Raw genomic sequence first — 57,671 nt, forward strand, 5'->3', positions numbered from 1 at the left:
ACGGCGTCGACGGCGTCGGTGACCGTCAATTCCGGCGGCACGCTGATGGGCCGCGGCATCATCGATCCGCCCTTCGTCACCATCAACAGCGGCGCCACCTTCGCGCCGGGGGGCGGTACGCCCGGCAGCTCGACCGGCATCGTCGGCGATCTCGCCCTCCAGTCCGGCGCGACCTATCTCGTCCAGGTCAATCCGGCGACGGCGTCCTTGGCCAACGTCACCGGCGCGGCGACGCTCGGCGGCGCCACCGTCAACGCCGTGTTCGCGAACGGCGGCTACATCAGCAAGACCTACACCATCCTGACCACCACCCGCGGCGTCTCCGGCACGTTCGCCGCGAACGTCGCCAACACCAACCTGCCGGCGAACTTCCACACCGGCCTGCGCTACGATGCCAACAACGCCTATCTCGATCTGGCGCTGAACTACACGCCGCCGCCGMCGCCGACCGCGCCCGGCTTTGGTAGCGGCCTGCCGCGCAAYCAGCAGGCGGTGGCCAATGCGCTGATCAATTCCTTCAACGCCAATGGCGGCATYCCGCTGGTCTATGGTGCGTTGACGCAAGGTGGCCTGACCCAGGCATCCGGCGAGCTCGGCGCCTCGTCGCAGCAGACGACCTTCAGCGCCATGGGCCAGTTCATGGGCATGCTCAGCGGGCCCGCGGGCGGCTGTGGCTTCCAGGTGCAGAGCGGCGACGACTGCTTCAACGGCGCGTCCGGCTCCGGCGTGCTCGGCTATGCCGACGAGCGCTCCGCGCGCAAGCGCGCGGGCGATGCCTTCGCGATGTTCACCAAGGCGCCGGCAGCCGGCATCGCCGATCCGCGCTGGAGCACCTGGGTGATGGGCTTCGGCGGTTCGCAGACCGCCGACGGCAATGCCATGACCGGCTCCAACACCGCGACCAGCAGCATCTACGGGACAGCGCTCGGCGCCGACTATCGCCTCGCCCCCGGCACCATCGTCGGCTTCGCCCTGGCCGGCGGCGGCACCAACTTCAGCATCGCCAATGGCGGCAGCGGGCGGTCGGATCTGTTCCAGGCCGGCGCCTATCTCCGCCACACCATCGGCGCCGCCTATCTCTCCGCGGCCGTCGGCTATGGCTGGCAGAACATCACCACCGACCGYACGGTGACGGCGGCGGGCCTCGACCGGCTGCGCGCCAGCTTCGATGCCAATGCCTGGAGCGGCCGCATCGAGAGCGGCTACCGCCTGGTCGCGCCGTCGATCGGCGGCATCGGTGGCTTCGGCGTCACGCCCTATGCGGCGGTGCAGGTCACGGCGTTCGACCTGCCGGCCTATGCCGAGCAGGCCGTCGCCGGAACCTCGACCTTCGCGCTCWACTACGCGTCGCGGAGCATCACCGACACGCGCAGCGAGCTCGGCCTGCGCACCGACAAGTCGTTCGCCGTGCAGGACGGCATCCTGACGCTGCGCAGCCGCTTCGCCTGGGCGCATGACTACAATCCCAACCGTTCGGTTGCGGCGACCTTCCAGGCGCTGCCGGGCRCGAGCTTCGTCGTCAACGGCGCGGCGCAGGCCGCCGATGCCGCACTGACGACCGCGTCGGCTGAAATGAAGTGGCGCAACGGCTGGTCGGCTGCCGCGACCTTCGAGGGCGAGTTCTCCAATGTCTCGCGCTCATATGGTGGCCGGGGCGTCGTTCGCTACAGCTGGTAACGAGTGTCGCCCGGCCATCCATGTCTTCCGTGTTGAAACGTCTTCCGTGCTGAAACGCTGTCAAGACATGGCTGCCCGGCACAAGGCCACGGCTGTCCGGTCCATTTTCGCAGTTCGCCGCACCAACGGGTGATTGCCGGACTTGATCCGGCAATCCAGCTTCCTCGCAGCATCACGTGAGTCCTTGAAGCTGGATCACCGGGTCCCGGCGCGAACCCGCAATCTCCATTGCTCATCCTGCTGCGTCGTCGAGAGGCCGGATCAGCGCTTCGCGGCGCCTGGCATGACGACGAGACGCATCCCCGCCCCCTGCCGGATCTTGTGCCGCACATCGGATCTCTCCGATCGGCGGAGGCGCCGCAATCATGACGAATTGAATCAAAAGCATCGTATTTTCTCAACTTTTTTTTAATGAAACTTTCGCGCGACAAGATGAACGCGAGACTAAGCAGGTGCGGACGCCTCGCGTGGCTGACAATGTAGGTCCGCACACTCCAATCACGTGCGCGTCAGCATGCGGCAGGGACAGTCGGCGCCGCGAACATGAGTCTTCAGGGGCAATTTCATGACGGCGAAGAAGAAGCGCGGGCAACGGGCAGCGGCGAATGAGGCTGCTGCGGACAAGCACGATCCGGCCAACACCTTCTCATTGCCCGCGCAGGCCGCCGCCGTCGATCAGTGGGCCAACATCTTCCATATCCAGACCAACCCGCTGGGCGTGCGCTTGTGGTTCGGCACCACGCGGGGCGATGCGAGCGACGCGGCCGACATCCGCGCCGCCGTGTTCCTGCCCGGCGACATCGGCCGCCTGTTCCTCGCCCACGCCCGCGCGCTGGCGGAAACGCATAAGCCCAGGCCGGACGCGATGCCGGGCAAGCGCAACCTCAACTGAGGCTGGCCAGCCGGCCGTCAGCGAAGCCGCGATCGGCCGCAACCAGGGCTCTCCTATTTGCATCCGGCACCGGATCCTTCGGCGTCGGCGTCGCCATCCGATCCGGAACCACAAGTGATGCCAATGTGAGAACCGGGACACTACGACGCTGCCCCGGCCAGCCTGCCGGCGCGGGAGAGCAGCAGTTTCAGCACCGGAGAAGCGTTCGCCTTGTGATGGGCGATGACCAGGTCAACGGTGGGCACGTCCCCGTGCACCGGACGGGTGGTGATCGATTCCGGCAGATACCGCGCGGTGTAGGCCGGCAGCATCATGACGGCGCGTGTCGATGTGATCATGGAAATGGCATGGACGACGTTGTGCACTTCATGGTCCGGCTTGAGATCGATGCCGGCGCGGCTGAAATAGTCCAGTACGACGCGGCGCACCGCGGGGGCGGACCTCGACGGAAGATAGAAGGTTTCGTTCACGACTTCGTTCGCGGCGACGGTGGCCTGTGAAGCCAGGCGATGGTCGCTCGGAAACACGAAAACCAACGGGTCCGTCCGCACGCGCCGATAGGCGAGGTCTGCCGCGTTGTCTTCCTGCCGCATGAACGCCGCATCGAGCCTGCGTCTCATCAGCGCCCTGGCCAGCACGGGGGAATAATCGCTCGACAGGCGCAGCTCGATGCCGGGAAACGCGTCGCGCAGGACGCGGTCGACTTCAGGTAGCAGGCCGATTTCCGCGCCGGAGATGAAGCCGAGGGCAAACGTCGGTCGTGCCGGCCTCGCGGCGCGCAGGGCTGCTTCCTTGGCGGCCTCGGCCTGCAGCAATGCCATGCGTGCATGGTCGAGAAACGCCTTGCCGGCCGATGTCAGCTCGACGCCATGGGCACCGCGAGTCATCAGCTGAACGCCGACTTCCTGTTCGAGGTCCCGGATCTGCCGGCTCAGCGATGGCTGCGAGGTGTGGAGCTTCTGCTCGGCGGCAACGGTGAGGCTGCCGGCATCGGCGACGGCGATGAAATAGCGCAGATGCCGTAGCTCCATCATAATCACCCATATCCCGGAAGCATGGGGCCAGCTTACAAAGTCTTTTTCAGGCGAGCCAGCGCTCTCTAGAAATGCTGCCGACGGGGTCTGCCTTGCAGGCAGGGCCTATCGCGGCGTGGCCCGTCTGGTCCGTACCCCCGGGCTGGCGCGGCGGCAGCCGCTGGAGCGTGCGCGGGGGGAGCGGCATGAGAACAGCATTCGTGGTTCTCCTGGTTATCGCGGGGCTTGGCGGGGCCGCGGCGCAGTCCCCCGGCAATCAAGCGAGGTCAGGTGGCATGGCAGCAGATGCAACGGCAATCAAGCAGGCGATGCAGGGAGACTGGGTGAGCATTGCCCCGGAGATCCGGCCAAGCGCGAGCAAGAACCCGGACGGCTCGCTCAAGCCGTTCTATCTCACGCGCGCGTTCAGGTATCATCCGTCGGATCGCTTCGAGCTCGAGATCGTCAACTCGGCCGATCCCTACGGGGCCGTGCCGCTCGCGCGCATCAGGATCGGCGGGCACATGTTCTGGCAGGGCCCCCATCCGGTCGCTCCAGGCGCCCAGAAGGTCGATTTCGTCGCCGATGAAGCCTATGAGGTCACGCCTCTCGCGCAGGGGTTCGCCGATGTCCTCAACAAGGTCGCGTCGGCTGGCTACGCGCCATGGGCCGTCAATGCGCCCCAGAGCATTTTCGGCAAGACGTTTGTCCCCTTCGGTCTCAAGGAGGGAACGAACTTCATGGAATACGACCTCGTCTATCTCAGGGGCGAGCTGTTGTTCTGGGGCGCGCGCAATGTCGACGGCCGCGGCTTCGACACCGAGCAAAACCGCCCGACCAACCTGCAGATCCCGCTGGTCCGGAAGTAGCCGTCGTCTTCGCGGCTGCGCTTGATGTGCACCCTCTCTGCTTGTTGTCGTCGCCGGCACGGAGGCCTGTCGCGCAGCCCGGTTGTTGCGGACCGGTTGCGCAGCACGGCGTGAATGGCCGGGACAAGCCGCGGCTGATCGGTCGGCGGTCTGTCGTCAGCGCTTGTTGGTCTTGGTCTTGGTCTTGGCGTTGGCCTTGCCGGAGCGCGGCAAACCGTCTGTCGCCGTTGCGCCGGGCGTTCTGGCGCGCGCGAGAACCGGTGTTCCCGACAGCAACGACTTTCGTTTCTCGCGCAGCAGGTCGACGAAGGCACGAAGTCCCGCGGTCATGTGGCGGTGAGGGGGATAATAAAGCCGCAGCCCCGGGAATGGCGGCGTCCAGTCTTCCAGCACGGCCTTCAGCGCTCCGGAAGCCAGATGCCCGGCCACCCAGAAGTCGCTGAGGAAGGCGAGGCCGACACCCTCGAGCGCGGCGTCGACCATCAGCAGGTCGTTGTCCAGCGTCAGCCGGCCCGGCACATCCAGCGACATCTCCTCGCCACGTTTTTCGAACTCCCAGCGATAGAGCTTGCCGCCGGGCAGCCGCCGGCGGATGCAGGCATGGGCGAGCAGGTCCGCGGGGGATCGCAGCGCGGGCGCGTGGTCGAGATAGGCGGGTGCGCCGACCACGATGAAACGCGAATCCGGGCCGCAGGGCACCGCGACCATGTCCTGCGGAACGGCCTCCGCCAGGCGAACGCCGGCATCGAAGCCCTCCGCGACGATATCGATGGGGCGGCCCTCGATCACCAGTTCGACATTCATGTCGGGATAGCGCCTGAGATAGGCCGCGACCACCGGGCGCAGGATCTGGTGCGCGGCGCGCTCTTTCAGATTGATCCGGAGCGTTCCCGTCGGGGTATCCCGAAACGCGTTGACGTCCTCCATGGCGCCGGCGATTTCCTGCAGCGCCGGCCTGACCCGCGCCAGGAAGCGCTCGCCGGCTTCCGACAAGGCGACACTGCGGGTGGTGCGATTGATGAGACGGACGCCGAGCCGCGCCTCCAGTCCCGCGATCGCGTGGCTGAGCGCCGACGGCGAAATGCCGAGCTCGGCCGCGGCGGCGCGAAAGCTGCGATGCGCCGAAATCGCCCCCACGGCGTTCAGCTCGAACAGGCCGGTCTCCAGCATTGTGCAATTTCCTTCATCAGATCATTTAATTTTATCCTGATTGTTGCATCAATCAACCGCCCTATCTTGAGCCGGCAATCGATCAGGAAAGGAGCCTGCCATGACAACAACATCGGCCAAGACATTTCTCATCACCGGCGTGTCGTCCGGATTCGGCCGCGCGCTGGCGGAGGCGGCGCTGCGTGACGGCCATGTCGTCGCCGGAACCGTGCGCAAGGCGAGCGACGGGGAGGCGTTCGAAGCGTTGGGGTCGAACGCGCATGCGGTGATCCTCGATGTCACCGACACGGCGCGGATCGCGCCCGCGGTGGCCGCGATCGAGGCCCGCGTCGGCGCGATCGACGTGCTCGTCAACAACGCCGGCTACGGCCATGAAGGCATTCTCGAGGAATCGTCGATCGACGACCTGCGGCGCCAGTTCGAGGTCAATGTGTTCGGCGCCGTGGCGATGATCCAGGCGGTGCTGCCCGCGATGCGCAGGCGGCGCAGCGGGCATATCCTCAACATCACCTCGATGGGCGGCATCGCCACGTTTCCGGGCCTCAGCTACTACCATGGCAGCAAGTTCGCGCTGGAGGGGATTTCGGAGACGCTCGGCAAGGAGGTCAGGGATCTCGGCATCAAGGTGACCGCGATCGAGCCGGGTGGTTTCCGCACGGACTGGGCAGGACGTTCGATGGTGCGGGCGGAACGATCGATCGCGGATTACGACGCGATCTTCGAGCCGATCCGCAAGCGCCGCATCGAATTCAGCGGCCGGCAGGTCGGCGATCCGGCCAAGGCCGCGCAGGCGATGCTCAAAGTCGCGATGTCGGACCATCCGCCGGCGCATCTGCTGCTCGGCAGCGACGCCGTGCGGTATGTCGAGGACAAGATCAAGTCGCTGCAGGCCGACTTCGACGCCTGGAGGGACGTCTCGCTCACCACCGACGCGACGTGACTCTGACGCGCTGCGCGTTTCTGCGTTGACGGCGCTCCTCCGGTCTGCTCAAACCGCATCGTCGAAAATGGCTGGCTTGGTCTGGGTAGGCCCAAGCCCTTCCTCCTTCCGGGGAGAAGCTCTGTTCGCGTGCGCGGCACGCGAACCCCCGACAGTCCCGCGCCGCGTGCGCATTCCTGGGTCTGTCCGGTGGCCACACCGACCTCGCTGCTCCGGCGGACCCCGACCGAAGGAGCCGTTCGAATGTCCCCCGATCTGTCGAGGCCTGTTCTCGTCACCCTTGCCAACGGCGTCCAGGGCGGCGCCGTCGTGCGCGCGGCGCTGGCCCGCGGCCTCAAGGTTCGCGCGCTGGTGCGCGACCGCGCCAAGGCGCAGCCGCTGGCCACGCTCGGTGCCGAGATTGTCGTCGGCGACCTCGGCGATGCCGCATCGCTGGCGGCGGCAAGCCGCGGCGCCGGGGCGCTGGTGTTGCAGGTGCCGATCGGGCCGCTCGACGCGATGCGCGCGCAGGCCGTGCATGCGCTCGCTGCCGCCAGGGCCGGCGGTGTGTCCGCGCTCATTCTCAAGCTCGCCAGCGCCAGCCGGCCGGCGCCGTGCGAGGAGCCGAGTTTCGTCGCCAGCGCGGCGGTCGAGCGGGAGGTGCGCCATGCGGGCCTGCCATTCGCGGTGGTGCGGCCGACGATGTATCTGGACAACCTTCTGAAGCCCTCCGCGCTGGCTGAGATCGCGACCGCGGGCGTGTTCGCGCCGCCGATCGCCGTCCGCCAGCGCATCGCCTGGACCAGTGCGGCGGACTGTGCCGCGGCGGCGGTGACGCTGCTCATGCGCGGCGCGTTCGGCGGCGATCATCGCATCGCCGGGCCGGAGAGCGTCACAGGGGACGAACTGGCCGCGCGCATCTCCGAAGGGCTCGGCAGGCGGATGGTGTATCGGGCGCAGCCGCTCGACGACTTCGAACGTGACGTCGATGCGGCTATGGGCCTAGGCACGGGGCGCCGCGTCGTGTCCAAATTCCGCTTCTTCGCGTCCCATCCGGCGGAGGCCGATGCCATCCTCGCCGGCGCCTTCGCGCCGCAGCCGGGGCTCGGCGATTTTCAGCCACAGGGGATCGCCGACTGGGCGCGGAGACATCTGCGGCCGGCGGTGGAGGCGATGGCGTCGGTGCCGAGCTGAAGGCGGGCGAGCGCCGCGCCGCCCTCACAGCTCCATGCCGACCACGACATGCAGCAGGCAGCCCGCCGTGCTGACCCCGGTCTGGTGCACGGTGCCGGCGTGCGCGAGATGGAAGTCGCCGGCCCGCAGCACGAGGTCGCCGAACTGCAGGTCGCCCTCGATCACCAGGCATTCCTCATCGATGTCGTGGGGGTGCGAGCGGTAGATCGCGCCCGGCTGCATCCGGATCAGCAGGGTCTGGCGCTGCAGCTGGTCGTCGACATTGAGCACGCGGTAGGTGATGCCGTCGGCATAGGCCAGCCATTCGGCTGCGGCGGCGCGCTTGGTCAGCGTGCCGGGCAGGGTCATGCCATCGTCGTCGATGCGGGCGAGAATCTGCTCGAATGTGCCGGGCGGCACAGCCTCGTCCGCGGCGTCGTCCAGCGGGGCAAGGCGCGCCTGCCAGCTGTCGACCTCGGCGCGCAGCGCCGGGTCGGCGGCGAGCTGCCGTTCGAACGCCTGGCGCTGGTCGCCGCGCAGCAGGCCCAGCGCATACTCCGCCGCCTGGGTGGCTTCAGGCTTCACTGGCTCAGGCATATCCGCAGTTGTCCGATCGCACGATGGATCCAGGTCTTCACTGTTCCCAGAGGTACGGCCGCCACGGCCGAAAGTTCTTCATAGCTCAGGCCGTAATGATAGGCCATTACGACGCAGCGGCGATGTTCCTCCTTCAGGCCGCCGAGGCAGCGCTGCAGGTCGCGCCCGAGCGCCGGATCGCCGGGCGCGGACAGCCGCCCGACCATGGCGGCGACATCCTCGTCGCTCAGCGACAGCGCCGCCGCCGGCCGCTCCGCCAGGCGGTTCAGCACCACGCTGCGCGCCACCGCCCGCATCCAGCCGAGCGCGTCGCCGCGCCCGCGGTCGAACTGCGGCGACTTCTCCCAGATCCGCACCATGACGTCCTGCAGGGCGTCCCGCGCGGCTTCGGTATCGCGCATCAAGCGCTTGCAAATGCTGAACAATCGCGGAGCGGCGACATGATAGAGGTCGCGGAACGCGACGCGGTCGCCGGTGGCGACCTGTTCCAGGATGGCTGTGAGTTCGTCGTCGATCACCGTCAGCCCCGTCCCGACAGGTTCCGTCACTCTTCGGTATAGGGGGGCTAAAAATACGGATCAACTCGAAAAGGTTTCGCGCGCCCGGGCATTGTCCCGCCGCGGCAAAAAATCGGCGGGCGCTGAAACAATCCGGTCCGCTCCCCTGTATTCGCTGACAGAGGGGCTTCCGGCCGTCGCCGGGAGGAACATGACCGGGGGAATGCCATGCCTGCCAGCGGTGCCGATCCTGCGAGCCACGGCCTCGCCGATATCGTCATTGCCGTTGCCGCCGGCGACCGCGCGGCTTTCGCTCGCCTCTATGGCCTCACCAACCGCAAGCTCTGGGCGGTCGCGACACGTATCCTGCGCGATCGCACGGCAGCTGAGGATGTCGTGCAGGAAGCCTATGTGCGCATCTGGCGCAGCGCCGCGGCGTTCGATCCGGCGCGGGCCTCGCCGATCACCTGGATGTCGACCATCGTGCGCCACTGCGCCATCGACGTGCTGCGCAAGCAGCAGCTCGAGCCGGTGACGGGCGATGACGACGGCGCCAGCCTGCAGGTCGCGGCCGAGGACGTCGATCCGGCCGGCGAGCTCGACCGCGCGCGCCGGCGCGCCATCGCCTATGCCGCGATCCGGCGGATGGATCCGGCGCAGCGCCGTTTGATGCTGCAGGCCTATCTGCGTGCGGAAAGCCGCGAGAGCCTCGCCCGCGGCCACGGCCTGCCGACCGGCACGGTCAAGACCCATCTGCGGCGCTCGCTGCTCGCCTTGCGCCACACCATCCAGTGCGAGGAGGCGCGCGGCCGGAGCCGCGGCGGCGCGCGCAACGATCTCAGGGAGAACCGCAGCCCAGCCATCGCCACCCGCCACCGTCATGCGCGCGCCTGACCACGGCTGTCCGGAGCGGCTGTCAGGTGCTGGCTCGTGCGCTTCAGCCGAAGCGGCACCATGCCGGCAGCGTTTCGGGCGGCAGCATGCTGACGATGCCGAGCGTGAGGACCGCAAGCCCCATCGCCGTCTGCAGGCGCGGCGTGCGCGCCCGCGCCCGCAGCCATGGCAGGCCGAGGCCGGCGCCCATCACCGGTACCAAGGTGCCAAGCCCGAAGCCGAGCATCACCAGCGCGCCATGCAGCGCGCTGCCCGCCAGCATGGCGTAGAACAGCGCCGCATAGACCATGGCGCAGGGAAAGAAGCCCCACACGCAGCCGGCGGCGAACAGGCCGGCGCGGTGGGCCGGCAGGCGCGTCGAGAGGCGGCCGATCGTGCGGCTGATCACGGCGCCGAGCCGCAGCAATGGATCGGGCAGCGGCAGCGCGCCGAGCAGCGACAGTCCGATCAGCCCCAGCGAGACCGCCGCAGCCCAGCGCAGCGCGACATGGGCGAGGGTGCGGTCGAGCGCGCCGAACATCTGTGTGCCGAGCGCGCCGACCAGGGCTCCCGCCAGCACATAGCCACTGATCCGCCCGGCATTGATCAGCAGCGTCGGCCCGACAAGCCGGCGCAGCGACGGCCCGCCGGGCGCCGCAAGGCTGAGGCTCGCGGCGATGCCGCCGCACATGCCGAGGCAATGCAGGCTCGACGCGAGGCCGAGCAGCAGGCCGGCGACGAGAACAGGCTGGTCGACGTCGAACACCACAGCAATTGTCTCCGGGCGCGTGTTGTTCCCCTTCGCAGGTTCGCGCCGAACCCGCCGGAAACACCACGAACGTGCAATGTGCGACACTGGCCCAGGCGCGCCACGCCCGCCTTGCGCTGCATCAAGGCGGCCTTCGCGCGAAGCGGGCCTGGCGCTTATCCACGAACTCCCCGCTTGACGTGATTGCGTCGTGACGGCTTGTCGATCAGTCTTGCGAGAATTGGCCTGCTGTGAGGGATCTGGCGAATGCATGTGCTGACGTCGGAACGCGGTATCGGACGGCCGGTGAGGAGCGTCGTGCGCCAGAGCCCCGTCTACAGCCGTCCGCTGGCGCTGCACGTCTGCCGTCTGCTGCGCGCCGGACAGTCGCTGCGCACGATCTGCGCGGCGCCGGGCATGCCGGGGGCGCGTACGGTACGCGATTGGGTGGCGCAGGACCGCGACGGCTTTGCGGCGCGTTACCGCCGTGTCAGCAAACGCAAGGGGCCGGTGAGCCGTTACAGCGAGCGGATCGCGGCGCAAATCTGCGCCGAACTCGCCGCCGGCCGGCCGCTGCGCGACATCTGCCGGGCCAAGGGCATGCCGCGCCACACCACCGTGCTGCGCTGGGCGTGGGCCGATCATCATTGCTTCGCTGCGCGCTATGACGCCGCCCGCGCGCTCGGCTACCAGCGCCTGTTCGACGACATCCTGGAGATCGCCGACGACAGCCGCGACGACTGGCGGCCGGGGCCCGCCGGCAGCGTGGTGCATGATCCCGGCGCGATCACGCGCGCCGAGCTGAAGATCGCCCGCCGCCGCCATCGCCTCGCCGCGGCGCTGCCGAAGCGCGAGGTCGGGGATCCGTCGTGCTCACCCGCGATGCCGCCGCGCGACCCGTTGGACGCGGTGATGGACGAGATCGGGCGGCGCTCTGCCGGCCTCGGCGATGACTGACGGCCGATGGCACTGGCGTGTCGGCGCTGCCCGAAACCTCTGTCGGGCGCGATGGTCCTATCGCGCCACGCCACCCGGCAGTTGCTTCACCATTTCGCATTGAGCGTCGCGCCCGGTCTGCTTTTCCCGGCTGTCGAACAGCTCCATGCCCTGGCGCATCAACTCCTTCACGCGATCCTCGCCCAGGAGCGGCATGCATTTGCGGACGTCCTCGACCCAGTTGCTGGTGTCATGGCGGAAGTTGCACTGAAGCTGCGCCCGGCCGATCACGCCATAAACCGTGACGATCCGCTCGCAGCTTTCGGCTCGGCTGTCGGCAAGGGCGACGCCCATGAAGGTCTCGGTCTGCTCGCGAGCCCTGAGCGTGGCCGAGAGCTTGCGTCCGTCGCGCAGGATCGCGCGGCAGCTCAACTCGACATTGCCCCCTGCCTTGCGCGCGAACGCGCACTGGCCGTCTGCCTCCACACGCTGCTGGTTGATATAGGCGCCGTCGAGCCACAGCACGCTTGCGTCCTGTCCCGTGGTCTCGAGCTTCTGCCCGGCGAAGCCGACGGTGGCGATGTCTTTGGCCACGAAGTTGACGAGGTGGCGGCCATTGCCGAGGCGGCTGTAGACGGCTCCTTTCGGGCAGCCGATGTCGGCCTCGTTGAGAACGACCTTGCATGGTCCAGCCTGCATGGCGATGACAGCGTCGCCAACTTGCGTTTGCGCGACGGCTGGCGCTGCGAGGCCGCAGGCAAGGACGAGCGCGATCCAAATGCGTGACGACGAAATCATAAGCATTCCCCTGAAAATATCGGACCAATGCTCAGCTCTGTAGGGTAACTCGTCCGATAAATCGATAACGGCTTGTTGAAAGTGATCGGACGAGCGAGGCCGAGTGGTGTCTGAAGGTATTGGAGGCGGGGCCATCGAACCGATACACGGGGATGGACCCCAAAGATCGGGGCGCCGTGATTTTGCGGCACGGACAGGGGGCAGAGAATGCAGGCGGTGACCCGGCGATGGCGATTTTGGCCGCGGCTTATTGCTGTCATCGGTGCCGGCTTCGTGATCTCCTCCGCCATCACCGCGACGTTCGCGCCCTGGGCGTTCTTTCTCGGCGGCCGCTTTCACTGGCTGCCGACGTGGCAGGGCATCGGCGTCGTGGAGGCGCCCGGGCATGGCCGCTTCGGCTTACGCGTGCGGCTCTATCCCAGTCCGCGTGGCACCGGCTTCGGCGGCACCTATGTGCGGGGCGTTGCCGAGCTGTGCACGCCGGCGGGTGAGAGCTTTGCGCTCAACCTGCAGGGTGGCACAGGCGAAACCGTCGGCGCCGACATGAACGGCCATGCGCTGTCGTTCTCTCTCGCCAATCGGCCTGTCGGGTGGTGGATCCAGGGGAGCTACGAGACCTGGCGGCCGCGGCTGTTGTTGCGCGGACGCTGGACCAATCCCGACCTGCTGCTCGACGACGACGGCACGCTGGCGCGCGAGTTCGCGGCCGACGGTCGGCTGAATGCGCATCCCGGCGCGGTGGGCCCAGTCGCGCATGGCGCGTTGCGCGAAGGCACGAGCGACGATTTTGCCGCGCTCTGCCGGCAGTTGTGAACGCGCCGTGCCAGCGTAAAGATTCATCGTCAATACAGGTGCCACGCACCTACCACCCTTAACCATGGCGCGCGCGCTAAGCCTGCGCCATGTGGAGATGGCGGGCCATGTGGCTTCTGGTTGCGATCGCCCTCGTGGTGGGCGCGCTGTTCGTGCTGAGCGTGCGGGCGTGGATCTCGATCCTGAGCCAGGAGACCGATCGCCGCGCCTGCCCCGCCTGCAAGGCGCGCATGATGGTGACAACGCTGCCGGACGCACATGGGCTGAGCTATCAGTGCACGCGCTGCGGGCGGGTGCTGCCGTTCGTGCAGGGGCGCCGCGATGCTCTGCCGCCGTCGGGATGACGCGCGCCGCCGCGGCAACGTTTCAGGGCGGGCCGGGTGCCTGCGCGGCGATCGACCCACGTTGCGGGTCGGTTGCGGTGCGGCGGAGAATCTGCTTCTGCATCAGGCGCATATGAGGCGTGCATTGCGGCGGGACGCGGTTTGACAGCCGCCAGTCGAGCGCCGAAAATCGCAGTCTCGTGTCTTCGGCTTCGCCGCGCGCGCGGAACCTGCGGACGACGGCCGTTCGCGTTCTGCCACTGCGTCTGCCGCGGCGAGCCCAACACCAACGGCATCAGGACGATCCCATGAACAGGCCCCTCACGCTGCCGCCCGCCAAGGGCGTCTTCATCAACAACAAATGGCAGCCGTCGCAGGCCGGCAAGACCGTGCCGCTGCTGGCGCCGGCCACCGGCCAGGTGATCACCACGCTCGCCGCCGGTGATGCCGCCGATATCGACCGCGCGGTGGCTGCGGCGCGCCATGCGCTGGAGGAGGGGGCCTGGGGCCGTCTCACCGCCATCGAGCGCGGCCGGCTGCTGCTGCGTCTCGCCCGCCTGATCGAGGATCATGCCGACGAGCTGACGCTGCTGGAGGCCACCGACACCGGCAAGCCGATGAAGCAGGCCCGCGCCGATGCGGTGGCGCTGGCGCGCTACTTCGAATATTACGGCGCCGCCGCCGACAAGGTGCATGGCGACACCATTCCCTTCCTCGACGGCTACCTGGTTTCAACGCTGTACGAGCCGCTCGGTGTCGTCGGCCACATCATTCCCTGGAACTATCCGGGACAGATCTTCGGCCGCACCGTCGGCGCATCGCTCGCCATGGGCAACGCCTCGGTGGTGAAGCCGGCGGAAGAGGCCTGTCTCGTGGTGCTGCGCGTCGCCGAGCTCGCCGTCGAAGCCGGCTTCCCCGAGGGCGCGCTCAATGTCGTGCCGGGCCTCGGCGAGGTGGCGGGCGCGGCGCTGTCGGCGCATCGCGGCATCGACTTTATCTCGTTCACAGGCAGCCCCGAGGTCGGGACCCTGGTGCAGACCGCGGCGGCGAGGAACCACATCGGCTGCACGCTCGAGCTCGGCGGCAAGTCGCCGCAGATCGTGTTCGCGGATGCCGACCTCGACGCGGCGCTGGCGTCCGTCACCGTCGCGATCATCCAGAACGCCGGCCAGACCTGCTCAGCGGGCTCGCGCGTGCTGGTCGAGCGCTCGATCTGGGATCGCGTGCTCGCCGACCTGAAAGTTCGGTTCGAGAAGCTGAGGGCCGGCACGCCGGAGATGGACCTCGACCTCGGCCCGGTGGTCAGCGCCGGCCAGAAGACGCGCATCGCGGCGATGCTGGCGCGCGCCGAAGCCGCTGGCGCGACCGTGGTGGCGCGCGGCGCCATCGCCGATGGCGCGCCGGCCGAGGGCTTCTATGTGCCGCCGGCACTCTATTCCCATGTCGATCCGAAGTCGGAGCTCGGCCAGCTCGAAGTGTTCGGCCCGGTGCTCGCGGCGATGCCGTTCGACGACGAGGCCGATGCCATTCGTCTTGCCAACGGCACCGACTATGGCCTCGTCGCCGGCGTCTGGTCGAAGGACGGCTCGCGCGCGCTGCGCGTGGCGCGAAAAGTTCGTGTCGGCCAGATGTTCGTCAACGGCTATGGCGCCGGCGGCGGCATCGAGCTGCCGTTCGGCGGCATGAAGAAGTCCGGCCACGGCCGCGAGAAGGGCTTTGAGGCGCTCTACGAGTTCGCCGCGATGAAGACCCTGGTGGTCAAGCACGGCTGACGTTTTCAAATCCCGTCACGCCTGCGGCAAGCCCGGCGGGGACGACACACAGGCTCATCAGTTCAACAAGGACCAGCAACATGCGACTGCAAGGTAAATCCGCCATCGTCACCGGAGGCGCGTCGGGCTTCGGCGAGGAGATCGTCCATGCCTTCGTGCGCGAGGGCGCGGGCGTGGTGATCCTCGATCTCAATGGCGAGGGCGCGGCCAAGGTGGCGGCGGCGGCCGGCAAGGGCGCGGTCGCGGTTGGCGGCGACGTCACCAGGAAGGCGGATATCGAGCGCGCGGTGCAGCAGGCGGTGTCGTCGTTCGGCAAGCTCGACATCGTCGTCAACAACGCCGGCTGGACTTTCCGCAACAAACCGTTGCTCGAGGTCACCGAAGATGAGTTCGACAAGGTGTTCGCCATCAACGTCAAGTCGATCTACCTGATGACCAACGCCGCCGTGCCGGTGATGAGGCAGCAAAAGTCCGGCCGCATCATCAACATCGGCTCGACCGCCGGCGTGCGGCCGCGGCCGGGGCTGACCTGGTACAACGCCACCAAGGGCGCGGTGAACCTGCTGTCGAAGTCGATGGCCCTCGACCTCGCGCCGGACAATATCCGCGTCAACTGCATCGCGCCGGTGATCGGCGCCACCGCGCTGCTGGAATCGTTCATGGGCGTGCCGGACACGCCGGAGAACCGCGCCAAGTTCGTCTCGACCATTCCGCTGGGACGGATGTCCAAGCCGTCCGACATCGCCAGCGCCTGTGTGTACCTGGCGAGCGACGAGGCCGAATTCCTCACCGGCGTGGTGCTGCCGGTCGACGGTGGCCGCACGATCTGACCGTGTCAGGATGACGGGGCGGTCCGCGGACCGCTCCGTCTCACACGGCGCCTCCGGTTAGATGGCTGTCACAATTCCGATATAAAAGCAGGGCTCGCGCCCTGCCGATCCGATCCCGCGGTTCGAGAAACGGTCGGCAGGCTTCTTCATCACGCAAGCGGGCTGATCGGTCGTGGCTCTTCGCGGGCGGGTCGGCTGAACCAGAGCAATGACGGCACTCGTAACCTCCGCCGGTGCGGCCGCGCCGGGCGCATACTTTATTATAAAGAATCTGCGACGCCGTCCGGCCATCGTCATGGCGCTGGCCGCGCTGGCGGCCGTTGGTCTGTGTGCCGCCGCCGCGGCGGAGCGTCAGACGGTCGATGCCGACGCGCCGATCGAATTCCATATCCCGGCGCAGCCGCTGGCGAGCGCGCTGCAGGCCTATGGCGAGCGCACCGGCGTGCAGGTGCTCTATGAGAGCACCTCTGCCTCCGGCCGCCGCTCGATCGCCGTCGAGGGCGCCTACACCCCGGCCGACGCGCTCAACCTGATGATTACCGGCAGCGACCTCAGGGTCCGCTACATCCGCCCGGACGCCATCACGCTGGCGCCGCCGCCGGCTGCCGCCAACGAGCCGCCGGCGAGCCCGTTCGGCGTGGCTACAACGGCCGAGCTCTCCCTCGGCACGCTTCGGATACGGGCGGGTGAATCCAGCGACGATTCGACACGCTTCCATGACTACAGCGAGAGCATCCAGAGCGACATCCAGAAGGCGCTGCAGAAGAACAGCCGCACCCGCGCCGGCAGCTATCGCGCCGTGCTCGACCTGTGGATCGATCCGTCGCACGTGATCCAGCGCACCGAGTTGTTCCGCTCGACCGGCGATCCCGACCGCGACGCGGCGGTCGCGTCTGCGCTGCGCGGCCTGGTCATCAGCCGCCCGGCGCCCTCGAACACGCCGCAGCCGATTCGGGTCGTCATCGTGGTGAGATCGCTGCAATGAACGACGTGCGCGATCCTTCGGCGGCGCAAGGTCCGTTGACCACCGCGTTCAAGCCGGACGATCCCAGTGCGTGGTCGTCGGGCGAGGTGGCGCGGCTGGTGCTGGCGCCGACTGTGGCGGTGGTCTTGTTCGTGGGCGGGCTCTACTGGGTGCGGTTGCAGGTGCCGGCCGGCACCGCGGGCCGCGACCAGGCGGCGGTGGTGCAGGTGCAGGTCCTGCCGCGCCCCGATCCGATGCCGATTCCGGTGCCGCCCGCGTCACAGCCGATGCCGGCATCGCTGTCCACGCCATCCGACATGCCGTCCGACCGCACCGATCCCGTGGTGACTGACGATCCCGCCGTCGCGCCGCCGCCGCGCGCAACGGCGCCGATGGACGCCAACACGCCAAGTCCGCGTGCGGCCCCGGCCCCGGCCGACGCGTCGCCAAATCGTGCTGCTCTGAAATTCCAGCAGGCGCTGCTGCGCCATGTTGCGCGCTTCAAGCGCTCTCGCCCGGGCTTGCCGCCAGGGGTGGTCGAGACGGTGTTCGCGATGCAGCGCGACGGCACGTTGCTCGGCGTCTGGGTGCAAACCAGCTCCGGGCGGATGGTACTCGACAAGGAGGCGGTTGAAACAATTCGCCGCGCTCAGCCGTTGCCGCCGATCCCGCCGGAGCTTCCCGAGCGCCTGAAGGTCCGGATCACACTCGACTTCGATCAGTCGTGATGCCGCGTCGGAGCGGCCGACGCCTCAACATGCCGCTGCCCGACGGCGCCGTCCGCGACGGCTGCCTGCGCGTCGGCGCGTGGCGGACATTCACTCGCATGGGTGGTGCGACCGTCCTGCATCCCGTCGTCATAAATATGTAGTCCGTCACGGCTACCACCGTCGCGCTCCCGATTGTATGAGTGCGGGAGTTGCGTGTGGGGGCCCGCGAGACGTGGCTGATATCAACCGAGTAAGGCTGCGCGGCCAGTTGATCGAGAATTATGATGGCCTGGTCCGGAAGCTGACGCGCCGGCTGGGATCGTCGGACTTTGCCTATGAGGCCCTGCACGAGACGTTTGTTCGACTCGACCGCGTGACCGATTCAGTCACCGTGCGCAGCCCGGCGGATTACATCTTCCGCACTGCCATCAACATTGCAAAGGATCGGCAGAAGGCGCAGAACCACCGCGTCAGCGTCGCCGAGATCGATGCGCTGCTGGATATCTCCGACGAGGGGCCGGATCCGGCCCGGGTGGCCGAGGCGCGCTCCGAGATCGAGGGCTTCAAGCGCGCGCTTGCCGCGTTGCCGGCGCGGCCGCGGGAGGTGTTGCACAGCGTGGCGGTGGAGGGCGTGCCGGCCCAGGCGGTTGCCGAGCGGCTGCAGGTCAGCCTGCGGACCGTCGAAAATGATTTGAAAATGGCCTTGCAGCATTGTGCGGATTGCCTGGATCATCCATTGAAGCGGCGCCTCGGTGGGCCGCGCCTCCGGTCCTGATCGGATCGGGCGTTTAGAAACGGGTGGGGGCGAGGCGCCCTCCTGTCGTGAGCCGAATAATTTGAGATGCCGGCCCGTCCCCGAATTCGGCGACTGGCGGCGAATCGATGTCCAATTTTTAACTTCCCCCCGATTTTTCTTCGGGATAGGGGGGGCTCAGTCGTCTACAGATAGAGAGACCGCACGCGGAACAAGCTGTCGGCAGCGTTTTGACGGGGTGTCGGAGGGAATGACAAAGCTGGGCGTGGCGACATTTGCTCGGAGTAAGTGGCGGTGCACGAGGGTGCATCCGGCCGCGCCGACGTGTCGCGGGCGTGCTCTGCTTTGTGTGCGCGCGGGCGGTCGATCGTGACAGAGCCCACCCGCACGCCCGATCGCGACCCGCTGCTCGATGAAGCGCTCGGCTGGATCGTTCGCCTGAAGACGGGTGCGCCGACGCGTGCCGACGTCATGGCGCTGCAGCGCTGGCGCGACCAGGATCCGGCCCATGAGGCGGCGTTCAAGGCCGCCGCACGCCTTTATCGTCACGCCGGCATCGCCGCGCGTGAGCTCGCGGCTGAACCGGCTGCTCCCGCCACGGTGGTGCCGATGGCGCCGCGTCCACGGCCGATCATGACGCGCCGTGCCATGCTGGGCGGCGCCGTCGCGGCGGCCGCGGCAAGCTACATGGTGGTGCATCCGCCGCTCGGCCTGTGGCCGTCGCTCGAGGAGCTGTCCGCCGATTATCGCACCGGCAAGGGCGAGCAGCGCCGTGTCGCGATTGCGCCGGATGTGTCGCTGGAGCTGAACACCCAGACCAGCGTTGCGCTGCGCGCGGCGCAGGATGAGACCCGGATCGAGCTGATTTCCGGGGAGGCCTCCGTTGCAGCCAAGCACGGGCCGTCGAAATCGCTGGTGATGCTGGCCGGCGATGGTCGCATCACGGCATCGCAGGGCGATTTCAATGCCCGCTGTCTCGATGGGGTGGTGACGGTGGCCTGCCTCGGCGGCGCCGTCACCGTGACGCATGGCGGCAAGTCGATCGCGTTGCAGCCCTCGGAGCAGGTGTCCTACTCCAGTGCAGGCATGGATACGGCGGCACCGGTCGATACCGATCAGGTCCTGGCCTGGCGTTCCGGGCTGATCATCGTGCGCGACCGGCCGCTGGCCAGCGTGGTCGATGAGGTCAATCGCTATCGCAGCGGCAAGATCATCGTCACCAATACCGAACTGCGGCGCCGCGTCGTCAACGGCACCTTCCAGCTCGACCGGCTGGACCACTTCGTCGCCCAGGTGGAACAGCTGTTCGGCGCCCGCGTGACGTCGCTGCCCGGCGGCGTCGTGCTGCTCAGCTGAGCCCAGCTGCCGGCGCGCGACGCCGGGCGAAGCACCGATTTCCCAACAAGCTCCTAAAAATCGTTCCGTCGGCAACAAAAAGTTTTGCGGGTTAGGTCCCGCCCGGTCGTCTGTTCAATGAGGGGTGTGCGGCCGCGGTGGTTTTGACCGCGCTGGCGCGCGCCCGCAACAAGCGAGCGGACGTCGGTGCGAAGTCAGGTGAACCAGCAAAGTAACGAGCCTCGGATGCGGGGCGGTGCGAAGCTGCGGCAGGGTGCCGCGGCCGTGACCATTGTCGGTGCTCTGGCTGGCGTGCTGCCGGCCGAGGCTGCCAAGCAGCCGGCGGCCGACCAGGCGGCGGCCACCGATGCGGCCGCGGGGACGCCCGCGCAGCAGGCGAAGCCGGCGGCGCCGCTGCAGCGCTTCAACATCGACGACTTCGCCGTGCAGGGCGCCGACACGCTGCCGCAGATCGAGATCGAAGAGGCGATCTATCCGTTCCTCGGTCCGAACAGGACGGCGGAAGATGTCGAGAAAGCCCGCGCCGCGCTCGAAAAGGCCTATCACGACAAGGGTTTCCAGACGGTCAGCGTCGCCGTGCCGCAGCAGAATGTGCAGGGCGGCGTGGTCACGCTGAAGGTGTCGGAGCTGAAGGTCGGCCGGCTCCGGATCAAGAATTCGCGCTACTTCGACCTCGGCCGCATCAAGGCTGGCGCGCCGTCGCTGAAGGAAGGCGGCGTTCCCAACTTCACCGACGTGACCAAGGACATCGTGTCGCTCAACCAGTGGCCGGACCGCCGCATCACGCCGGCGCTGCGCGCGGGTGTCGCGCCCGGCACGGTGGACGTCGACCTCAACGTCGAGGACAAGGCGCCGCTGCACGCCTCGCTCGAATACAACAATCGCCAGTCGCCCAGCACGACGCCGACCCGCCTCAGCGCGACGGTGCACTATGACAACCTCTGGCAGCTCGGTCATTCGCTGAGCTTCACCTACCAGGTGGCGCCGGAGCGGCCGAACGACGCGCAGGTGTTCTCCGGATCGTATCTGGCGCGCATTCCCGACCTCGACTGGCTGAGCGTGCTGTTCTACGCGGTGAAGTCGAGCAGCAATGTCGCGACCGTCGGCGGCACCAACATCGTCGGCCCCGGCCAGATCTTCGGCGGGCGCGCGGTCATCACCCTGCCGCCGCGCGACAGTCTGTTCCATACGCTGTCGGTCGGCATCGATTACAAGCACTTCGACCAGACGGTGAAGCTCGGTACCGACGGCTTCTCTTCGCCGGTGACCTATTTCCCGCTGGTGGCGAGCTATGGCGCCACGTTCCAGACCGAGAAGTTCACCACCCAGTTCAACGCCTCGGTGACCTACAACATGCGCACGCCGAGCAGTCCCTGGGACGAGTTCGACAACAAGCGCTATTACGCGTCGCCGAACTTCACCCATCTCAATGCGGATCTGTCGCATACCCAGGAGCTGCCCGAAGGCTTCCAGCTGTACGGCAAGGCGCAGGGGCAGATCTCCGACGGCGCGCTGGTCTCGAGCGAGCAGTTCAGCCTTGGCGGTCTCGACACCGTGCGCGGCTATCTTGAGTCCGAGGTGCTCGGCGACGACGGCATTGCCGGCAACATCGAGCTGCGCAGCCCGAACATCGGCGACATGCTGCAGTCCCGCATGAAGAGCGCGGGCGGCGACAAGCCGCTGCCGTTCAATACCTTCAACGAATGGCGGCTCTTTGCGTTCGCCGACGGTGGCCATGCGTCGATCCACCGGCCGCTCATCAGCCAGGACAGGACTTTCGACATCTGGAGCTACGGCGTCGGCACGCGCTTCAAGGTGTTCGACACATTCAATGGCGTTGTCGCCTATTCGGTGCCGATGGTCAGTCAAACCTACACGCATGCGGGAGACCCCCGCGTGAATTTCCGGATCTGGGGTGAATTCTGATGACAATGGGGTGGAGTGAGATGCGGCGCCTGCGTCGGAGCGGTGGACGGGTCCTGTCCGGGTTGCTGCTGGGTGCGATCGCGACGATGACGCTGTCGGTGTCGCCGGCCAAGGCCTGGTGGAACGACGAGTGGCAGCTGCGCAAGAAGGTCACCGTCGATACCAGCGCGTCCGGTGCCAACATCACCGATCCGGTCGGCACCACGCCGGTGCTGATGCGGTTGCACGTCGGCAACTTCCGCTTCACCTCGGCCAAGGATGACGGCAGCGACCTGCGCTTCGTCGCCGGCGACGACAAGACGCCGCTCAAGCATCACGTCGAGAAGTATGATTCGCTGCTCGGCGAGGCGCTGGTGTGGGTGGCGGTGCCGAACGTGCAGCCCGGTGCCAAGGCCGACATCTGGCTGTACTACGGCAACAAGAAAGCGATCGCCACCAGCGACGCCAAGGGCACCTACGATCCCGACACGCTGCTGGTCTATCACTTCAACGAGCGCGGCACGCCGTCGCTCGACTCGTCGGTGTGGGCCAACAACGCCCAGAGCGTCGGCCAGCCCGCGGAAGGCGCGCTGATCGGCAATGGCCTGCGTCTCGATGGCCGCACCGGCCTGACGCTGCCGGCGTCCTCGTCGCTGGCGCAGGCCGCGGGCGGCACCTTCAGCTGGTCGGCCTGGATCAAGCCGGCCGCACTGCAGCCGAATGCGGCGCTCTACAGCCGCCGCGATGGTGCCAATGCCCTGGTCATCGGCCTCGACAACGGCGCGCCGTTCGCCGAGGTGACCAATGCCGGTACGGCCCAGCGCAGCGGCGCCGCGGCGCCGGTGGCGCCGAACAGCTGGCATCACCTCGCGGTGGTGGCGGCCAACGGCCAGGTTACGGTTTATCTCGACGGCGCGGTCTATGCTTCGCTCAATGCCGCGCTGCCCGCTCTCAACACCGTTGCGCTGATCGGAGCTGATACTCCGTCCGCCGGTGTTTCTCCGGTCGCGGCCGCGACGACGCCGTCCGCAACCACGCAGCCCGAGGCCCCCGCTGCGTCGGCTGCGGACGGTGGCGCTGCCGCCGCCCCTGCTCCGGCAGAAGCCGCACCGGCCGCGGCCGTGGCCGCGATGGCTGGCTTTGCCGGCGATATCGACGAGCTGCAGATCGGCAAGGCCGCCCGCTCGGCCGGCTTCATCAAGTTCGCGTCCATCGGCCAGGGTCCGGACCAGGCCAAGCTGATCTCGTTCAGCGTCGACGAGGAGACGGCGAGCTGGCTGTCCGGCTACTTCGCCGTGATCCTGAAGTCGGTCACGCTCGACGGCTGGGTCGTGATCGGCATCCTGCTGATCATGGCGGTCATCAGCTGGGTCGTGATGTTCGATCGCGCCTCGTATCTGAACAAGCAGGCCAAGGCGAACGCCCAGTTCATGAAGGGCTTTCGTGAGATCGCCCACGACCTCACGATGATGGACCGCGGCGATGCCGACGAGGTTTCGACCCTGGGCGGACGTCTCGGTGAAGCCGACGCCAAGATGATGAAGTCGTCGTCGCTCTATCGCATCTATCACATCGGCGCGGCCGAGATTCGCCATCGCTTCGCCCAGTATGGCACCTCGACGCCGGTGCTGTCGGCAACCTCGATCGCCGCCATTCGTGCCGCTCTGGACAGCGGCGTGGTCAAGGAAATGCAGCGGCTCAACCGCATGATGGTGGTGCTGACCATCGCGATCTCCGGCGGTCCGTTCCTCGGCCTGCTGGGCACCGTGGTCGGCGTCATGATCACCTTCGCGGCGATCGCGGCCAGCGGCGACGTCAACGTCAATGCCATCGCGCCGGGTATCGCCGCGGCGCTGGTCGCCACCGTCGCCGGCCTCGGCGTCGCGATCCCCGCGCTGTTCGGCTACAACTACCTGATCTCGCGCATCAAGGATCTGACCAGCGACATCCAGGTCTTCGTCGACGAGTTCGTGACCAAGATGGCGGAATTCTACTCCGCCGACCGGCCCGATCCGCAGCAGCACCGCATCGCGGCGGAGTAAGGGCGATGCAGATCCAGGCCGACTCCAAGCCGTATGACGACATCAACATCACTCCGATGTTGGACCTCGCCTATGTTCTGCTGGTGATCTTCATCATCATGACCACGGCGACGGTGCAGGGCCAGAAGGTCAACCTGCCGAAGGCGTCGGCGGCGCCGAGCCTCGCGACCCAGACCACCAAGGCGATCACCGTCGCCAATGACGGCAAGATCTTCCTGGATACCATCCCGGTGACGCTGCCCGAGCTTGAGCAGCGTCTGGTGCAGCAGAAGGCGCTGACGCCGGAATTCCCGGTGGTGCTGCGCGGTGACGCGCAGGCCCAGTACCAGAGCGTCATGGACGTGCTCGACCTGCTTGGCCGCATCGGCCTCAACCAGGTCGGGCTCGCCACCAAGCCGCTGGTGAAGTGAACGAGCTGACGGTCATAGCCATGATCATGCAACTGCCGCACGCACAGCCGCCCCGCAGGACCCTCTGGTCCTGGCTGCGCGACACGGTGCTGACCGCGGACCGCGATGCGGGTGCGCCGCTGCCGCACACGACGCGGCCGACAGTTGAGATGGGGGTGCCGCAGCGTGCCCTTGCCGGCGACGGTGCGACTATCCTGCCGTTTCCGATCCATGGCGAGGCGCTGCTGGTCAAGCTCGCCGCAGCGCTGCGCGATCGTTTCGGCGGTCGAGAGGCATCGCTGATGCTGGCGCTCGACCGTGGGGTTCATTCGCGGCTGACCATCGATCAGGCCGCCTATGTCGAGTTCCACGGTGTCCGCGGGACTTACCATGCCGTGATCGAGGCCGCCGCCGACACCACGGTGATGCTCGATACCACCGACTTCGACACGCTGGTCCGCTTCGTCATGCAGTACGTGACCGAACGGCCGGCGGATACGGCAACGCTCGAGGCTGCATCATGAGCCTGTTGGCGAAAGACCAGGACGCCCTGTTGGCGCGCCGCTCCGCGGCTGCGCCGAGCAGCCAGCCTACGCCGGCGGGCAGCGGCCCGTCAGCGACATCGTCCGCACCGACTGGCGGCCCGCGTCGGCCGCGCAATTCGGAGCGTAGTGCGATGGTGCGCTATGTCGGCGTACTGGCCGTGATCATCGTGCTGTTCGGCGGCGCGATCTACATGTTCCTCGGCCACGACGACATGCCGCCGCCGCGCCAGGTGCGCGAGCTGACGATCGTCAATGTCGTGCCGCCGCCACCTCCGCCACCTCCGCCGCCGCAGCAGCCCGAGCAGAAGATGATCGAGCAGCCGAAGATGGCGGAGCCGGAGTTCAAGGAAGACAAGCCGCTCGACAAGCCCAAGGACGAGCCGATCAAGGATGCCAAGAACGCCGAGCCGCCGGGACCGCTGTCGCTGGATGCGAAGGCAACCGGGCCGGGCGACCTGTTCAATCTCGGTGGCAAGCCGGGTGGCAATCCCTATGGCGGCGGCGGGGGCGGCGGCAGCCGCTGGGGTTGGTACACGAGCATCGTGACGACCCAGATCCAGAGCGCGCTGGAATCCAATCCGAAGACCCGCCGGGCGGCGATGCAGGTGCAGATCAGGCTGTGGGCCGACAGCACCGGCCGCATCAGCCGGATCCAACTGGTGTCGTCCACCGGCGACGCCGAAGTCGATGCTGCCATTCGCAACGATGTCTTCAACGGCATGATGTTGCGTGAACCGCCACCCAAGGACATGCCGATGCCCGTGGTCACCCGCGTTACCGCGCGGCGGCCGAGCTGAGCTGTCCTGATTTCAACTTCAGACGTGACGAGTGAGAACTGGGGGACTGATGTTTAAGAACAATGCAGACGCAGGTTGGCAGGCGATCCCGCTCGCGGTGTCGCTGTGCGCGCTCGTTTGTGCGACGCCGGCCTTGAGCCAGACCGCAGACCCCGCCGCGGCTGCGCCTGCCAAGAAGGAGAAGCGTCCGGCCGTCTCGCAGGCCAAGCCGACCTCTCCCAACGCCACCATCAATCTGGTCAACATGCTGGTCAGCCAGGGTGTCATCAAGGAAGATCAGGCCAAGCTGCTGATCAAGCAGGCCGAGGACGAAGCTTACGTTTCGCGCCAGGCGGCCAAGGATGCCAGCGCCAAGGCCGACGATGCCACCAAGGCGGCGACCGCCGCGGCCGCCGCTGCCCAGCCTCCGGGCACCCGCCACGTCACCTATGTGCCTGAAATCGTCAAACGGCAGTTACGTGACGAGATTAAGAAAGAGGTGATGGCGAAGGCAGAGAAGGAAAACTGGGCATCCCCCGGTGCTTACCCCGAATGGGCGCAGCGCATCCGCTTCTATGGCGATGCGCGCGTCCGTTATCAGGGCAACTTCTTTCCGACGGGCAACGACCAGCAGGATGCCTGGAACTTCAACGCCATCAATAACAGCGCGTCGGCTTACGACGCCAGCAAGGGTACCCAGTACCCGCCGACGAACAACGCCTCCCAGGACCGCAACCAGTTCCGCCTGCGGGCGCGCCTCGGCATGGAAGCCGATCTCTTCAACGGCTTCACCGCCGGGCTGCGCATCGCCACCGGCGAGACCAATTCGCCGGTCTCCACCAATCAGTCCATGGGCAACAGCGGCGGTAACTTCTCGAAGTACGCGCTGTGGCTCGATCGCGCCTACCTGAAGTACCAGACCTTTGGCGACGACCTGACGCTGTCGGCCGGCCGCTTCGACAACCCGTTCTGGTCGCCCACCGACCTCGTGTGGTATCGCGAACTTGGTTTTGACGGCTTTGCCGTCCAGGCCAAGCGCGAGATCTGGGAGGGCTTCACGCCGTTCGCGGTCGCGGGCGCATTCCCGATCTACAACACGGACTTCAATGCAGGCACGGCGCCGAGCAACGGCGCCCTGCCGACGAAGTATGCGAGCAACGACAAGTGGCTGTTCGGCGGCCAAGTCGGCTTCGCCGCGCGGTTCAGCCCGGAGTACTCGCTGCGTCTCGGCGTCGCCTATTATGACTTCTCCAATGTGCAGGGGCGGCAGTCGACCGACTGCATCGTCTATAACCCATCCGACAGCTGCGAGACCGACCTGACCCGCCCGTCGTTCGCGCAAAAGGGCAACAGTTACATGATGCTCCGCGGGCCTAACTCGGTGCTGTCCACCACTTACCCGGCGCCGAATTATCAGTATTTCGGTCTCGCGAGCCAATTCCGGCCGCTGGTGGCGAGCGCCCAGCTCGATCTCGGCCACTTCCATCCGTATCACATCGTGATCGACGGCGAGTACGTCGTGAACACGGCGTTCAATCGCGGTTTGATGGAGATGAACAGCATCAACAATCGTGGCCCGAACTATCCCGGCAAGGACTATGGACCGTTCAACGGCGGCAACACGGGCTGGATGGGGCGTGTCACGGTCGGCAACAAGGAGATCAAGCATCTCTGGGATTGGAACGTGCACGCGGGCTACAAGTACCTGGAGTCGGATGCGACCATCGACGCCTTCGCGGATTCGGATTTCGGTCTCGGCGGCACCAACCTGCGCGGCTACTTCCTCGGCGGCAATCTCGGCCTCAGCGAGAACGTCTGGGCTTCGCTGCGCTGGATGAGTGCCAACAACATCTCCGGCTTCCCCTACAGCGTCGATGTCCTGCAAGTCGACCTCAACGCCAGGTTCTGATCATGCGCAGCTCCCTTCCATTCGCCGTGCTGGCGGCCGCCACGCTGATGACCAGCGCGGCGTCCGCCCAGTCCGAGACCGATCGCCTGCGTGAAGCCCTGCGCAGCGCCACGGCGCAGACCCGTGCGCTGGAGGACCAGCGCACGGCACTGCAGGCCAAGATTGCCGACGCCGACCGTGAAAAGGTGGCGATGAAGGCCGAGATCGACGCCGCCAAGGCCCAGGTCAAGAAGACGGAGAAGGAGCATCGCGAGGCGGTCGACGAGTTCAACCACCGCCTCGAGGAGCGTGACCAGACCCTCGAGAAATGGAAGTCGGCCTATGAGGAGGCCGCTACCGTCGCACGCAGCAAGGACGCCGAGCGCGCCAAGTTCGAGAGCGAGGCGGCGACCTACAAGGCCAGCACCAAGAGCTGCGTCGCCAAGAACACGCTGCTGGTGAAGGCCGGCAAGGAGCTGGTGCAGCGCTACAAGGAAGTCACCATCGGCGACACCGTCGTCGCGCGCGAGCCGGTGCTCGAGCTGCGTCGCGTCGAGCTGCAGAACCAGCTGCAAGATACCTACGACAAGTTCCTCGACCAAAAGGTAACCCAATGAGTTCCCGGGCCTCCATGTTCAAGATCGCGCAGACCGCCACCGTGGCGACCGTTGTCGCTTTGGCTGCGGCACCGGTAATGGCGTTGGCTCAGACCGCGGTTCCGCCCGTGGCGCCGCAGCGGGCCGCACCGGCCCCCGTGAAGCCGAAGCCCGCGCCGCAGCCTGTCGCTGCCGCGCCGCAGGCGCCGGCGGCGACGCAGGGCCTTGCCTCATCCAGGGCCGCGGCGAGCGATGATGTGGTGGCCAAGGTCGGCAGCACCAATGTCACGGCGGACGAGCTGCGCGCCTATGTCGCCGCGCTCGGCCCGCGCGAGCAGACGGCGTTCGCCAAGGATCCGGCGCTGCTCAGCCAGGCTGTGCGCATGCTGCTCGCCAACCGCCTGGTGCTGCAGGAGCTGCAGGCCAAGAAGTGGGACCAGCAGCCGACGGTCGCGGCGCAGCTCGAGCGGGTGCGCGAGAATGCGATGGTCGAGCTGTACCTGCAGTCGGTGTCGACGCCGCCGGCGAACTTCCCGAGCGAGGATGAGCTGCAGAAGGTCTACGACGCCAATCGCGCCGCGCTGCTGATGCCGCGCCAGTTCCAGCTGGCGCAGATCTTCATTGCCGCGCCGAAGGATGCCGACAAGGCGACGGAAGACAAGGCCAAGCAGGAGCTCGACGAGGCGCTGCGCAAGCTCAAGGCGCCGGGGGCCGACTTCATGGCCGTCGCGCGTACCGAAACCGACACCGGCGATCTCGGCTGGCTGGCTGAAACCCAGATCCGGCCGGAGATCCGCTCGCAGGTGATGGGCCTCGCCAAGAATGCGGTGTCCGAGCCGATCCGCCTCGACGACGGCTGGCACATCCTCAAGCTGGTCGATACCAAGGCGTCCTACACCCGGACGCTGCCGGAGGTCCGCGAGCAGCTGGTCCAGCAGATCCGCGCCGAGCGCGCCAACCTGATGCGCCGTGCCTATCTCGCGGAGTTGCAGAAGCAGCATCCGCCGGTGCTCAACGAACTGGCGCTGTCGAACCTGTTCGAAGCGTCCCGCAAGTAATTCGTCACCACTCGTTACCACGCCTCAAATGTCCGGAGATCGCATGTCCGATATCGTCACCACGCTCACTCTCGACTCGCTGCGCGAGACGCTGCAGGCCGTCGGCTATCGGGTCGAGCAGCTGGCCGATCCTGTTGCCAACGTACCTTACCTGCGTTCGGCGACGGCCGGCCTGGCCTTCGACATCCGTCCGGGCAACCGCTTCGTCGGCGACGAGCAGAGCTTTGCCGACGTGGCTTTCGTGGCTGCGCTGCAGGTGCAGGGCGAACTGCCGCTCGACATCGTCAACCGCTGGAACGTGACCCGCCGGTTCGGCCGGTTGCAGCTCAGCCAGCCCTTCCTGGTGTTCTGCCTCGACGTCTCTGTCGCCGGCGGCGTGGCGCCGAACCACGTGCGTGCCCAGATCGAGATCTGGGATCGCCTGGTGCAGGAGCTGATTGCCTATCTCCGCGACGAACTGCAGAAGCTCAGCGCCATCCAGGCGGCGCAGGTTGCGCACAAGCCGGCCGAGGCGCCGGTGAGCGAGGCGGCTGCCGACGCGGCTGCTCCCGCCACGATCCAGTAAATGGTCGGCGCGAGGTGGTCTCGCGCCGCTTCAATTCGATGCGTGCCTCATGAGTGACGATTCCGTTCCGTCCCGCGACAGCCGGGTTGCCCGGTGGCTGCGTTGGTTCGGCGCTGCGACCGGACTGATCACGGTTGGCATCGGCGCCAGCACCGCGCCGGCAGTTGCTCAACGTGCCGACTTCCAGTCTGCCGCGGCGGCTCCCGCGGCATGGCAGGCGTTCGCCAGGCAGCTGCAGAGCCAGTTTCAGCATCAGCTTGCCGGTGAAGATGTCGCCGCGCAGCAGGTTCGCGACGTCATGACCGGACACGGCGTGGGGGCAAGCCCCTCCAGCGTGGTGGTTCGCGCCTGGATCCTGCCGAGCGGAACTGTCGAGAGGGTCGATCTCGATGGCGTCGAGGCCGATGTCGCGGGGCCGCTGCGGACGCTGCTGGTCCGTGACAATGTCGGGGTCCCGCCTGCCGACATGCTGCAGCCGCTGCACCTGCGGTTGTCGCTGCGCCCGCGCGATGTGCAGGAGCAGGACCACTAGCATGCGGAGCGGTGCTGGGATGGTGCATGCGATCGTCGGGCTGGGCTTTGCCCTGCTCGGTTCGCCTGCGCTTGCTCAGACCTCCGAAGCGCCGTTCGCGGCGCGCTTCGCCGCGGTCGAACCGGCGGAGCAGGAGCGTGCCCCGGCGGAACAGGCGGCTGAGCCACCGAAGAACGTCCGTGACAGCGTCACCAAGCCCGAGACCCCACCGCAGCGTCCGGCCGATCCGCGCGCCTATTACCGCACGCTGATCGAGAAGGAGACCGCGCGGACCGGGCTCGCGCCGGAAATCGCCGAAGCGGTGATGGCGGTTGAGAGTGGCTATAATCCCGCGGTGATCGGCGGCGTCGGTGAGATCGGCTTGATGCAGCTGCTGCCGTCGACGGCGCGGATGCTGGGCTTTTCCGGAACGCTGGCCGACCTCGCGGTGCCCGAGACCAACATCCATTTTGGCGTGATGTATCTGTCGCAGGCGTGGCGGCTCGCCGGCGGCGACCTCTGCACCGCGGCCATGAAGTATCGCGCCGGCCACGGCGAAACCCGCTTCTCGCATCTGTCGGTTGCCTACTGCATCGCGGTGCGCGGCAAGCTGATGGCGCGCGGCTATCCGGTCAGCGGTGCGGTGCCGGTGGCGACGTTTGGCGATCCGGTGCGCGGTCACTTCGGTAGCGGCGGTGGTGGCTGCGGCCGCAAGTGCCTGGCGGGCGCGCAGATCGGCCGGGTCGATCTCGCCGCGCTCAACACGCGATTGAACGCGATCGTCATTCAGGTGCACGGGGGAATGCCGGCGCGGCGCGGGCCGTAAACGCGTCCGCACGGAAGGGGGGGGGGGACGGATGAAAGCATTGGTCGTCGTGATATCTGCGCTGCTGGTCGTGACCTCGGCAGGTGCGCAGGAGCGCGCGCCACTGCCTGAAATCGTCATTGGAGCGCCTCCGTCCGCGGCGCCGGACGGCCCGCCGCCCCTGGTTCTGCAACCGCCGGCCCCCCGGGCTCCAGCGCCGTTGACGATCGGCCCATCTCAGGATTCGAATGCAGGCCGGCCCGGCAGTGGAGCTGCGAACGAACGCTGTGCCAATGCAGCCAACGGGAACGAGCGGTCGCTCGGCTGCCTCAACGACAAGCTCAAGAAGGAAGTCGACAAGATCAACCCGACCGCCAATATCGCCCCGCTCGATGCCAAATCCAGCGACAACAAGGTCGGCGTCATCAGCATTCCCGGCGTCAAGCAGCAGTACGGTCCCAATTTCGGGCTCTCAGCGTATCCCTATCGGCCGGCGGCGCCGGTCCACGCGCCCCCGATCATCCATCGATGACCATCGTTCCGGCTGCGGGGGCGAGGCGACAGTGCCGGTCCTGGCAGTTGCTGCAGCGAGCCCTCGCCGCGATGGCGCTGCTGATGTGCGGTGCTGCGGTTGCGAGTCCTGTCGCCGCCGAGGGGTCCGACAAGATCCTGACCTTCGACATCGCGTCGCAGCCGCTTGAGGATGCACTCTACGCTTTCAGCGCGGCGACCGGCATCGAGGTGTTTGCCGACGGCGACATCGTCAAGGGGCGGCAATCGACCGCGGTCAGGGGCACCATGGCGGCCACCCCGGCCCTGCAATTGTTGCTCGCCGGCACTGGACTTGATGCCCATGCGATCGGGACGCGCGCGATCACCTTGTCACCGGCGCCGCCGGATGCGACGCGTGCCGCGCTTCGCAGCGCATACTCGGCACAGCTGCAGCGAGCGGCGCTGCGGCAGCTGTGTGGAAACGGCGACGCCGACCTCGGCAGCTACCGCGTTGCGCTGCAACTCTGGCTGGATGATGCCGGCACGGTGCGACGGGCCGTGCTGCTGAGCTCGACCGGGGACGAGACGCGCGACCGCCGCATCCACGACCGCATCACGCGCATCTTCGCCGGCAAGCCGCCGTCGGCGCTGCCGCAGCCGGTCGTCATGGTCATCCTGCCGCGCCGGGACGGCGAGGATTGCACGGCAGGTATGTCCGCCCGGCCATGATGTCCGCGATAACACGGTTGTCACATGCGCTGCCTATGCAGGAGCGCCGCCTTTCGCCCCACCGCCGAAGCCTGCTTCTGGCGGCCTGCGGCCACGGATCGTGCTGGAGTTGTGAGTCCGCGGCGTCATGACGAAATCTGCCCTGGCTCATCTGCTTCAAGTCCTGCTCGAGGACTACGGCGTGCTGAAGAGCCAGCTTGCGCGGCGTCTCGGTTCGCAGGACGCCGCCGGCGATATTCTGCAGGAAGCCTATCTGCGGCTGCAGCGCATGGGATCTGTCGGAGCGGTCCGGCATCCGCGCACCTATCTCTATCGTGTCGCGCTCAACATCGCCGCCGACCTGCGCCGCTCCGAGCAGCGCCGTCTCGCCCGCTCCGAAGTCGAACTGCTGCTTCGCCTGGAGAACGATGAACTCGACCCGGAACGGGTCGCCGCGAGCCGTTCGTCGCTCCGGTCGCTGGTGCAGGCGCTCGACGAGCTGCCGCCGCGCCGCCGAGCGATCTTTGTCGCCGTGCGGCTGGAGGGGCGCCCGCATGCCGAGATCGCTGCGCGCTTCGGTATCTCGACCCGCTATCTGGAGCGGGAGCTCAAGCTCGCCCTGGAGCATTGCCGGGACAGACTCGAAATAAATTTGTCACAGACATTCCGATCCACCCCTCCTGAACCGTCTATGAAGTGAGAGGTGGCAGTGGAAGGACGGCGCTACGCAATGGTCGATGGAGTTCCGCCGGACAGCGACGAGGCCGTCAGGCAGCAGGCGACCGCCTGGGTACTGCGGCTGGTGTCGGGTCAAGCGACGGGCGCCGACGCGGAGGCGCTGCGCCGCTGGCGCGACCAGAGTGCCGTGCACCGCGAGGCGTTCGCGGAAGCCAAGCTGCTATGGGAGACGTTGGGCCCGGCGGCAAGCGAGGTTGCGAGCCGGACGGCTGCAGCCGGTGCCATGGTGCCTGCGATGGAGACATCGCGGAAGCTCGGCCGGCGTGCCGTGCTCGGCGGTGTGTTGGCTGCGTCGGTCGCCACCATCGGTTATCTCGGTGCCCGGCCGCCCTTGCAGCTGTGGCCATCGTTCGGCGAGCTGCAGGCGGACTACCGGACTGCGACGGGTGAGCAGCGCAACGTGGCGCTCGCGGACAATATCTCACTGGTGCTCAACACCCGCACCAGCATCGGCGTCGCGTCCTCGGCCGAGGCGAAGCTCGTCGAGCTGATCTCGGGGGAGGCATCGTTCAACGCCCGGGCCGGCGCGCAGACGCGGCTCGACGTGGTTGCGGCCGATGGCCGCGCCATGGCGAGCATGGCGCGGTTCGACATGCGCCGCGACGGCGCAGCGGTCCGGGTCACGTGCCTCGACGGCTCGGTGGCCGTCGGCGCGCGTGGCCGGTCCCTGACACTGTCGGCCGGACACCAGGCGATCTATGACAGCGGCGGCCTGCAAGGGGTCACACCCGTCGATGTCGCGGCCGTGACCGCCTGGCAGCAGGGGCAGCTCGTCTTTCGCCACGAGCCGCTGGCGCGGGTTGTTGCCGAGGTCAATCGCTACCGGCCAGGGCGCATCGTCCTGCTCAACGACCGCCTCGGCGAGCGTGACGTGGTAGCGACCTTCCGACTCGACCGGATCGACGAAGCCGTCGGCCACCTGGCGCGCGCGTTCAATGCGCAGATCCGCTACCTGCCGGGCGGCGTGGTGGTGCTGAGCTGAAAAAAGAATCGTCGGGCGTGTTCGGGTCGGGCGCGCGGGTGGCGGTCTAACGAGCGAGAGGGGCTGCGGACCATGCCGCAGCATCCATAGCCGCTTGCGAGATCCGTTGTCATGTCCGTCAATCCTGCGCCGTTCACTCAGAGCCGTCTTCGCCGTGCGCGTCGTTCGCATCGGGCGGTAACCCGACCTCTGCCTTCGGCTCGACTGACGGGACTGATGTCACGCGCGACCCTGCTCGCAGGAACCAGCCTGCTGGCGCTGTTGGCAGCGGCCGGACAAGTCTCCGCGGCGCAGCTCGGCGGTGGCGCCGGCATTCCGGCGACGACCTACACTATGGATGCGGCGGCGATCGCTGCGCAGCAGGCTGCAGCTGCGGCCCAGCAGGGCCAGAGCGCGATGCGACGCTCGATCGAGGCGGTCCAGGCGATGCAGGGCGCGCAAGCAGCGGCGCGCGCCGCTGCAGCGGCGGCGCAGCGCTCGACGACGCTGCCGCAGGTGGTGGTGCCGAACGGCCTTGCCACGGGCGGACTGCAGATCGCGCCGGATGGAACGTGGAGCGGCGCCAACGCACCGGTGCAGAGTGCTGGTGGCAACGGCACGACCGTCACCATCAACCAGACCGCGCCGCAGGCGATTTTGAGCTGGCAGACCTTCAACGTCGGCGCCCAGACCACAGTCAATTTCAACCAGCAAGGCCCGACCTGGACGGCGCTGAACCGTGTCATCGGCAACACCGGTCCAAGCCAGATCCTTGGTCAGATCAATGCGCCGGGACAGGTGCTGGTCATCAACCAGAACGGCATCATCTTCGGCGGCGCCAGCCAGATCAACGTCGGCTCGCTGATCGCGGCGAGCGCGAACATTACGGATCAGCAGTTTCTCTCCAAGGGGCTTTATTCGAGCCAGGCTGGTATCAGCTATCTTCCGAGCTTTACCGGTGCGGGTGGCAAGATTGTAGTTGAGAATGGCGCGCTGATCACGACCAGTGCGCCAACGTCGGTCACCTCCGGTGGCGGCTTCGTGGCGCTGCTCGGCACCGAGGTGCGCAACGCTGGCGCCATCGCCACGCCGAAGGGGCAGGCACTGCTGGCGGCGGGCGACGACTTCATCCTGCGTGCAGGCTACGGCACCGCCAGCAACCAGTTCTCAACCACCCGCGGCAGCGAGATCGCGCCGCTGCTCGGCATGGGCAGCACCAGCGGCCAAGTCATCAATACGGGCCTGGTGTCGTCTCAGCAAGGCGATATCACTCTGGCCGGCCGTGCAGTGACGCAGGACGGTGTTCTGTTATCGACGACCTCGGTCAATCAGCGCGGCACCATCCATCTTCTGAATGCATCGGGCGACACCGGCGGCAGCGTCACGCTGACGGCCCGGAGCTTGAGCGTCATTTTGCCTGAACTCGCTTCCAGGGATACGGCCCTCAATTCGCAGCGCGATGCGCTGATCGCCGCGTCGGGGACCAATCCGGGCGCGTTCGGGCAGTTCGACAACCTGTCCAAGCTTGCAGACCGGCGCGATCAGTCGCGCATCGAGATCGTTACCGGTGGAATGATAAATTTCCAGAGCGGCTCGACCGCGATGGCGCAGGGCGGTCAGATCGCGGTGAGCGCCGGCAAGCGCGTGTTCGCTGAAAGCGGCTCGAGCCTCGACGTTTCCGGCGTGCAGGGCGTAGTCCTGCCGATGTCGGCCAATCAGGTCAGGGTCAGTATCCAGGGCAACGAACTCAGGGATTCGCCGGTAAACCGGGACAGCGGCGTCCTGAACAACGCCAGCGTGTGGATCGACGTCCGTAACCTGCTCTACCTGCCTGCCGGGACAGGCGGGTATGCTGGCGAGCGCTATTATACCAGGGGCGGCTTGCTCGAGGTCAGCGGCTATCTCGCCAATACGCCTCACACCATCGGCGAGTGGGCGGCGGTTGGTGGCACCATCACTCTGGCGGGGCCGGAAGTCATTGCGCAGCAGGGATCGAAATTCAATATCGCCGGCGGCTCGGTGAGCTATGACGGCGGCCTGGTCTATTCGACCCGGGTGATCGGTGTCGATGGCCGTATCTCCAGCCTCGAGGACGCGCCAGCCAACATGAAGGTCCTCGCCCTCGCGGGCGGCTTCGTGCGGACGCACAATATCCAGGGCAAACGGGACGACCGGTTGACGGAGATCTGGACGTCACCGCTGGATCGTTCCTCCACGGCGCGTTACGAGGCCGGCTATACGATCGGCCGTGATGCCGGTCGTCTCAATCTGTCGACGCCAACCTCGCTGTTCGAGGGGGACATCATGGCCGACGTCATCACCGGCGAGCGCCAGTCGAGCGCGCGGGCGGCCAATGTCGCCGACGGATTCAAGCAGGTGCAGAACGCCGCGCCGCAGGCGGGCACGCTCGGCCTCGGCCGTTTCGATGTGACGAAAACGACCGAGAGCGCATTCTACGCCTTGCAGGTTCGTTTCGGCGATGTCGCAGCGATCACCGCGGGCATGTCCGCTGCCGATGCGTTGCCGCTGGCGCGCACCGGGACGGCGTGGTTCGATGCCGGCCGCCTCAACGCGATGCGTCTCGGTGGACTTGCGGTCGGTTCGGCCGACACCATCACGATTGATCGCGCCCTGGCGCTCGCCGATGGCGGCAGCGTCACGCTCAACGCGCCGGTGGTCGACATCAAGGCGGATGTCACCGCGCGGGGCGGCTCGCTGACGGTCGACAACTATTTCAAGGGCAATATCGCCGGCGGTCGCGGTTTTGGTGAGGTGCTGCTCAAGAACGGCACGGCATCGTTCACGGTCCATGACGGTGCGACGCTCGACCTGCGCGGCATCTGGGTCAACGCGCAAGGGCGTTCGTCTGCCGATGCCGGGCAGGCGTTGATCAACGGCGGTTCGGTTACGCTGCGATCGACCCACGATATCACCGTGGAGAAGGGCAGCGCGATCGACGTGTCCTCGGGAGGTGCGATCCTCTCCGATGGCAAGTTCAGGGGAGGCCGCGGCGGCGACGTCACGTTGATCGCCGGTCAGACCAATCCGCTCAATCCCCAGGCCGACGGCCTGCTGACGCTCGACGGCGACATCCGCGCCTATGGCGTCAGCGGCGGCGGCACGCTCAGGGTCGAATCCGGCTCGGCGATCGCCATCGGCGGCAGGATCCTGAAGACCGACGGTGTGCTCGGGGCGGGCGAGAAGGCGCCAGTCGATCTCGTGCTGCTTCGGGAGTATCTGGTCAAGGCCGGCGAGGTGCTGCCGGCGGACTATTCCTATCCGACCACCGTCTTCCTGCCGGGCGATCGCATCACCGCGGCCGCGAATTTCACGAACGTCAGGCTGGCCGCGGACTGGACGCCGCCCTATCCGACCGCTGGCGCGAGCTACTTCGTCAAGACCGGCAGCGGGCAGCAATTCCAGTACTGGCCGCGCGCGACCAACTACCCGCGGCAGGTCATTCCGGCGGGCACGGTCATCACGATTCCCCAATACCAGGTGGCCGCGATCGCTGGCTATATCCTGCCGGGCGATGTCTTCCCGGACGGTCTGGGTTCCCTGACACCAGTCACCCGGACGATTCCGGTCGGTACGCTGGCGCCGACCGACGTGACGTTCGCGGCCGGAACGCGCATCGCGGCCGGGGCGGTGTTGCAGCGTGACGCCAGCATCAAGCCGATCCTGCAGATCGGCACGCCGCTGTTCCAGACGGGATTCTCGACTTACGACATCAATGGCCGTCGCGGTCTCGTGGTCGCGGACGGGGCGCGGATCGATGGCGCGATGCCGGTCTATCGGCTCAAGGATGGCGCTTTCGACGTCGCGACGGGCGCGGATCCCACGCGTGCGCTCGACGTCTGGACGCCGCCGGCGTGGATCGAGGACGCGCGTAATGCGCGCCTGACCCAGCGGGCAGGCGCGAGCGTCACGCTACGTGCGGCAACCGGAGAAGGGGCAACTGAGCTCGCCAACGGGCTGATCGATATTCGCGCCGGGGCGGCGATCGTGGTCGACGCCGGCCAGTCGATCAATCTGAGGGGCGTCGATTTCTCGGTCGATGGCATGCTGGTCGCGCCGAACGGCACCATCAGCCTCACCCAGCCGGCGAGCTCCCTCGTTCCGGAAATTGGCGGCAAGGCGGGCCTGATCTGGATCGGCGAACATGCCGTTCTCGATGTGGCGGCGCGTGCGGTGACGGCCACGGATATGCGCGGCCGGACCTACGGCGTGGTCGCCGATGGCGGCTCGATACAGATCGGTGGCGCGCTGGACTGGGACCAGAACGGCCAGACCCTCACGCCGACATCGTTTGTGGTCATTCGCCCCGGCGCGCTGCTGGATGCATCCGGCACCAGCGCGGTTCTCGGTGTGCCGGCTGCGGGGTTCCAGGCCAGCGTGCCGCTCGCGGTCGCCAGCAACGGCGGCAGCATCGTCGTCAAGTCGGGCCACGGCCTCTATCTCGATGGAACGCTGCGGGCGACGGCTGGCGGTTCGAACGCCGCCGGCGGCACGCTGGCGCTCGCGCTCGAAACGCCCAACTATCCGTCGCAGACACTCAGTGGCGACGTGCTGCGGCACCGCGAAATCGTCATCGCCAACATCCAGGGGAACAGCGCCATCGCCGGTGCGGCCTCGAAGGCTGATGCGAGGGCAAGCCTTGTCACCGGCACGGCGCGCGTCGGGGCAGACCGCATCAGGGCCGGCGGCTTCGACAACCTGTCGGTGCTGGTCGACGGTATCCTGTCGTTCGATGGCGACGTCGCGCTGGGAATGCGACAGAGCCTGCGTCTCTATGCCGGCGCGTATGCCCTGACGGATGCCGCCGACGCAGCCGCGCGCGTATCGCTTTCGGCTCCCTATGTGAGGCTGGCGGGGGCGACCCGCGGCGGCCGCGAGCACTTCACCTTGCCCGCGGTGAGGTGGGAGAGCGGTTATGGCAAACCGACGGACACGCCGAGCAACGCCGTGTTCGGGGTGACCGCGGACTTGATCGACGTGCGCGATTTCGTCGCGTTCGGCGTCCGCCAGGTCATGGACATCGAGACGCGGGAGTATACGGTCGAGCGCCGCGGCTTCGCGCTGGTGGATCTGCTGAGCCGCGGCGATATCCGCATGCTCGGCGCGATCCGGACGGACATCAGTACCCGCCTGCAGTCTCCGGCCAACATCGCCCTGACCGCGCAGCAGATCTATCCGACGACCGGCGCGTTCGGCATCATCACGGCCGGCTATATCGGTGAAGAGGGCAAGATCCGCGCTGGCAGCGTGCTGGATATCCGCCGCTATGGCGCGGTGACACCCGAGATGCCGAACTCCGTGTTCGGCTCACTGTCGCTCGCTGCGGGCACCATCAATCAGGGCGGCGTGGTGCGTGCGCCTCTGGGCACGCTCCAGTTCGCAACGAACAGCAACGACGCCCAGATCGATGTCATTCATTTTCTGCCGGGCAGCATCACGTCGGTCAGCAGCGCCGGGTTGACGATGCCCTATGGTGGCACCCGCGACGGCCTCACCTACAGCTACAACGGCGCAGCAGCGAAGCTGTTCGGCGCTGGAAGAATGGGGACGGTCAGCCTGCGCGTTCTGCATGTCGACGCGCAGGCCGGATCCATCCTCGACCTCTCGGGCGGCGGCGAGCTGACCGGCGCGGGATTCGTCTCCGGTCGCGGCGGCTCCGTGGATGTTCTCACCACACCATTCATCAATTCCAATCCCGCCTACAAGTACAGTGCCAGCGGCAACGAGGTCTATGCCATCGTGCCCGGCCGCGCCGGTCTCTATGCGCCGTCGGGGCAGGAGGCGGGCTATGGCGAGCCCGGGATCGGCCGGCAGATCACCATTCCCGACGGCGTGCCGGGCCTTGCGGCCGGCACCTATACGCTGATGCCGTCGACTTATGCGCTCCTCCCGGGAGCCTATCGCGTCGAGATCGGCGGCACCGTCCTCCCGGGCGGCAGCGTTGCGGCGACCGGCAACGGTTCGTATGTCGCGAGTGCCTCTCTCGGCATCGCCAACACGACGATCCGTTCGTCGTTGCCGAGCCTCGTCACCGTGACACCGGGCAATATCGTCAGGACCCATTCGTCGTACAACGAGATGGGCTACAATGCGTTCGTGCTCGCGGACGCGGTGCGTGTCGGCGTGCCGCGTGCGGCCATGACCATCGACGCACGCCTCCTGAATCTCGAACTGCAGAAGCCGCGCACAGCCGACAGCCGCGCGCAACTGATCTTCGACGGCGACCTGCGCATCCGTGCTGCGGTCGACAGCAATGGTTTTGACGGCATCGTTCAGCTCCTCGGCGTCAATGAAATACTGGCAACCGGCCAGAACGCGACGCCGGGCATGTCGGGGGCGTCCGTCAGCGCCGACGAGATCAACAAGCTCAATGCGCCGCGTCTGGTGCTGAACGGCGCCATCGGCGTGGACTATGGCCAGAACGGGCGCGTGGTGACCATCGAAACCAGCCCCATGGATACCATCGTGCGCAGCGGTGCGCGACTTGTGGCGGGCGAGATCTTTCTCGCGAGCCGTGGGCGGCCATGGCGCGAGGAGATCGGCCGGGTGACGATCGAGGAGGGCGCGTCGCTCAGCACCATCGGTCGCGGTCGCGGCAGCTTCAACTCGCGAGACGGCTATGTCTTCGTGGCCAATGGCGTGCTCATGCTGTCCAACGGCGCGATCAATCTGATGCAGGCCGAGACGAGGCCGAACTCGGGTGACGAGGTCGAAATCTCGATCGGCGCCTGTGTCACCGCCGGCTGCGGCGGGGTGACCACGCTGGTTTCGGAAGGCACGATTGCCGCGGCGACGATCGGCTCGTTCGCCATGGCGGGGAACGTCTCCTACGGTACCCGCAATCTGGTGCTGGGCCTGTCGGCGATCAATCTCGGCGACGATGCGGCTCTTTCGGCCGCCGCGGCGGCAGGCCGTCTGCCGGCTGGCCTCGCGCTCAACCAGAATGTCCTGTCACATCTGCTGGCTGGCAACACCGCGACGGGCGCACCGGCGCTCGAGACGCTGGCACTGAATGCACGCAATTCGGTGAATGTGTTCGGCAACGTCACGCTCGATGCATCGCGGATCGGTCGCCTGGTGCTCGGGACTCCGGCGATCTACGGCTACGGCGGCAGCAGCGATGTTGCGACGATCCGCGCCGGAGAGTTCGTCTGGACGGGCCTGGCCGTGGCGCCGGGGGCGGCGATGCCAGACACGCTCGGCGACGGCCGGTTGAATATCGCGGCCAGCCGGATCGTGTTCGGCTACGGCCCCAACACCCAGCCGGGCAACCAGGTTGTCGACAATCGCATCGCGCTCGGCTTCACCGATGTGACTTTTACGGCCAGCGAATCCGTCACATCGACCAACAAGAGCACGCTCAGCGTCTATCACCGGCAGGGCGAATACGTCGCGGGTACAGGCTATCAGTACAGCGGCGGCAATCTGACCGTCGCGACGCCGCTTCTGACCGGCGCGGCCGGGTCCGGCAACACCCTCACCGCCGGCGGCGATATCCGCATCATCGGCTCGGGCGGCGCGGCCGTGCCGGCCGCGGCGCTCGGTGCGCAGCTCAAGCTTGCCGGCGCCAATATCCTCATCGACAGCAGCGTGGTGCTGCCGTCGGGGCATTTCACCGTGAACGCCAGCGGCGACATCGTGCTCGGCGGCAACGCACGCCTCGATCTCGCCGGGCGCGCGGTGCCGATGTTCGACATCACCAAGTACAGCTGGGGCGGTGATCTCATCCTGACCAGCAGCGCCGGCAATATCCGCCAGGAGGCGGGCTCCACCATTGACGTCTCCGCCGAGCGCAATCGCGCCGGCACCATCACCGTGACGGCCCTCGGCAACGGCGCGGGACGCGTCGAGCTCGCCGGCGCCTTGCGCGGGACCGCATCCGGGCGATACGACGCCGGCGGCACGCTGGTGCCATATGACGCAGCCGACGTCACCGTGCAGGCCCAGGTGCTGCCCGACTTCGCCGGGCTCAATGCGCGACTCAACGACGGCGGCATGTTCGGCGCGCGGCGCTTCCAGATCAAGCAGGGCGACGTCGTCGTCGGCAACGAGGTCAGGGCGCGCAATGTCGAGATCGTCGCCGACGGCGGCAATCTCACGGTCAACGGCACGATCGATGCCAGCGGCGTGCAGGTCGGCAGCATTCGCCTCGTGGCGATGGGCGATCTGACGGTCAACGGCCTGCTGGACGCCCACGGCACCGGCATGCGGTTCGACAGCTATGGCAAGATCATCGATGCGCCGAACCGCGCGAGCGTCGATCTGACGACGCGTCAGGGCACCTTGACCCTGACGAGCAATGCCGCCGTCGATCTGCGGGCCGGGACCGAAGTTGCGTCCGGCACGGGGCCGCGCCAGAACGACGGCGCCGCGCGCGGCACGCTGACGCTGAATGCGCCGCGTCTCGGCGGCAGCGGCGTGCCGGCGGGGACCCGCGGCGTCGATGGCGCCAATGACGTCGCCGTCAACGTCCAGGGGACGCCGCCGGTCCGCGGCGCCAGGACCGTGGCGGTCAATGCCTTCCGCGTCTATGACGACGCGCCGCTCGCCACCGCGCCCGAGGTGACCGGCAACCGGCCGCAGGAGATCACGCAAGGCTATCTCGACGCCATCGATACCGACAGCGCGGCCTTCATCGATGCGGCGCTGGCCAATGCGTCGCTGAGCGCGCGGCTCGGCGGCCTCGGCAACTATCGTCTTCGTCCGGGCGTCGAGGTCGTCAGCAAGGTCAGCGCGGCGAACCCGAACGGCGATCTCACGGTCGCCGGCGATCTCGACCTGTCGGGCTATCGCTATGGCCCGAACGCAAACCGGCTCGATGCCGGCTTGCGCGGTTTCGGCGAACCAGGTGCGATCGCCATCCGCGCCGTCGGCAATCTCAACATCCGCGGCTCGATCAACGACGGCTTCGCGCCGCCGCCGGCGACCACCGGCGACAACGGCTGGGTGCTCGATCCGGGTATTCTGCCGTATGGCGGCGACCTGACGCTTCCCATCGCCGTCACGCTGGATGCCGGCACGGTGTTCAGGAAGGGCGTGACGCTCAACTACGATCTGCCGGTCGGCGCCGCCAACGGCCTGCCGGCAGGCACGGTGCTGCCGGTCCGCGCCACCCTGACAAGCACGCTGCTGCTGTCCGCAGGGACTGTCGTCGACGCCACCATCTATGACGCGAGTGGCGCGGTGGCGTTCGCCAAGGGCACGGTGCTGGCCGGCGTGGTGACGCTGTCGGCCGGCATGCAGCTCGATGCCGGCACGGTGTTGCGCGGCGCCGCGAGCTTCGCGGCGCTGACCTGGCCGAAGGGCGTTCCTCTGCCTGCGGATCTGACCGCCGCGGTGCCGCTGGCGCTGGCGGCGGGATCGCTGATCCCGTCCATGACCGATGTAAAGCTCGCGGGAGGCCAGCGGGTCGAGCTGCGCCCGCGGACGGGCGATCGCCAGTCGCAGAACTGGGCGGTGGCGCCGATGCTCAGCGCCGGCGCGACCTCTTGGGACATGCAGTTCACCGCGGGCGCCGATCTCGGCTCGGCGGACGTCCGTGCACGCAATCCGCTGGGCAAGGGCGATATCATTCTTGCCGATACGCACTATGTCTCGCGGACGGCCTCCGGCGGCATCGTCATGAACCTCAACATGGCGGGCGCACTCGTGATCCTCGCCAAATGGGGCGCCGACTATCCCAATCTCTCCGTCAACGATCTCGTCGGCAAATCGGAGAGCCAGTTGATCGCGCTTTTCGGGGCGTCGAGCTGGGACGATTTCGGTCTGCCCGGCTTCTGGGATCCCGCCGCCGGTCATTTCGATCTCGGCCTGACCATGCAGGGCGTCAACGCGGTCGTGGACATCAATGGTCTGCCACCGGGCATCACCAGCAGGTCGGACCTGCTGTTCAAGACCCGGCGCGAGCTCGCCACCCTGTACGGCGATCCCAACTACACCTGGAATGATTTCGGCCTGCCACCGAACTTCGGGGATTACGGGCAGGGCAACCTCTCCACCATCAATATGCCGCCCACGACCACGTATGCTTCGCCGTCGTTCAGTGTGATCCGCACCGGCACCGGCAACCTGTCGCTGTCAGCCGCCGGCAATATCCGGATGGATTCGCTCTACGGCGTCTACACCGCCGGCACGGCGACGGCGGTCGATGCGGCCTACAACCGCGCCCGTGGACTTCTCCCCGATGGCACGCTGCTGGGGGTTGCGAGCGCCGACTACGCCTCGGCGACCGCGATCTATCAGGCGTGGTACCCGGACCAGGGTGGCAACGTTCTGATCGCGGCCGGGGGCAATCTCACCGGCAACATCTACGGCCAGTCGTGGCGCCAGACGCCTTCCACTGTCGTCACCGGCAACTGGCTGTGGCGCCAGGGCACGGGTACGACCGCCGTGGATACCCCGATCCCGACCTCCTGGTGGATCAATTTCGGCACCTATGTGCCGAACACGGCGATCGCGGACGGAAATCAGGCGCGTCTGCCGGATCTCGCCGGCTTCACGGGCATCGGCGCGCTTGGCGGCGGCAACATCGCGATCCGGGTGGGCGGCGACGCCGGCGCGATCGATCTGCGCGGCGGCCAGGGTCCGCTACGGACCGGTCAGGAGCGCAGCCAGGGCCTGATGGTCGCGGTCGGCAGCACCGGCCGCGTCGGGGCGGACGGATCGTTGTCACTGACCGGAGGCGGCGACATCGACATCCGCATCGCCGGCGCCCTCAATCCGAACCTGACACTGTCCGATGTCGGCGAGAAACATGCGCTGGCGGGGGCGCTGGTCGACCTGCGCGGCGCGCTGCATGTCACCACGCAGTCGGTCGGCGGGATCAAGTTGGCCTACGGCGCCTATGTCGACAAGTTCGATCCGCGCGGGCTCGATCCGTTCACCGCGACGGCGTCGGACGCGCATTCGGGCTTCACACTGGTGCCCGGCGACGCGGTGATGACCATCGATACGCGGGGTGACCTCGTCCTGGGCGGCGCCGGCGATCCCGGCCGCACACTGTCGCCGAACAATGGCAGTTATGCCGCGGGCGGCGTCTCGTATGGCGGCGGCGGCGAAAGCTGGTTCTCGCTGTGGACCGAGCATACCGCGATCAACCTGATGTCGGCCGGCGGCAACCTGACGCCGACGACATCCTTGATGGAGCGGGACAGCATTCGCGCCGCGAGCCTGAACACCGACCAGAACATGGTCGACGGCACGGTCGTCTATCCGGCGATCCTGCGGGCGGCGGCGCTGAATGGCAGCATCTTCTACGGCGCCAGTGCCGCGCCTTCCCTGCGCTATGACAACCAGCCCTATCCCTTCGTTACCCTCGCGCCTTCGCGGTATGGCACGCTGGAAATGCTGGCCGGCAACTCGATCTATGGTGGCCAGTACGGCTTCAGCCTGTCCGGCACCGGCGTGCCGATGCCGACCCCGTTCAATCCGGCTTTTGCCGGCCGCGACGTCGACGTCTTCGGCCGGTCGCTGGTGACCAACGCGTCGTTCACCGGCTCGATCGATCAGGTCGGCAATGTCATGCCGTTATCGCTGTTCGTGTTCGGTCCGAACACCTCCGTGACCCCCATCGGCCGGGCGGCCGATGCCGATCCCGTGCGCTTCTACGCGAGGAGCGGCGACATTTCCGGCCTGTACACCGGCGAGGTCCTGTCGTTCTCCGGTGGACTGAGCATCTGGTACAGCGCGTCGGCGCCGCTCATGGTGCGCGCCGGCCGCGATATCGTCGGCGCCGGGCTGGCCCCCGGGGCGACGCGCGACAGCTATTACAGTGGCACGTCACGTGGCAATCTGATCGTGCACAGCAACCCCAATGATGTCTCGGTGATCTCCGCCGGACGGGACATCGTCAACGCCAACTTCGACATCGCCGGACCCGGTGCGATCGAAATCTCCGCCGGCCGCAATCTCTATCAGGCCGACAAGGGCGCGATTGCCAGCATCGGCCCGCTCGCCACCGGCGACACCCGTCGCGGCGCCAGCGTTGCCATGCTCGCCGGCGTCGGCGCGTCCGGGCCGAACTATGACGGCTTCGCGGCGCGCTATCTCGATCCCGCGAACCTGTCGAGCAGCGGTGTGCCGCTCGCCGACCAGCCGGGCAAGGTTGCCAAAACATATGAGCGTGAGCTCGCGGTCTGGCTCGGCGAGCGCTACGGCTTCGCCGGAACCGATGTGGAGGCACGCGCCTACTTCGCAGGCCTGCCGCCTGAGCAGCGGCAGATCTTCCTGCGGAGCGTCTATTTCGCCGAGCTCACCGCGGGCGGCCGCGAGCACAACGACGAGGCTGGTCAGCGCCATGGCAGCTATCTGCGCGGGCGACAGGCGATCGCCGTGCTGTTCCCGGAGACGGCGGCCTATGGCGGCGATCTCACGATGTTCGGTGGCTCGGGCATCCGGACGCTGTCGGGGGGCGACATCCAGATCCTCGCGCCGGGCGGCCGCGCCGTCATCGGCATCGAAGGGCTGGTGCCGCCGGCGTCGTCCGGCCTGATCACGCAAGGCGCGGGCAATATCCAGATCTACGGGCAGGGCAGCATCCTGCTCGGCCTGTCGCGCATCATGACCACGTTCGGCGGCGATATCATCGCCTGGTCTGCGACCGGCGACATCAATGCGGGCCGCGGCTCGAAGACGACGACGGTCTATACGCCGCCGAAACGCGTCTACGACAAGTATGGCCGGGCGGTGTTGTCGCCGCAGGTGCCGTCATCCGGCGCCGGCGTCGCGACGCTCAACCCGATCCCGGAAGTGTCGCCCGGCGATATCGACCTGATCGCGCCGCTCGGCACCATCGATGCGGGCGAGGCGGGCATCCGCGTCTCCGGCAACGTGACCCTGGCAGCGCTGCAGATTCTCAATGCCGCGAATATCCAGGTGCAGGGCAGTTCGTCGGGTATCCCGACCGTCCAGGCGCCGAATCTCAGCGTCGCGCTGTCGTCATCGAGCGCGACCGCCGCGACGCAGCAGGCGCAGGCGCCGCTGCCGGCCCGTAATGACGGCCAGCCGTCGATCATCATGGTCGAGGTGCTCGGCTATGGCGGCGGTGATGGCGGCACGGACGATCGCAACAAGAAACGTGACGATCGGCAAGGCCTCAATGGTCCTGCGCCGACGCCGGCACCGGACTATCGCGACGGCAGCGCGGTGCAAATCGCGGGGTATGGACGCCTGAGCGAGGCGGAGCAGCGGATGCTGACGCCCGAGGAGCGTCAGCGGCTGGGCGATAACTGATCAACAAGCGTGGGCGCGATCACCTTGCGGTCGATCGCGCCCTTGCCGGCTTTGGCTGATGGCGGGGCCGCGTCAGACGTGGCGCGACACCACCATGCAGATCACGGTGACGGCCAGCAGCACCGCGGCGATACGGTGCGCCACCGCAGGCTTCTTCTTCAGCGCGCCCTGCACGCCGGCGGCGGCAATGGCGGCGAGCGCACCGAGCATCAGGACCTTCTCGGTGCTGCCGAAGCCGGCCTCATGCAGCAGATGCCACAGGCCGGCGCCAGTCAGCACCGCCACCACGGCCGCGCCCATCTGCGGCCGGAACAGCGCTTCGCTGCCGGCGCCACCCTGGCGCGCCAGAGTGAAGGTCGAGCCGACCCAGAACACGCCGGACAACGCGTGCAATGCGATGAGAATCATGATGATCGTCGTCATGGTGAAAACCTTTCAGGACATTCTCGGGGACAGACAGGCGACGATTTAATCTTAGACATCTAACAATTAGATGTCTATCTTATGGGCCATGCCAATGATGCGAGGCCGCACGCCGATCGGACTGTTGCTGATGCAGGCCGCGAAAGCCGTCAGCCGCGCGTTCGACGATTCCCTCAGCGAGAAGGGGGGATCGCGGCCGGTGTGGCTGATCCTGCTGGCACTGATGGACGGCGCTTACCGCACCCAGTCGGATCTCGCTGTCACCATCGGCGTGCGCGGGCCGACCCTCACCCACCATCTCGCCAGCATGGAACGTGACGGCCTGCTGACGCGCACGCGCCTGTCGGAGAACCGGCGGGTGCAGGCCGTGGCGCTGACCGCGAAGGGGCGCATGCTGTTTCACAAATTGCGGCAGGCGGCGATGAGCTTCGACCGCGATCTCAACGAGCGCTTCACCGCTGCGGAGATGGACACCCTGCGCGCGCTGCTCGGCCGTTTCGGCACCGGCGACGCAGTGGGTTTGGGCCCAGATTCGTAAGCTCCTCGGGCGTGCGTCGCCCGACGACATAACAGGCCGCCGCTGCCAACCGCAAACTGTCAGCGTGAGTTCGACGCGTCCGTGGTGTTGCGGTGATGGAATGATCGCGCGTGGCGGCATGACCGCGAGCGGTGCGGCTTTGAAGGACGTTCGCCACCGACCGACCCACAACGTGGGAAGAAAATTAGTCAAATAATATGACTCGTCAGCTCTGAGCTTCCATGCCAAGCTGCCGCGCACTGACACGCTCATAGAAGCTGTGCGGCCAAAAAATCGGGAGAGACGCCTATGCCACGTTCGTTCCTGACAGCCCTGCTCGCTGCTGCGGCCCTGACCGCTCCGGCGCTTGTTCTCAACGCCCACGCCGCTGAACTGACCATCGGATTTTCGCAGATCGGCTCGGAATCCGGCTGGCGCGCCGCGGAGACATCGGTCTCCAAGTCCGAAGCCAAGAAGCGCAACATCACCTTCAAGATCGCCGACGCCCAGCAGAAGCAGGAGAACCAGATCAAGGCGATCCGCTCGTTCATCGCGCAGGGTGTCGATGCGATCTTCCTCGCGCCGGTGGTGTCGACCGGATGGGACGCCGTGCTGAAGGAGGCCAAGGAAGCCAAGATTCCGGTCGTGCTGCTCGACCGTGACATCGATCCTTCGGGCAAGGAGCTCTATCTGACCGCCGTCACCTCCGACAGCGTGCACGAGGGCGAGGTCGCCGGCGAATGGCTCGCCAAGACCGTCGGCGGCAAGACCTGCAACGTGGTGGAGCTGCAGGGCACCGTGGGCGCCAGTGTGGCGGCGAACCGCAAGAAGGGGTTCGATACGGCGATCGCCAAGCATGCCAATCTCAAGGTCGTGCGCAGCCAGACCGGCGACTTCACCCGTGCCAAGGGCAAGGAGGTGATGGAAAGCTTCATCAAAGCCGAAGGCGGCGGCAAGACGATCTGTGCGGTCTACGCGCACAATGACGACATGATGGTCGGCGCCATCCAGGCGATGAAGGAAGCCGGCCTGAAGCCCGGCAAGGATATCCTCACCGTCTCGATCGACGCAGTGCCTGATATCTTCAAGGCGATGGCGGCGGGCGAGGCCAATGCGACGGTCGAGCTGACGCCCGACATGGCGGGACCGGCGTTCGACGCCGTCATCGCCTACAAGGCCAAGGGCACGGTACCGCCGAAATGGATCCAGACCGATTCCAAGCTCTACACGGCGGCGGATGATCCGCAGAAGATCTACGACAGCAAGAAGGGCCAGGGCTATTGAGGTCCGCTACCGGCGGCGCGGGCGTCGAGCGCGTGCCTCAGGTCGTCGACCGCGACATTCCACTGCTCGACGTGCGCGGCCTCAGCAAGAGCTTTGCCGGGGTTCGCGCGCTCGACGCGGTCGATTTCAGTCTGCGTTCCGGAGAGATCCATGCCTTGCTCGGCGAGAATGGCGCCGGCAAGTCGACACTGATCAAAACCATCACGGGTGCACTATCCCGTGACGCCGGGACGGTGCGCCTCGCGGGCGAGGAGATCGCGCCGCGCTCGGCAGAGGCGGCGCTGAAGGTCGGCATCGCCACCGTTTATCAGGAGGTCAATCTGCTACCGAACCTCTCGGTGGCACAGAACCTGTTCCTCGGGCGGCAGCCGACACGCTTTGGCTTCGTGCGTGAGCGCGACATGCGGCGTCGCGCATCCGCACTGCTCGAAGGATTCGGCCTTCACATCGATGTCGCCGCGCCGCTAGGCGACTACTCGGTCGCGGTGCAGCACATCACGGCCATTGCCCGCGCCGTCGACATGTCGGCACGGGTGCTGATTCTCGACGAGCCGACCGCGAGCCTTGACCGGCATGAGGTCGACATCCTGTTTTCCGTCATGCGCCAGCTTGCCGGGCGCGGTATCGGCATTCTGTTTGTGACCCATTTCCTGGATCAGGTCTATGCGGTCTGCGATCGCATCACCGTGCTGCGCAACGGCAGGCTGGTCGGTGAACGGAAGGCTGCGGAGCTGCCACGGATCGACCTCGTGCACATGATGCTCGGCCGCGAGCTCAGCGATGCCACCGCGGCGCGCGTCCATGCGCCCGCCGCGACCGCGCATCCGCCCTATGCGACGTTCTCCGATATCGGCAAATCCGGTTATCTCGCGCCTTTCAGCCTCGCGCTCGGAAGCGGCGAAGTGGTCGGTCTCGCCGGCCTGCTCGGGTCGGGGCGAACGGAGACGGTACGCCTGGTGTTCGGGGCGGAGCGGGCGGACAGCGGCACGGTGGAGGTCGACGGGCAGGCGATCCGTCTTCGCTCACCGCGCGATGCCGTGCAACACGGCTTCGGCTATTGCCCCGAGGAGCGCAAGACCGAAGGCATCGTGGCCGAACTGACGGTGCGCGAGAACATCGTGCTGGCGCTGCAGGCGCGTCTTGGCCTGCTGAAGCCGCTGTCGCGGCGCGAGCAGGACGAGATCGCGCGCCGCTTCATCCGGATGCTGGATATCCGTCCGGCCGATCCCGAGCGGCCGATCGGCCTGTTGTCGGGCGGCAACCAGCAGAAAGCCCTGTTGGCCCGCTGGCTGGCGACCGAGCCACGCCTGCTGATTCTCGACGAGCCGACACGGGGCATCGATGTGGGAGCCCATGCCGAAATCATTCGCCTCATCCGCCAGCTGTGCGCGGACGGGCTGGCGCTGCTCGTGGTGTCCTCCGAGCTGGAGGAGATTGTCACCTATGCCGACCGGGTGGTGGTGCTGCGGGATCGCGCCCATGTCGAAACGCTGCATGGCGACGCCATCAATGTAGCGGCGATTGTCGCGGCGATCGCCGCCGATGCATCGCTTGCCGCGCGGGAGCTTCGGCAATGATGCTTCGCCTGCCACGCGCCGGGCTGCCGCAAGTGCTGGCCTTTCTCGCCATCATGGCGATCAACTGGGCGGTGTCGCCGCAATTCTTCGACCTGCGGCTGCAGGATGGCCGGCTGTTCGGCAGCCTGGTCGATGTCTTCAATCGCGGCGCGCCGGTCGCGCTGTTGTCGCTCGGCATGGTGCTGGTGATCGCCACGCGCGGCATCGACCTGTCGGTCGGTGCGGTGATGGCGATCTCGGGCGCGATCGCCGCGAGCCTTGCGGACAGCCATTCGCTGGTGGTCGTGATCTCTGCCGCGCTCGGCGCCGGTCTCGTCTGCGGAATCTGGAACGGCTTTCTGGTCGCGGTGCTCGGCATCCAGCCCATCGTCGCCACGCTGATCCTGATGGTGGCTGGACGCGGCATCGCCCAGCTCATCACCGAAGGGCGCATTGTCACCTTCACCTCGCCGCAACTGGCGTGGCTTGGCGGCGGCTCGGTGATCGGCATTCCGGCGCCGGTCGTGATCGCCGCCGGCATGCTGGGGCTGACGGTCGCGCTGGTGCGCGGTACGGCGCTGGGGCTGATGATCGAGGCGACCGGCGGCAACGCCCGTGCCAGCGCGCTGGCGGGCATCGGCACCCGCGCCATGATCATGGCGGTCTATGTCTGGTGCAGCCTCTGTGCGGCGCTGGCTGGGTTGATCGCGGCAGCCGACATCCTCGGCGCCGACGCCAACAATGCCGGCCTGTGGCTCGAGCTCGACGCCATCCTGGCGGTGGTGATCGGCGGGACCTCGCTGTTCGGCGGCCGCTTCAGCCTCGTCCTGGCGGTGCTCGGCGCGCTCATCATCCAGGCCATGAACACGGGAATCCTGCTGTCCGGCTTCCCGCCGGAATTCAACCTCGTGGTCAAGGCGGTCGTGGTGCTGGTGGTGCTGCTGCTGCAGTCGCCGCGCCTCGACCTTCGCTTGCTGCTGTCGAAGGTGCGCACATGAGGCGGTTGCTGCCCGTGCTGGTGACCACGGCCGTGTTCATCGCCGGCTTCATCATCTGCGCGATTCAGTTCCCCAACTTCGCCTCGACGCGGGTGGTCGCCAACCTTTTGACCGACAATGCGTTCCTGGGCATCGTGGCAACCGGCATGACGTTTGTCATCATCTCCGGCGGAATCGACCTTTCGGTCGGCTCGGTGATCGGCTTCACCACGGTCTTCCTCGCGCTCGCCATCGAGCGGCATGGCGTGCCGCCGTTGGTCGCGTTCGCCATGATCCTGGTCATCTGCGCGGCGTTCGGCGCGGCGATGGGCGCGATGATCCAGTATTTCGACATGCCGCCCTTTATCGTCACCCTGGCCGGCATGTTTCTGGCCCGAGGGGCGAGCTTCCTGATGTCGACGGAATCGATTCCGATCAACGCCCCGCTCTATGCCAACCTTGCTGATCACGCGATCGTTCTCCCCGGCGGCGGCCGGCTGACGGTGATCGCGATGATCATGCTCGCGGTGTTCGCTGCAGGGATGGTGCTGCTGCATTTCACGCGTTTCGGCGCCAATGTCTACGCGCTCGGCGGCAGCCGGACGTCCACCGCGCTGATGGGGGTGCGGGTCGCACCGACCACCATCGCCATCTACCTGCTGTCCAGCGTGCTCGCCGGGCTGTCGGGGATCGTGTTCTCGTTCTATACGTCAGCCGGCTATTCGCTGTCGGCGGTCGGTGTCGAGCTCGATACCATCGCCGCGGTGGTGATCGGCGGCACGCTGCTCACCGGAGGCTATGGTTTTGTGTTCGGGACCTTTGTCGGCGTGCTGATCCAGGGCCTGATCCAGACCTACATCAATTTCGACGGAACGCTGTCGAGCTGGTGGACCAAGATTGTGACCGGAATTCTGCTGTTTGCGTTCATCGTTTTGCAGCAGGCCATGGTCGGTCTCGCGAAACGTTCCCGCCGCCGAACCACGGAGGTTGTGCTGCCATGACATCACAGCTCGTCGTCATTCCCACCCGCCGTGCGCATTCCAACCACGCCGAGGTCGCCCGCACCATCGGGATCGACATCATTTCCGGCCGCTACGCCGAAGGCGCCAAGCTGCCCGGCGATGCGGAGCTCACGGTGATCTTCGGCGTATCGCGCCCGGTGCTGCGCGAGAGCGTGAAGACGCTGGTGGCGAAGGGGCTGCTCAGCACAAAGGTGCGGATCGGCACGGTGGTGCGCGAGCGGGCGGCCTGGAACATGTTCGACCTGGACGTGCTGGCCTGGCATCTCGATGTCGGCATCGACATGCGGTTCGTGCGCGACCTCGCCGAGATCAGGCTGGCCGTGGAGCCGCGCGCGGCCGCGCTGGCCGCCAGCCGCCGCTCGGATGCCGATGTCGCGGAGCTGCAGCGGAGCATCGCCTGGATGCGCCGCGAGCCGTTCGACTCCGTCGGTTTCGCCGACGCCGACCTCAGCCTGCATATCGCTGTCGCCAACGCGTCCGGCAACCCGTTCATGCGCTCCATGGGCGGGGTCATCGAAGCGGCGTTGCGTGCGTCCTTTCTGCTGAGCGCGCCGGTGGAAGAGCAGGAACGCGACACCACGATCCTGTTCCACCAGCAGATCGTCGACGCGATCGTTCAGCAAAATCCGGAGGCTGCGATGGAAGCGATGAGAAGGGTCATTTTCGATGGCCTGCGCCACCATGGCGGCAAGCCGTGATGGCCAGCCGATGACGGCGCTCCGCCACACCCCCGGGATTCTGGACCCATCCGCATGACCCAGCTTCGCCTCGCCATCGTCGGTCTCGGCAAGATTGCGCGGGATCAGCATCTGCCGACGGTCGCAGCTCTGCCTGCGATCGCGCTCGCCGCCATCGCGGATCCCAATGCGTCCCTCGACGGCGTTGCCAGCTTCGCCTCGCTCGAGGAGATGCTTCGTGACGGGCCGCCGATCGATGCGGTCGCGCTGTGCACGCCGCCGCAGCTGCGCGGCCGACAGGCGGCGATGGTGCTCGCCGCCGGCAAGCACGTGCTCTTGGAAAAGCCGCCGGCGGCAACCTTCAGCGGCATCGCGCCGCTGGTCGACGTCGCCAGGGCGTCAGGCAAGACGCTGTTCGCGTCGTGGCATGCGCGCTTCTCGCCCGCGGTCGAGCCGGCCAAGGCCTGGTTGGCGGAGCGCGAGATCCGCGCGGTGCGTGTGATCTGGAAGGAGGATGTCCGCGTCTGGCATCCGGGCCAGGCGTGGATCTGGGAGCCGGGCGGTTTCGGTGTTTTCGATCCTGGCATCAATGCCCTGTCGATCCTCACCCGCATCCTGCCGCAGCCGTTTGTCCTGACCCGCGCCGAGCTCGCATTCCCGAGCAACCGCGCGGCGCCGATCGCCGCCACCCTCGATTTCTCGGATACGGGCGGGCTTGCGATCCATGCCGATTTCGATTTCCGCCAGACTGGGACGCAGACATGGGCGATTGAGGTCGATACCGATCGCGGCCGGCTGACGCTGTCGGCCGGCGGCGCGAAGCTCACCCACGATGAGCACGTGCTGGTGGACGAGAAGAAGGCGGCCTACCCGCTGATCTACCGCCGCTTCCTCGATCTGATCGCGCGCGGCGAATCCGATGTCGATCTTGCCCCGCTGGCGCATGTCGCTGACGCCTTCATGCTCGGCCGGCGCCATGTCGTCGAGCCGTTCGAGGACTGACGATGGCCGCCGCTGTCCGTGAGACGTTCGGATCTCTCCCCGGTGGCGCCGCAGTCGAGCGGGTGCGGCTGTGTGGGACGGGCGGGTTCGAAGCTTGCGTCATCACCTATGGCGCGGCGCTCCAGGCTCTGTTCGTGCCGGACCGCCGCGGCGTGGCGGGGGACGTGGTGCTGGGGCACGACGACCTCGCTGGCTATGTCGCGACCCGGCGGTTCTTCGGCGCCACCATCGGACGCTTTGCCAATCGCGTCGCCGGCGCGGGCTTCGATCTCGACGGGACACGTGTGACCCTTGCGGCCAACAACGAACCGCATGCGCTACATGGCGGCCGCGAGGGGTTCGACCGTCGACTCTGGCGCGTCGTGGCGCTGGACGACGGCGCGAGCCCGGCGGTGACGCTCGCCTATCACAGCCCGCATGGCGAGGAGGGCTATCCGGGCGCGCTCGATGTCCGCGTGACCTACCGTCTCTCCGGCCCGGCGGAATTATCGATCGCCTACGCAGCGATGACCGACCGGCCGACCGTGATCAATCTCACCAATCACAGCTTCTTCAATCTCGAAGGCTCGGGGGCTGGCGACACGGTTCTGCGGCATCGCCTGACGGTCGCGGCGGATAGCTTCCTTGCCACGGACGAGACGGCGATCCCGCTTGCCGAACAGCCGCGCGGCGTCGCCGGCACGCCGTTCGACTTCCGCGACGCCTGCGAGATCGGCAGCCGGATTCGACAGGACGACGAGCAGCTCCGACGCGGACGCGGCTACGATCACAACTTCTGCCTTGCTCCCGGCACGGCCCTGCGCTTGGCCGCGCGGCTTGCGGCGCCGCACTCCGGTCGGGTGATGGAACTACACACCGACCAGTTCGGGCTGCAGGTCTATTCCGGCAATTATCTTGACGGCACGGTGCGCGGCAAATCCGGACGGCTGTATCGCCAGTCCGACGCCGTTTGCCTGGAGCCGCAGGCCTGGCCCGATACGCCGAATCGCGCCGATTTCCCCTCGGCGCGGCTCGAGCCGGGGCAGACCTATCGTCATCATACGCTCTATCGCTTTTCTTCAGAGTAAGGGAACGCCGCGGCGCACCATTGCATGGCGGAGGACACTGCGTGACCGGCCCTGACGAACGTCTCGACGATGTGCCAGCGACGATCCTGTGTGACACGCGATGTCACCTCGGTGAAGGGCCGACCTATGACGCGGCCAGCGATACCGCATGGTGGTTCGACATCCTGGAGCGCCGGCTGTTCGAAACGCGTCTCGCGGCGCGCCAGACGACGATTCACGAACTGCCGGTCATGGTCAGTGCGCTGGCCGTGATCGACGAGGGGCATCACCTGCTGGCGGCCGACGATGGCCTCTATGTCCGCAGCCTCCGCGATGGCCGGCTGTCACGGTATCTGCCGCTCGAGGCCGACAATCCGGCGACCCGCTCGAACGATGCGCGCGTCCATCCCTCCGGCACGTTCTGGATCGGCACCATGGGGCGCGGCGCCGAGCGTGGCGCGGGGGCGATTTATGCGTTGCACAATGGTGAGCTCACCCGGCTGTTCGCTGACATCAGCATTCCGAATGCGATCTGTTTCGCGCCGGATGGCGCCACCGCCTATTTCGCGGACACGCGCGCCAATGTGCTGTGCCGTGTCCTGCTCGATCCGGCGACGGGCCTGCCGGTCGCCGCGCCGTCCGAGCTGTATGTCCACGGCGGTACTGGGGATCTCGACGGTGCGGTGGTCGATAACGAAGGCGTGATCTGGAACGCGCGCTGGGGCGGCGGCTGCGTCGATGCCTATTCGCCTGATGGCGTCCGCCTGCGCTCGGTTCGCGTGCCGGCGCAGCTGGCGAGCTGCCCGGCGTTTGTCGGCGCGGATCTCAGCCGCTTGCTGGTGACATCGGCCTGGCAGGGGATGGATGCCGCGGCGCGGGCGGCGGACCCGGACCATGGCCGGACCTTCGTGCTCGATGTGGGGGTGCGCGGACGGGCTGAACCGCGCGTCAGGCTGGGCCCGGCATGACGCGCGCTCCGCCAATCCGCAGGGTTGTTCGCGGGCCCTTGCGAAACCGCAGGGTGTGGCGGATCATCGCCGCGGGCTATGGATGTGTTTGATGGACTAACGACCTGCGCCATGTGCGCTGGCGCCAACGGCAGCAAGACCGCGACAACGCGGCGATCGACGTCCAACGCTTGGGAGTGGAACATGAAACGACTGAAATCGATTCTTTCCGTTGCGGCCCTCTGCTCGCTTTTTCTCGCCAGCCAGGCGCTGGCACAAACCAAGCCCACTGTGGGCATCGCCATGCCGACCAAGGCGTCGGCGCGCTGGATCGACGACGGCAACAACATCGTCAAGGTGCTGCAGGCGCGCGGCTACAACACCGATCTGCAATATGCCGAAGACGACATCCCGAACCAGCTGTCGCAGATCGAGAACATGGTGACCAAAGGCGCCAAGGTGCTGGTGATCGCGTCGATCGACGGCACGACGCTGTCCGATGTGCTCAAGCAGGCCAAGGACAAGGGTATCGTCGTGATCGCCTACGACCGGCTGATCCGCGACACCCCGAATGTCGACTACTACGCGACGTTCGACAATTTCCAGGTCGGCGTGCTGCAGGCACAGTCGATCGAGCAGGGGCTGAAGCTGAAAGACGGCAAGGGACCGTTCAACATCGAGCTGTTCGGCGGCTCGCCCGACGACAACAATGCCTACTTCTTCTACAACGGCGCGATGTCGGTGCTGCAACCCTCGATCGACAGCGGCAAGCTCGTCGTCGCCAGCAAGCAGATGGGCATGGACAAGGTCTCGACGTTGCGCTGGGACGGCGCCACGGCGCAGGCGCGCATGGATAACCTGCTCAGCGCGTTCTACACCACCAAGCGCGTCGATGCCGTGCTGTCGCCCTATGACGGGCTGTCGATCGGCATCCTGTCGTCGCTCAAGGGCGTCGGCTATGGCAGCGGCAACATGCCGATGCCCATCGTCAGCGGTCAGGATGCCGAGGTGCCGTCGATCAAGTCGATGCTGCGCGGCGAGCAATATTCCACGATCTTCAAGGATACCCGCGATCTCGCCAAGGTCACGGCCGACATGGTCGACGCGGCCCTGAGCGGCAAGACCGTGACGGTGAACGACACCAAGACCTACAACAACGGCGTCAAGGTGGTGCCGTCCTATCTGCTCAAGCCCGTCGTGGTCGACAAGAGCAACTGGGAGCAGGTGCTGATCGGCAGCGGCTACTACAAGAAGGACCAGTTCAACTGAACGGATCAGCTGCCCTGGCCGGGTATGCCCGGCCGGGGCG

The 57,671-nt window shown here is 67.1% G+C and carries 48 protein-coding genes; 41 read left to right on the forward strand and 7 right to left on the reverse strand.

The genetic code is table 11. The features are described from left to right. Both AB4Z37_RS09555 and AB4Z37_RS09560 read left to right on the forward strand, forming a co-directional pair. Positions 1-1,677: autotransporter outer membrane beta-barrel domain-containing protein (locus AB4Z37_RS09555; protein WP_441516485.1), on the forward strand; the 1,677-nt coding region annotated here is incomplete at its 5' end. A gap of 565 nt (positions 1,678-2,242) precedes the next feature. Continuing rightward, complete coding sequence (locus AB4Z37_RS09560) at positions 2,243-2,569, forward strand: hypothetical protein (RefSeq protein ID WP_441516486.1); 327 nt, start codon at positions 2,243-2,245, stop codon at positions 2,567-2,569. A gap of 140 nt (positions 2,570-2,709) precedes the next feature. Here AB4Z37_RS09560 and AB4Z37_RS09565 read toward each other — a convergent pair whose 3' ends face one another. Further along, entirely contained in the window at positions 2,710-3,603 is an 894-nt protein-coding gene (locus tag AB4Z37_RS09565) for a LysR family transcriptional regulator (protein ID WP_441516487.1), read from the reverse strand. Between the two features lie 275 nt (positions 3,604-3,878). Here AB4Z37_RS09565 and AB4Z37_RS09570 point away from each other — a divergent pair, with 275 nt between their 5' ends. Next, complete coding sequence (locus tag AB4Z37_RS09570; RefSeq protein WP_441516488.1) at positions 3,879-4,451, forward strand: hypothetical protein; 573 nt, start codon at positions 3,879-3,881, stop codon at positions 4,449-4,451. 156 nt (positions 4,452-4,607) lie between these two features. On the opposite strand, the gene AB4Z37_RS09575 is transcribed toward AB4Z37_RS09570, so the two are convergent. Then, positions 4,608-5,621 carry a LysR family transcriptional regulator gene (locus AB4Z37_RS09575; RefSeq protein ID WP_441516489.1) on the reverse strand — a complete coding sequence of 338 codons (1,014 nt, stop codon included), beginning with the start codon at positions 5,619-5,621 and terminating at the stop codon, positions 4,608-4,610. 100 nt (positions 5,622-5,721) lie between these two features. Between AB4Z37_RS09575 and AB4Z37_RS09580 the strand changes: the two genes are divergently transcribed. Together AB4Z37_RS09580 and AB4Z37_RS09585 are read left to right on the forward strand one after the other, a co-directional pair. After that, a complete protein-coding gene (locus AB4Z37_RS09580; RefSeq protein ID WP_441516490.1) occupies positions 5,722-6,561 on the forward strand; it encodes an oxidoreductase in 840 nt (279 codons plus the stop codon). Positions 6,562-6,804: 243 nt separating this feature from the next. Then, positions 6,805-7,734: an NmrA family NAD(P)-binding protein gene (locus AB4Z37_RS09585; protein WP_441516491.1), complete on the forward strand. Its 930-nt coding sequence runs from the start codon at positions 6,805-6,807 to the stop codon at positions 7,732-7,734. A 24-nt stretch (positions 7,735-7,758) separates the two neighbouring features. On the opposite strand, the gene AB4Z37_RS09590 is transcribed toward AB4Z37_RS09585, so the two are convergent. Beyond that, complete coding sequence (locus AB4Z37_RS09590) at positions 7,759-8,310, reverse strand: cupin domain-containing protein (RefSeq protein WP_441516492.1); 552 nt, start codon at positions 8,308-8,310, stop codon at positions 7,759-7,761. After that, positions 8,295-8,828 carry a sigma-70 family RNA polymerase sigma factor gene (locus AB4Z37_RS09595; protein WP_441516493.1) on the reverse strand — a complete coding sequence of 178 codons (534 nt, stop codon included), beginning with the start codon at positions 8,826-8,828 and terminating at the stop codon, positions 8,295-8,297. Before AB4Z37_RS09595 ends, AB4Z37_RS09590 begins: the two co-directional genes overlap by 16 nt. A 207-nt stretch (positions 8,829-9,035) precedes the next feature. On the opposite strand from AB4Z37_RS09595, the gene AB4Z37_RS09600 reads away from it, so the two are divergent. After that, a complete protein-coding gene (locus tag AB4Z37_RS09600; RefSeq protein ID WP_441516494.1) occupies positions 9,036-9,701 on the forward strand; it encodes a sigma-70 family RNA polymerase sigma factor in 666 nt (221 codons plus the stop codon). A gap of 43 nt (positions 9,702-9,744) precedes the next feature. On the opposite strand, the gene AB4Z37_RS09605 is transcribed toward AB4Z37_RS09600, so the two are convergent. Beyond that, on the reverse strand, positions 9,745-10,449 hold the full coding sequence (locus tag AB4Z37_RS09605; protein ID WP_441516495.1) for a sulfite exporter TauE/SafE family protein: 705 nt from the start codon (positions 10,447-10,449) through the stop codon (positions 9,745-9,747). Positions 10,450-10,695: 246 nt separating this feature from the next. Between AB4Z37_RS09605 and AB4Z37_RS09610 the strand changes: the two genes are divergently transcribed. Then, a complete protein-coding gene (locus tag AB4Z37_RS09610; RefSeq protein ID WP_441516496.1) occupies positions 10,696-11,385 on the forward strand; it encodes a hypothetical protein in 690 nt (229 codons plus the stop codon). Positions 11,386-11,442: 57 nt separating this feature from the next. On the opposite strand, the gene AB4Z37_RS09615 is transcribed toward AB4Z37_RS09610, so the two are convergent. Then, the gene (locus AB4Z37_RS09615) at positions 11,443-12,297 is read right to left on the reverse strand and encodes a hypothetical protein (RefSeq protein ID WP_441516497.1); all 855 of its coding nucleotides are present in this window, start codon (positions 12,295-12,297) and stop codon (positions 11,443-11,445) included. 72 nt (positions 12,298-12,369) lie between these two features. Here AB4Z37_RS09615 and AB4Z37_RS09620 point away from each other — a divergent pair, with 72 nt between their 5' ends. From AB4Z37_RS09620 to AB4Z37_RS09735, 24 genes are all read left to right on the forward strand, one after another. Next, entirely contained in the window at positions 12,370-12,975 is a 606-nt protein-coding gene (locus tag AB4Z37_RS09620) for a hypothetical protein (RefSeq protein WP_441516498.1), read from the forward strand. 107 nt (positions 12,976-13,082) lie between these two features. Then, a complete protein-coding gene (locus AB4Z37_RS09625) occupies positions 13,083-13,319 on the forward strand; it encodes a hypothetical protein (protein WP_441516499.1) in 237 nt (78 codons plus the stop codon). A gap of 287 nt (positions 13,320-13,606) precedes the next feature. Further along, positions 13,607-15,070 (forward strand): aldehyde dehydrogenase family protein, encoded by a 1,464-nt coding sequence (locus tag AB4Z37_RS09630; RefSeq protein WP_441516500.1) that lies wholly within the window; start codon positions 13,607-13,609, stop codon positions 15,068-15,070. Positions 15,071-15,150: 80 nt separating this feature from the next. After that, a complete protein-coding gene (locus AB4Z37_RS09635; RefSeq protein WP_441516501.1) occupies positions 15,151-15,900 on the forward strand; it encodes a glucose 1-dehydrogenase in 750 nt (249 codons plus the stop codon). Positions 15,901-16,108: 208 nt separating this feature from the next. Beyond that, the gene (locus AB4Z37_RS09640) at positions 16,109-16,885 is read left to right on the forward strand and encodes an STN domain-containing protein (protein ID WP_441516502.1); all 777 of its coding nucleotides are present in this window, start codon (positions 16,109-16,111) and stop codon (positions 16,883-16,885) included. Continuing rightward, on the forward strand, positions 16,882-17,592 hold the full coding sequence (locus AB4Z37_RS09645; RefSeq protein WP_441516503.1) for a TonB family protein: 711 nt from the start codon (positions 16,882-16,884) through the stop codon (positions 17,590-17,592). Before AB4Z37_RS09640 ends, AB4Z37_RS09645 begins: the two co-directional genes overlap by 4 nt. Before the next feature lie 214 nt (positions 17,593-17,806). Continuing rightward, positions 17,807-18,349 carry an RNA polymerase sigma factor gene (locus AB4Z37_RS09650; RefSeq protein WP_441516504.1) on the forward strand — a complete coding sequence of 181 codons (543 nt, stop codon included), beginning with the start codon at positions 17,807-17,809 and terminating at the stop codon, positions 18,347-18,349. Positions 18,350-18,697: 348 nt separating this feature from the next. Then, positions 18,698-19,684, forward strand: coding sequence for a FecR family protein (locus AB4Z37_RS09655; protein WP_441516505.1), 987 nt, complete (start codon positions 18,698-18,700; stop codon positions 19,682-19,684). Positions 19,685-19,909: 225 nt separating this feature from the next. After that, entirely contained in the window at positions 19,910-21,610 is a 1,701-nt protein-coding gene (locus tag AB4Z37_RS09660; protein WP_441516506.1) for a ShlB/FhaC/HecB family hemolysin secretion/activation protein, read from the forward strand. Next, positions 21,610-23,631: a DUF2341 domain-containing protein gene (locus AB4Z37_RS09665; protein WP_441516507.1), complete on the forward strand. Its 2,022-nt coding sequence runs from the start codon at positions 21,610-21,612 to the stop codon at positions 23,629-23,631. The genes AB4Z37_RS09660 and AB4Z37_RS09665 overlap by 1 nt, the downstream gene beginning before the upstream one ends. A 5-nt stretch (positions 23,632-23,636) precedes the next feature. Further along, positions 23,637-24,041 (forward strand): ExbD/TolR family protein, encoded by a 405-nt coding sequence (locus tag AB4Z37_RS09670; protein WP_441516508.1) that lies wholly within the window; start codon positions 23,637-23,639, stop codon positions 24,039-24,041. 20 nt (positions 24,042-24,061) lie between these two features. Beyond that, positions 24,062-24,544: a hypothetical protein gene (locus AB4Z37_RS09675; RefSeq protein ID WP_441516509.1), complete on the forward strand. Its 483-nt coding sequence runs from the start codon at positions 24,062-24,064 to the stop codon at positions 24,542-24,544. 152 nt (positions 24,545-24,696) lie between these two features. Further along, complete coding sequence (locus AB4Z37_RS09680; RefSeq protein ID WP_441516510.1) at positions 24,697-25,362, forward strand: TonB C-terminal domain-containing protein; 666 nt, start codon at positions 24,697-24,699, stop codon at positions 25,360-25,362. A 49-nt stretch (positions 25,363-25,411) separates the two neighbouring features. After that, the gene (locus AB4Z37_RS09685) at positions 25,412-27,250 is read left to right on the forward strand and encodes a putative porin (RefSeq protein ID WP_441516511.1); all 1,839 of its coding nucleotides are present in this window, start codon (positions 25,412-25,414) and stop codon (positions 27,248-27,250) included. Between the two features lie 2 nt (positions 27,251-27,252). Further along, positions 27,253-27,846, forward strand: coding sequence for a hypothetical protein (locus AB4Z37_RS09690; RefSeq protein ID WP_441516512.1), 594 nt, complete (start codon positions 27,253-27,255; stop codon positions 27,844-27,846). 14 nt (positions 27,847-27,860) lie between these two features. Beyond that, positions 27,861-28,883: a peptidylprolyl isomerase gene (locus AB4Z37_RS09695; RefSeq protein WP_441516513.1), complete on the forward strand. Its 1,023-nt coding sequence runs from the start codon at positions 27,861-27,863 to the stop codon at positions 28,881-28,883. Between the two features lie 43 nt (positions 28,884-28,926). Next, positions 28,927-29,448 (forward strand): YbjN domain-containing protein, encoded by a 522-nt coding sequence (locus AB4Z37_RS09700; protein ID WP_441516514.1) that lies wholly within the window; start codon positions 28,927-28,929, stop codon positions 29,446-29,448. Positions 29,449-29,497: 49 nt separating this feature from the next. Then, positions 29,498-29,980, forward strand: coding sequence for a hypothetical protein (locus AB4Z37_RS09705; RefSeq protein ID WP_441516515.1), 483 nt, complete (start codon positions 29,498-29,500; stop codon positions 29,978-29,980). 1 nt (position 29,981) lies between these two features. After that, on the forward strand, positions 29,982-30,785 hold the full coding sequence (locus AB4Z37_RS09710; RefSeq protein ID WP_441516516.1) for a lytic transglycosylase domain-containing protein: 804 nt from the start codon (positions 29,982-29,984) through the stop codon (positions 30,783-30,785). A 31-nt stretch (positions 30,786-30,816) separates the two neighbouring features. Beyond that, positions 30,817-31,296: a hypothetical protein gene (locus AB4Z37_RS09715; protein ID WP_441516517.1), complete on the forward strand. Its 480-nt coding sequence runs from the start codon at positions 30,817-30,819 to the stop codon at positions 31,294-31,296. Continuing rightward, on the forward strand, positions 31,293-31,985 hold the full coding sequence (locus AB4Z37_RS09720) for an STN domain-containing protein (protein ID WP_441516518.1): 693 nt from the start codon (positions 31,293-31,295) through the stop codon (positions 31,983-31,985). The genes AB4Z37_RS09715 and AB4Z37_RS09720 overlap by 4 nt, the downstream gene beginning before the upstream one ends. A gap of 181 nt (positions 31,986-32,166) precedes the next feature. Continuing rightward, positions 32,167-32,664, forward strand: a complete 498-nt coding sequence (locus AB4Z37_RS09725) for an RNA polymerase sigma factor (RefSeq protein ID WP_441516519.1) — start codon at positions 32,167-32,169, stop codon at positions 32,662-32,664. A gap of 3 nt (positions 32,665-32,667) precedes the next feature. Beyond that, positions 32,668-33,684 (forward strand): FecR family protein, encoded by a 1,017-nt coding sequence (locus AB4Z37_RS09730; RefSeq protein ID WP_441516520.1) that lies wholly within the window; start codon positions 32,668-32,670, stop codon positions 33,682-33,684. A 216-nt stretch (positions 33,685-33,900) separates the two neighbouring features. Next, a complete protein-coding gene (locus AB4Z37_RS09735; protein WP_441516521.1) occupies positions 33,901-46,911 on the forward strand; it encodes a filamentous haemagglutinin family protein in 13,011 nt (4,336 codons plus the stop codon). Between the two features lie 72 nt (positions 46,912-46,983). Here AB4Z37_RS09735 and AB4Z37_RS09740 read toward each other — a convergent pair whose 3' ends face one another. Then, the gene (locus AB4Z37_RS09740; protein ID WP_441516522.1) at positions 46,984-47,334 is read right to left on the reverse strand and encodes a hypothetical protein; all 351 of its coding nucleotides are present in this window, start codon (positions 47,332-47,334) and stop codon (positions 46,984-46,986) included. 130 nt (positions 47,335-47,464) lie between these two features. Here AB4Z37_RS09740 and AB4Z37_RS09745 point away from each other — a divergent pair, with 130 nt between their 5' ends. The 10 genes from AB4Z37_RS09745 (at position 47,465) to chvE (ending at position 57,631) form a co-directional block, all read left to right on the forward strand. Beyond that, positions 47,465-47,872, forward strand: a complete 408-nt coding sequence (locus tag AB4Z37_RS09745; protein ID WP_441516523.1) for a MarR family winged helix-turn-helix transcriptional regulator — start codon at positions 47,465-47,467, stop codon at positions 47,870-47,872. 288 nt (positions 47,873-48,160) lie between these two features. Next, positions 48,161-49,135 carry a galactofuranose ABC transporter, galactofuranose-binding protein YtfQ gene (gene ytfQ, locus AB4Z37_RS09750; protein ID WP_441516524.1) on the forward strand — a complete coding sequence of 325 codons (975 nt, stop codon included), beginning with the start codon at positions 48,161-48,163 and terminating at the stop codon, positions 49,133-49,135. A 32-nt stretch (positions 49,136-49,167) separates the two neighbouring features. Continuing rightward, a complete protein-coding gene (locus AB4Z37_RS09755; protein WP_441516525.1) occupies positions 49,168-50,712 on the forward strand; it encodes a sugar ABC transporter ATP-binding protein in 1,545 nt (514 codons plus the stop codon). Then, positions 50,709-51,689 carry an ABC transporter permease gene (locus AB4Z37_RS09760; RefSeq protein WP_441516526.1) on the forward strand — a complete coding sequence of 327 codons (981 nt, stop codon included), beginning with the start codon at positions 50,709-50,711 and terminating at the stop codon, positions 51,687-51,689. The genes AB4Z37_RS09755 and AB4Z37_RS09760 overlap by 4 nt, the downstream gene beginning before the upstream one ends. Beyond that, positions 51,686-52,669, forward strand: a complete 984-nt coding sequence (gene yjfF, locus AB4Z37_RS09765) for a galactofuranose ABC transporter, permease protein YjfF (protein WP_441516527.1) — start codon at positions 51,686-51,688, stop codon at positions 52,667-52,669. The genes AB4Z37_RS09760 and yjfF overlap by 4 nt, the downstream gene beginning before the upstream one ends. After that, positions 52,666-53,388: a FadR/GntR family transcriptional regulator gene (locus AB4Z37_RS09770; RefSeq protein WP_441516528.1), complete on the forward strand. Its 723-nt coding sequence runs from the start codon at positions 52,666-52,668 to the stop codon at positions 53,386-53,388. Before yjfF ends, AB4Z37_RS09770 begins: the two co-directional genes overlap by 4 nt. A gap of 54 nt (positions 53,389-53,442) precedes the next feature. Continuing rightward, positions 53,443-54,369, forward strand: coding sequence for a Gfo/Idh/MocA family protein (locus AB4Z37_RS09775; RefSeq protein WP_441516529.1), 927 nt, complete (start codon positions 53,443-53,445; stop codon positions 54,367-54,369). Positions 54,370-54,371: 2 nt separating this feature from the next. Next, positions 54,372-55,436 carry an aldose epimerase family protein gene (locus AB4Z37_RS09780; RefSeq protein WP_441516530.1) on the forward strand — a complete coding sequence of 355 codons (1,065 nt, stop codon included), beginning with the start codon at positions 54,372-54,374 and terminating at the stop codon, positions 55,434-55,436. Positions 55,437-55,477: 41 nt separating this feature from the next. Then, positions 55,478-56,383, forward strand: a complete 906-nt coding sequence (locus AB4Z37_RS09785; protein ID WP_441516531.1) for an SMP-30/gluconolactonase/LRE family protein — start codon at positions 55,478-55,480, stop codon at positions 56,381-56,383. 183 nt (positions 56,384-56,566) lie between these two features. Beyond that, the gene (gene chvE / locus AB4Z37_RS09790; protein WP_441516532.1) at positions 56,567-57,631 is read left to right on the forward strand and encodes a multiple monosaccharide ABC transporter substrate-binding protein; all 1,065 of its coding nucleotides are present in this window, start codon (positions 56,567-56,569) and stop codon (positions 57,629-57,631) included. The last annotated feature ends 40 nt before the right edge of the window (positions 57,632-57,671 follow it).

The sequence above is a fragment of the Bradyrhizobium sp. 2TAF24 genome, from assembly GCF_052115025.1.
Lineage (GTDB): Bacteria > Pseudomonadota > Alphaproteobacteria > Rhizobiales > Xanthobacteraceae > Bradyrhizobium_A.

What these genes read in the sequence shown, in the direction of transcription:
- AB4Z37_RS09740 (WP_441516522.1), bottom strand. Translation starts at nt 47,334, where the DNA reads ATGACGACGATCATCATGATTCTCATCGCATTGCACGCGTTGTCCGGC.
- AB4Z37_RS09745 (WP_441516523.1), top strand. Translation starts at nt 47,465, where the DNA reads ATGCAGGCCGCGAAAGCCGTCAGCCGCGCGTTCGACGATTCCCTCAGC.
- AB4Z37_RS09680 (WP_441516510.1), top strand. Translation starts at nt 24,697, where the DNA reads ATGGTGCGCTATGTCGGCGTACTGGCCGTGATCATCGTGCTGTTCGGC.
- AB4Z37_RS09575 (WP_441516489.1), bottom strand. Translation starts at nt 5,621, where the DNA reads ATGCTGGAGACCGGCCTGTTCGAGCTGAACGCCGTGGGGGCGATTTCG.
- AB4Z37_RS09630 (WP_441516500.1), top strand. Translation starts at nt 13,607, where the DNA reads ATGAACAGGCCCCTCACGCTGCCGCCCGCCAAGGGCGTCTTCATCAAC.
- AB4Z37_RS09780 (WP_441516530.1), top strand. Translation starts at nt 54,372, where the DNA reads ATGGCCGCCGCTGTCCGTGAGACGTTCGGATCTCTCCCCGGTGGCGCC.
- chvE (WP_441516532.1), top strand. Translation starts at nt 56,567, where the DNA reads ATGAAACGACTGAAATCGATTCTTTCCGTTGCGGCCCTCTGCTCGCTT.
- AB4Z37_RS09715 (WP_441516517.1), top strand. Translation starts at nt 30,817, where the DNA reads ATGAAAGCATTGGTCGTCGTGATATCTGCGCTGCTGGTCGTGACCTCG.
- AB4Z37_RS09600 (WP_441516494.1), top strand. Translation starts at nt 9,036, where the DNA reads ATGCCTGCCAGCGGTGCCGATCCTGCGAGCCACGGCCTCGCCGATATC.
- AB4Z37_RS09775 (WP_441516529.1), top strand. Translation starts at nt 53,443, where the DNA reads ATGACCCAGCTTCGCCTCGCCATCGTCGGTCTCGGCAAGATTGCGCGG.
- AB4Z37_RS09625 (WP_441516499.1), top strand. Translation starts at nt 13,083, where the DNA reads ATGTGGCTTCTGGTTGCGATCGCCCTCGTGGTGGGCGCGCTGTTCGTG.
- AB4Z37_RS09645 (WP_441516503.1), top strand. Translation starts at nt 16,882, where the DNA reads ATGAACGACGTGCGCGATCCTTCGGCGGCGCAAGGTCCGTTGACCACC.
- AB4Z37_RS09670 (WP_441516508.1), top strand. Translation starts at nt 23,637, where the DNA reads ATGCAGATCCAGGCCGACTCCAAGCCGTATGACGACATCAACATCACT.
- AB4Z37_RS09635 (WP_441516501.1), top strand. Translation starts at nt 15,151, where the DNA reads ATGCGACTGCAAGGTAAATCCGCCATCGTCACCGGAGGCGCGTCGGGC.
- AB4Z37_RS09560 (WP_441516486.1), top strand. Translation starts at nt 2,243, where the DNA reads ATGACGGCGAAGAAGAAGCGCGGGCAACGGGCAGCGGCGAATGAGGCT.
- AB4Z37_RS09660 (WP_441516506.1), top strand. Translation starts at nt 19,910, where the DNA reads ATGCGGGGCGGTGCGAAGCTGCGGCAGGGTGCCGCGGCCGTGACCATT.
- AB4Z37_RS09620 (WP_441516498.1), top strand. Translation starts at nt 12,370, where the DNA reads ATGCAGGCGGTGACCCGGCGATGGCGATTTTGGCCGCGGCTTATTGCT.
- AB4Z37_RS09735 (WP_441516521.1), top strand. Translation starts at nt 33,901, where the DNA reads ATGTCACGCGCGACCCTGCTCGCAGGAACCAGCCTGCTGGCGCTGTTG.
- AB4Z37_RS09580 (WP_441516490.1), top strand. Translation starts at nt 5,722, where the DNA reads ATGACAACAACATCGGCCAAGACATTTCTCATCACCGGCGTGTCGTCC.
- AB4Z37_RS09770 (WP_441516528.1), top strand. Translation starts at nt 52,666, where the DNA reads ATGACATCACAGCTCGTCGTCATTCCCACCCGCCGTGCGCATTCCAAC.
- yjfF (WP_441516527.1), top strand. Translation starts at nt 51,686, where the DNA reads ATGAGGCGGTTGCTGCCCGTGCTGGTGACCACGGCCGTGTTCATCGCC.
- AB4Z37_RS09585 (WP_441516491.1), top strand. Translation starts at nt 6,805, where the DNA reads ATGTCCCCCGATCTGTCGAGGCCTGTTCTCGTCACCCTTGCCAACGGC.
- AB4Z37_RS09610 (WP_441516496.1), top strand. Translation starts at nt 10,696, where the DNA reads ATGCATGTGCTGACGTCGGAACGCGGTATCGGACGGCCGGTGAGGAGC.
- AB4Z37_RS09665 (WP_441516507.1), top strand. Translation starts at nt 21,610, where the DNA reads ATGACAATGGGGTGGAGTGAGATGCGGCGCCTGCGTCGGAGCGGTGGA.
- AB4Z37_RS09760 (WP_441516526.1), top strand. Translation starts at nt 50,709, where the DNA reads ATGATGCTTCGCCTGCCACGCGCCGGGCTGCCGCAAGTGCTGGCCTTT.
- AB4Z37_RS09695 (WP_441516513.1), top strand. Translation starts at nt 27,861, where the DNA reads ATGTTCAAGATCGCGCAGACCGCCACCGTGGCGACCGTTGTCGCTTTG.
- AB4Z37_RS09720 (WP_441516518.1), top strand. Translation starts at nt 31,293, where the DNA reads ATGACCATCGTTCCGGCTGCGGGGGCGAGGCGACAGTGCCGGTCCTGG.
- AB4Z37_RS09565 (WP_441516487.1), bottom strand. Translation starts at nt 3,603, where the DNA reads ATGATGGAGCTACGGCATCTGCGCTATTTCATCGCCGTCGCCGATGCC.
- AB4Z37_RS09705 (WP_441516515.1), top strand. Translation starts at nt 29,498, where the DNA reads ATGAGTGACGATTCCGTTCCGTCCCGCGACAGCCGGGTTGCCCGGTGG.
- AB4Z37_RS09675 (WP_441516509.1), top strand. Translation starts at nt 24,062, where the DNA reads ATGATCATGCAACTGCCGCACGCACAGCCGCCCCGCAGGACCCTCTGG.
- AB4Z37_RS09685 (WP_441516511.1), top strand. Translation starts at nt 25,412, where the DNA reads ATGTTTAAGAACAATGCAGACGCAGGTTGGCAGGCGATCCCGCTCGCG.
- AB4Z37_RS09640 (WP_441516502.1), top strand. Translation starts at nt 16,109, where the DNA reads ATGACGGCACTCGTAACCTCCGCCGGTGCGGCCGCGCCGGGCGCATAC.
- AB4Z37_RS09700 (WP_441516514.1), top strand. Translation starts at nt 28,927, where the DNA reads ATGTCCGATATCGTCACCACGCTCACTCTCGACTCGCTGCGCGAGACG.
- ytfQ (WP_441516524.1), top strand. Translation starts at nt 48,161, where the DNA reads ATGCCACGTTCGTTCCTGACAGCCCTGCTCGCTGCTGCGGCCCTGACC.
- AB4Z37_RS09710 (WP_441516516.1), top strand. Translation starts at nt 29,982, where the DNA reads ATGCGGAGCGGTGCTGGGATGGTGCATGCGATCGTCGGGCTGGGCTTT.
- AB4Z37_RS09590 (WP_441516492.1), bottom strand. Translation starts at nt 8,310, where the DNA reads ATGCCTGAGCCAGTGAAGCCTGAAGCCACCCAGGCGGCGGAGTATGCG.
- AB4Z37_RS09570 (WP_441516488.1), top strand. Translation starts at nt 3,879, where the DNA reads ATGGCAGCAGATGCAACGGCAATCAAGCAGGCGATGCAGGGAGACTGG.
- AB4Z37_RS09690 (WP_441516512.1), top strand. Translation starts at nt 27,253, where the DNA reads ATGCGCAGCTCCCTTCCATTCGCCGTGCTGGCGGCCGCCACGCTGATG.
- AB4Z37_RS09615 (WP_441516497.1), bottom strand. Translation starts at nt 12,297, where the DNA reads ATGGCCCCGCCTCCAATACCTTCAGACACCACTCGGCCTCGCTCGTCC.